The following is a 57671-nucleotide window of genomic DNA, read 5'->3' as shown; positions in this document are numbered from 1 at the left end:
TCAGGGATCAAGGCAAAGCCAAACGATTAGGAAACGATACACTCGGGTCAAAAACAGTGTTCGCAACCTAAAATAGATAAGTCTACCTTCGGCACGCGGACAAATTGAACTTAGTCCCGATCCAAAAGACCATCAAGCCACTTCTCACAAAAAAGTTAACGATTTTTTTACTTGATGCGCGTTAGCTGATGGAGTGCTGAAGATTCAAGCACGCGCGGACATATCACGATCCTCCGGCCCAGTGACACGAGGCAGATCGACATAGAACGTCGTACCGACGCCTAGGGTGCTTTCGTAATCGATTAGCCCGCCCAAAGCGGACATGATCTCTCGAGAGATGTTCATGCCCAGTCCCGTGCCACCACATTTGCGCTGATCCGATGGATCGAGTTGCGTGAAGCGTCCGAACACCTTTTCCTTACCGTCCTCGGGAATCCCGATCCCGTAGTCGCGCACGAAGATTCGGATCCAGCCCTGCGCCACAGACAGTCCGATATCGACATCGCCCTTTGCCATCGAAAACTTCGCCGCGTTCGAGATGATATTGGCCAGAACCTGCATCAGCCGCGATCTGTCGGCACGGACATGGACCGCGGGCGTATCCTCGAGGTGAATGTTGAGGGTCACGTTGTATTGGTCTGCCAGCCCCTGATGGTCGTTGACCGCGTCGGCAAGGAAGGACCGGACTTCTATTGTCTGGTTGTCGAAGGTCATCTTCCCTTCCTCGAGCTTCTGCAGATCAAGCAAGTCATCGACGAGGTCTGCAAGGCGCTTGCTGTTGCGGCCTGCCACCTCCAGCAGATGCTTTGCCCGTGAGGGGATCTCTCCGAATTTGCCGGTGTTGACCAGTTCGAGAGAACCCTTGATCGAGGTCAAAGGTGTCCGCAGTTCATGGCTGACCGCTGCAACGAACTGCGATTTCACGACGAGCGCCGCCTTGGTACGTTCATGTTCCTGCTGCAGGTCTTCCAGACGCTTCAGGTCCTGACGGTACATCCGCAGGAAGCTGCGCGAGCAGTCGATCAGGAAATACATCACGAAGATGACCGTGAAGAACTGAAGCCAGAGCTCAGAGGTGAGCGGTGGCCGGTAAACGATCAGGTCCCGTGTTGTCAGCACAAGGAATGCGACGCCGTAGATGACAAACCGGATCACCAGCAAGCGCACGATCTGATGGTTGTTGATGGCTGCAAATATGGCGCCCGCCGACAAACAGAAGAGGGCGGTGAAGAGGCCGACGCCTTCTTCGGTCAAGCCAACCCACATGGCGTAAATGCCGATGGTCAGCGAACTGATGACAGTGTTGATCACGAAGCCCGTCATTAGCTTCGACATTGTCTTGTAATCGCCCTCGCGTACACGGTCGACGCGATTGGCAAGCCGGAGGTCCGCCAATTCGCAAAGCATGCCGATTGCAAAGAAAAGCTCTGCCTTCCAAGGCGTAAAGAACCAACCGGTCAGGACGGCAACGGCCGCAAAAATGCTTTGCCGCTGCCAGGTCAGCGCCTTGACCGCCCGAGCGTAATCCTGAAGGTGTTTCAGCCGGTACCGAGGCGTTGCGAATGCCGTGCGCCCGGACATCGCGGCTGTCATGACGCACGACCGAAGCATGTCTGACCCTTTGATTGCATCAGAGTGGTCTGCCATTCGATAGCCATGCTGAGACGGTAGCCTGAAATCAGTTTCGGCTTTCGGGTCGTTTCGGTCAGGTGCGGCATACTGTTTCCATATCATGTTCGGATGGCACGCCCGGTTGTCGTCCAAGGCTCCTTAATCTTTACGAAACATTTACCTGTATTCATCTGAACGCGAAGTATGGCGAATCTTTGGTGCGAGGTTGTTTTATTTACTTGCCTTTCGTTGCAAATCTGTACGTGTCGAAAGCCGCCAGTGGCGGCTTTCGTTGCGATCCATCAAGTGGATGGGACCTAGTAAGAGGTGCGTGCAGGGGGCGGAAGAATGCCGCAATGCATTGTTCGACGTTGCAAATAGCTTGCCAACAACACGCGCTATCGCGATCCTGTGGCGACGACAGACCTCGTTGCCATGGGCAATGCGTTGCGTCGCAATCGCGACATCATTTTACACGGTGCCGGCGCCTGAATCGTTCAAGTGGCAAAGGTCCTGAGGACGAGGATCATTCGCCCTTCAAAAATACAGTTGCCAAAGGCGGCAAAGTCAGGCTAATCCTTGCAGGTTGCCCGTGCATCGGATCGTCACTGGCGCGCAGGGGGGTATGGTTGCCTGTGCCGCTGCCGCCGTATGCCGCAGCGTCGGTATTGAGAACCTCTCGCCAGACACCCGATGATGGCACGCCGGTATTGTATTCTTCGCGCACGACAGGGGCCATGTTGCAGATTGCAACGACCGGGTCGGTTCCGTCGTGTCCATAGCGGATGAAACTGAATACATTGTCATCCTTGTTGCCGCCGTCGATCCATTGAAAGCCGGCGGGATCGCAGTCGCGCTCGTGAAGCGCGCCTTCGCTGCGATACAGCGCGTTCAGGTCAGCGATCAAGCGACGGACACCGTCATGAGCCGGATCATGCAGCAGATGCCAATCGAGACTGCGGTCGTGATTCCATTCACGTTCCTGCCCGAATTCGCCGCCCATGAAGAGCAGCTTCTTGCCGGGATGCGCCCACATGAAACCATAGTAGGCGCGGAGGTTCGCGAATTGCTGCCAGCGATCGCCGGGCATCTTGCCCAGCATCGATCCCTTCCCATGGACAACCTCGTCATGGCTGAGCGGCAAGACGAAATTTTCGGAGAAGGCATAGACCAAACCGAAGGTCATCTTGTCGTGGTGGTATTTCCGGTTGATCGGATCCTCGGCCATGTACTGCAACGTGTCGTGCATCCAGCCCATGTTCCATTTGAAGTTGAAACCAAGGCCCCCTTCGCTCGTCGGACGGCTGACGCCGGGGAATGCGGTACTTTCTTCTGCAATGGTGGCGCCACCCGGCACGCGTTCGGCAACCTGTGCGTTCGTTCCGCGCAGAAAGTCGATTGCGTCCAGATTTTCGCGTCCGCCGTAAGCGTTCGGGATCCATTCGCCGTCATTGCGCGAATAGTCGAGGTACAACATGGAGGCTACGGCATCGACCCGCAGGGCATCGACATGCAGGTCCTTCAGCCAGTAGATCGCAGAAGAGCGCAGGAAGTTTGCCACCTCGCGCCGGCCAAAGTTATAGATCAGCGTGTTCCAGTCCTTGTGGAATCCCTGCCGCGGGTCAGCGTGTTCATAAAGCGCCGTGCCGTCGAACTGCGCCAGACCGTGCGCGTCGGATGGAAAGTGCGCCGGCACCCAGTCGACGATGATGCCGATGCCAGCACCGTGCAGCTTGTCCACCATCTGCGCGAATTGTTCCGGGGTGCCGAAGCGGGACGTCGGGGCATACATCCCGATCGGCTGATAACCCCATGACCCGGTAAAGGGATGTTCCGACAGCGGCAGGAATTCGACGTGGGTGAAGCCCATTTCAGTCACGTAGTCGATCAGCAGATCGCCCATTGCGGCATAGTCGAGGATCGTGTCGCCGTCGCCGCGCCGCCAACTGCCCGGGTGGACCTCGTAGATCGACACGGGCTTGTCGCGCAGGTCTTGCGGGCGGCCCTTCACCCAACCGTCGTCGGTCCATGTGTGGTGCACGCGGCCTTCGACGATAGAGGCCGTGCCGGGAGATTGTTCGGCGTGAAAGCCGACCGGATCGGATTTGAGTGGCTGCAAATGCCCGTGAACGCCGAGGATTTCGTACTTGTAGGTGTCGCCGCGGACGACCTCGGGAATGAAAAGCTCCCATACGCCAGAGGCGCCGCGCCGTCGCATCGGGTGCCGCCGCCCGTCCCATGCGTTGAAGTTGCCGACGACGCTGACGCGCCGGGCGTTCGGAGCCCACACGGCAAAGGTTGTGCCGTCTACACCCTCGTGGGTGCCGGGGTGGGCACCGAGTTTGGCGTAAAGCTCCTCGTGACGGCCTTCGCCCAGCAGGTATTCATCCAATTCGCCCAGGATCGGGCCGAACCGGTAGGGATCGTCGCGCATCCAGCGGTGGTCGCCGGCCTGCATCCGAAGGCGGTAGTCAAAGCGCTTTTTCTTGCCCGGGATAGTGGAGGAGAAGAACCCTTCCGGATGGACCTTGTCCAGCTGCGCCACATCGCGCCCCTTGGCATCCGTCACCCAGACCTCTCCCGCGTCGGGGGCAAAGGCGTTCACCGTCACGGTCTTGTCCGCTTCGAACATGCCGAGGAAGCTGAAGGGGTCGCCGTGGCGGCCCCTAAGGATGGATTCCATCTGGTCGTCGAAGGTCGTCGCAATCATGACGCGTCCTTTCCGTTCAAAATGTCGAGGAGGCCATGCAGCGGTGTCTCGATCCACGCTGGCCGCATGGCGCGTTCGTATTCCACCTCGTACGCCGCCTTGCGGATCAGGAAGAGGTCAAGCAAGGCGCTTTCAATGGCGCTATCGCCGGGATGGATCGCGCTGTCGCCCATGGTGTTGCGGTAGGCATTCAGGAACGCGGCAGAGGTCGCATTCCGCCAGCCGATCACCTGGTCTTGGACCCAGTCGCGGTGGGAGCCCGCATCGACACGCCGGTGCAGCACGTCCCATGTGGCATAGTCGAAGGACCGTAGCATGCCGGCGACATCGCGCAGGGGCGAAGTCTTGATCCGGCGTTCGTGCAGGGGCCGCGTCGGTTCGCCTTCAAAGTCGATCAGGATAACGTCGTTCTGCGATACCAGCACCTGACCCAGATGATAGTCGCCATGGACGCGAATGCGTGCACCGGAGGGATCCATGTTGCGCAAGGCGGCAAACCGCCCGATCAATTCGTCCCGGCGGGACAGCAGTTCGTCTGCCAGAACCTTTGCGTCGCCAGTCAGGGTGACGGCGGCAAGGTTGTCCAACAGCGTCTTGACCTCGGCCTCCGTCTCATCCGCCAGCGCTGCGATATCGTCGCGGGTCAGCGGCTCGGCAGAGAATTCATCGGACCCGCTGCCGAGGGCGAGGTGCAGTTCCGCAGTGCGCTTACCCAAAACGGCGCCAAGATCGAGCGTGCCGCCCATGATGGTGCCTTCCTGCTCCTCCTCGGGCTGCACCTCTCTCGCCTGCAGGTCGCGGTCGAGTGCCGCAGTGATATAGGCCCACGCGTCGCCTTGGTTGCGCACGAACTCCAACGCTGCCGCAAGAGTTGTTACCGCGCCGTCGGCTTCGACAAGATCCACCGTACCCAACAGGGCCGGGGCATTCTTGAAATCCGTTTCGTTCGTCAGGAAACGGGCGATCTCGATATCCGGCTGCACACCGCTGCGCAGGCGACGATAGAGTTTCAGCACGATCTGGTCGCCGAATGCGATCGAGGCGTTGGATTGCTCGCCGGGCAGAAGACGCACGTCCGTGTCGGTATTCACATCATCCAGCCGGTCAGACCGGGTGAAGCGCAGGGTCGTGTCGCCGGCCGTCATATCCTGACCGCTGCGTATTGCTTCAAGCAGCGCGATGCTCATGTCCTCGTCGACGACCCCGTCCATCAGTGCACCGACGCGATTGGTGCGCCGCAACTTTGCCAGCGTGTTCGGTAGGCGCGGCCCGAGGGTCAGCGCCTCTTCGCGCCAGATCGCCGACAATGGAAGGAAATAGGATTGCGTATCGCCGCCGACTTCGACATCGGCAATCGAGAGCAGATGTTTGCCGTCGGACAATTCACCCAGCTTTCGCAGGCTGACTGCTCCGGTCCGCTCTCCCTTGCCGGCGAACCAGCGTTGCAGGGACAGGTATTGCGGCAAGGTGGACTTGACGAAATCACGCCCTTCGCGTCCGTCGAGTGCCGTCGTCAACCGACCGTCGCGGGTGGTCAGGGTCAAAAAGTCAGGCAGCGTGCCGGCGACCGGGGCATGCCACGACGGAGCCTGATTGCTGTCGGCCAGCTCGAACCAGTAGAAACCGTAGGCCGGCAGGGTCAGCAAGTACGGCAGATCACCGATAGGTGGAAAGGCGGACTGGCCCGACAGTTCCACGGGCACCCGACCGGCAAAGGCCGAAAGATCGAGTTCCGCCGCTTGCGCCGACCGCGACAGGTTCGCGACGCAGAGCATCGCCGTCGCACCCTCTTCGCCCAGCGTGCCGGTCCGGCGGATATAAGCGAGAATCTTGCGGTTCTGGGGATAGAGGATGTCGATCTCGCCCCGCCCGAAGGTCGAATGCTTCATCCGCACGGCCAGCATGCGCTTGATCCAGTGCAGATACGACGAGGGCGAGGCCTGCTGCGCCTCGACGTTGATCGCCTGATAGCCGTAGGTCTCGTCCTGGATCGTCGGGAGGTAGAGGCGCTGCGGGCTGGCGCGACTGAAGCCCGCGTTGCGGTCGGCCGACCACTGCATCGGCGTGCGCACACCGTCGCGGTCGCCGAGGTAGTAGTTGTCACCCATCCCGATCTCGTCCCCGTAATAAAGGACTGGCGTGCCGGGCATCGACATCAGCAGCGAATTCAGAAGCTCTATCTTGCGCCGGTCGTTCTGCATCAGGGGCGCCAGACGGCGCCGGATGCCCATGTTGATCCGCGCGCGCTTGTCGGCGGCATAGGTGTCCCAGAGGTAGTCACGCTCCCGGTCTGTCACCATTTCCAGCGTCAGCTCGTCATGGTTGCGCAAGAAAATCGCCCATTGGCAGTTTTCGGGGATGTCTGGCGTCTGGCGGATAATATCGGTGATCGCGTGACGATCTTCTTGCGCGACGGCCATGTACATGCGCGGCATCAGGGGAAAGTGAAATCCCATGTGACATTCGTCGTCATCGCCGAAATAGGGGCGCGTGTCCTCTGGCCACTGGTTCGCCTCGGCCAGCAGCATCCGGTTTTCGTAGTGCTTGTCGAGGTCGGCGCGGATGCGCTTCAGGATGTCGTGGGTTTCCGGCAGGTTCTCGTTGTTGGTGCCGTCGCGTTCCACCAGGTAAGGGATCGCGTCCAGCCGCAGGCCGTCGACGCCCTTGTCCAGCCAGAAATGCATGACATCCAGCACAGCTTCCATCACGGCGGGGTTGTCGAAATTCAGGTCCGGCTGATGATCGAAGAAGCGATGCCAGTAGAATTGCTCTGCCACCGGATCCCATGACCAGTTGCTGTCGTGGGTGTCGTTGAAGATGACGCGGGTCTTGTCCATCCACTGGGTCGGATCGTCGGTCCAGACGTAGAAATCCCGCTCCGGGCTGCCCTTGGGTGCGCGGCGGGCGCGCTGAAACCATTCGTGCTGGTCGCTGGTGTGATTGATGACGAGTTCGGTGATGACCTTCAGTCCACGGCGGTGAGCTTCGTCGACGAAAGCCTCGAAATCCGCCATCGTGCCGTATTGTGGGTTCACTTCCTTGAATTCGGCAATGTCGTAGCCGTCATCGCGCAGAGGCGAGGGGTAGAACGGCAGGATCCAGATCGTGTTGACCCCGAGGTCCTGCACATAGTCCAACCGCTGCATCAGACCTGCGAAATCGCCGATGCCGTCGCCGTTGCTGTCCTGGAACGCCTTGACGTGCAGCTGGTAGATGATCGCGTCCTTGTACCAGTCGAATTTGGTTTCGTCTGTCGCGGTCACGTCGGTCTTGATATTCATCAGCGGGGCTCTCCCGGCGCGATCAGGCGCCAAATTGCGTAGGGTCGGGATTCAGGGTCGAGGTGCAGGGTCTGATACTTGCCGTGCCAGGTAAAGCGGTTGCCGTTAATCAGATCCTCCACCTCGATCGAGGCATGATCGTCCAGCCCGAACTTCCACAGCGGAATCTCGAAGGTGAATTCCGCGGGAGCGAAGGGATCAATCAGGACGTGGAAGAATATGAAATTGCCTGTTTCGGCATCGTGACGCGCGTAGGACAGCACGCGGTCATCGTGGGCAACCTCGAACTTAAGATTGGTGAAGTCGCGCATCGCGGGCTGTTCCCGGCGGATGCGGTTGATCAGGCGCACGTCGTCCTTGATGTGGCCGGGCGCGTCGTAATCGCGGTGACGCAACTCGTACTTCTCGCTGTCGAGGTATTCCTCGCGGCCCGGCAAGGGGGCCGCTTCGCAAAGCTCGAAACCGGAATAGAGCCCCCAGTTGCCCGCCAGACTGGCTGCCAGAATGGCACGCGTGCGGAAACCCGGCCGACCGGAGGTCTGCAGGAAGACAGGGTTGATGTCGGGCGTATTGACGAAGAAGTTGGGCCGCATGTAATGGCGGCACTCCTCAGTCGTCAGCTCTGTCAGGTATTCGGTCAGCTCTGCTTTGTCGTTCCGCCACGTGTAGTAGCTGTAGGACTGGTTGAAGCCGACCTTCGCCAGCCGCTTCATCACCTTGGGACGCGTGAAGGCCTCTGACAGGAAGATCGCGCCGGGATGTTGGGCGTGAACTTCTGCGATGATCCATTCCCAGAACGGAAAGGGTTTCGTGTGCGGGTTGTCGACGCGGAAGCAAAGCACGCCGTGGTCAGCCCAGAACAGGAACATGTCGCGGATTGCCTGCCAGAAGGGCGCGTTCGGCTGGCCGTCGTCCATGTAATAGCGAAAATTGACGATGTCCTCGTACTTTTTCGGAGGGTTCTCGGCGTACTTGATCGTTCCGTCCGGGCGGCGCTCGAACCAATCGGGATGCTCTGCAATCCAAGGATGGTCGGGCGAGGCATTCAGCGCGATGTCCATCGCAATTTCCAACCCATGGTTCGCCGCGGCGTCGATCAGCGTATCGAAATCATCCAGTGTGCCGAGTGCGGGATGAACGGCAGAGTTGCCACCCTCCGGCGATCCGATGGCATAGGGTGAGCCGACATCGTCGGGCCCGGCAGTCAGGCTGTTGTTCTTGCCCTTGCGGTTCGTCGTACCGATTGGATGGATCGGCGGAAAATAGAGCACGTCGAAGCCCAGATCCTTCACATAAGGCAAGCGCTCGATCGTCGTCCGAAATGTCCCATGCTCACCCTCTGCACCGGTAGAGCGGGGAAAGAGTTCGTACCATGCGCTGAACGCCGCGGCCTCGCGGTCGACCCAGACCGGAATCTCGCGGTCATAGGTGCAGGCATTGGCACGGGGACCCGCACGACGCATCAGGGCATCGGTGTCGTCCGACATCGCGATATCTACGGCGGTCTTTCCCTTCATGGCCTTCGCCAAGGCCTTCAACTCCTTCGCGTCCGCACCCTTCGCCGGCGTGGCCGCGATCATCAGGCGCGCTTCCTCGATCTCGACCGAGATATCTTGCCCGGCGGCCATCTTCTTGACGGCGTCACGGCGCCAAGTGCCCCAGACGTCGCGCCAGGCACGGATCGTGAAGATATGCGGACCCGGCGTTTCAAACGTCACCGCGGCCTGCCAGCGATCGTTCTTCAGGGCCTGCATCCGCGTTTCAGTCCAGTCTGCCTCACCTTCCGCCCGCGAGAGCACGGCCGCCGCGAAGACTTCGTGCCCGTCACCGAAAACGTCGGCAGAAACCGTCAGCGGCCAACCGGCGACCGCCTTCGCCGCGAACCTGCCTGCATTGACTTCGGGTGTTACGGCCTCGATCACCATCCGAGAGGCTGCAAGCTGCTGAAGGGAGTCACGAGACTGTCGCGGATTTTCTACCATGATCCGATGCCTTTCACGCCGTTCACTTACCCCATCTCAATGATGTGGGACGGTATTCGTTCCCTGACAGTCGCCCGACGACAGATCACCGCGCCATTTTTTCGCCATTGGACGCGACATCTGCCTCAGTCTTGTGACATCTGACCTATCGTTCGACACGTTGCGATTTCGGTGAACAGGTCCGTCATATGCGCCACAACGGCCGACCCTCCGATTAATGGCGCAGTTTTGAGCCTAATTATCTGGTCTCCTTCAGACCCCCAAAGGCATTGTAGGCCGTCTCTCGAATGCTGCGAAGGGGGTGACGGACCGGCGTCTGCCACGTAGAAATTGCTTCCTGCCGTGGACCGTAGCCCCAAACGGCGGCACGATCAGCCTGAGTTGACGACATCTTCAACGCATCGGGGTAGTCTGCATTGCCGTCGCGGATGATCTCGCTCTCGAATGTGGGTGTTGCGATGTCAAGAAAGGCGGCCAGGCCTGCGGTGATCCGGGACGGGTGCCGCACGAGATCCTCGTAACGTACGACGGCCGCGGCGTGCAGATATGTCAGGTCATTTCTGACGCGGTCATGCGCGTCCAGCCAATGGTCGATCAGGGCCGGGGCAGGGGCATCCACCCATTTCGCAACAGCCGCAGCGACAACCTCTGGATGTCGAATGACAACAACGAAATGCGCCATCGGAAAGAGCTGTTGCAAAAGACGCATGCGCGTCAGGTTGACCGGCGATTTCTCGACCCGCCAGCGGCAGTCCGGCGGATACCAAGGGTCCCAGTCTGCCTCTATCCGCTGGCGTGTTTCCAGACGGTCCAGGGTGTGCCCCTCTGTCATGTGCTGCTGAGGGTCGGTCGCGAAATGCATCGGGATGCCTGTGCGGGCGTGGTGCGGGATAGCGCCCTGCAGATAGGCGCCCTCGCTCTCTGGGACCGGTGCGCCGGTGATGGCACCGACGCCGGGCAGATCGGCAATCAGCCGTGCCGTCAGGCTGGTCCCTGACCGATGCAAACCTGCAACAAAAACATAGCGATAATCCCGCCCGTAAGGCATCGATCCGCCCTCCTCGTCTTAACAATTATTAACGACAGATGTCAGCTGCCAGATGCAACCTTTTCGGACTCCACGAGAAATTTGACGCCTCAATCGTGGCGGCCCAGTTGCGCGAGGGCCGCCCTCGGAACCGGGGGGAGGGGGGGACGTTATCGGACATCAGAGGATACCATATGCACATTTTCCATCTCGCACTGGGGGGTTGCCTGACGGCCCCACGAGTCAATTATGGCCTGACCGAGGATACCGGCGGCCACATTGCCTATGTCCTGGGCGCTGCGACGGCTCAGGCTCAATGCAGTCATGTGACATCTGTGACCGTTGTGACAAGAGCCTTCAATGATCCCTCGCTCGGCGAAGACCATGCGAGGATTTACCAGCCCGTGGAACCGGGGCTTGTCATTCGCAGGCTGAGGACGGCAAACGGTGCATACCTCGCCAAGGAGGCCCTTGCCGCCGAACTGCCGGCTCTCATCGATGCCTTCCTGACCATGCTGGAAGATCTGGACGAACGCCCGGACGTAATCCACGCGCACTTTGCCGATGCCGCCTTGCTGGCACAGGCGGCGAAGGATCGTTTCGATATTCCTTTCATCTACACGCCCCATTCTCTCGGTATCGACAAGCTAACCCATCTCAAGGGCGTGGCCGGTCCGCTTCTGACAGCACGGATTGCGCAGGAGAAGGCCGCCTTGCACGCGGCGGATGCAATCGTGGTCTCGTCGCGGGACGAGGCGGAGCGTCAGATTTCCGCCTATGGCCTGCAGGTCGATGGCAAGGTCTACCGGGTCTGGCCCGGTGTGGACCTGACTGGGGCGGGGAAAACGACGGAAGCCGTAGCCAGCACCTTGGTCCAAGACAGCCTTGCCACGCCAGAATTGCCGATGATCCTGGCGATCGCTCGACCCGTCGCGCGCAAGAACCTGCAGCAGTTGGCAAGAACCTATGCGGAGAGCGCGGCACTGCAGGATCGTGCCAATCTGGTGATCCTGGCCGGTCAACACGGTGCGGATGTGCAAGAGAGTGCTGAAACCGCAGCTGTCTGGGCCGAACTGAATGACATTCTTGCGGGCGCCGATCTGCGGGGAAAGGTTGCGCTACCGGCACGTCACACGCCTGCCGATGTCGTCGCGATCTATGCGAAGGCGCGTGATACACGCGGTGTCTTCGTCAACCTTGCGTTTCATGAACCCTTCGGGCTGACCCTGTTGGAGGCGGCAAGCCACGGTCTGCCGGTCGTGGCCGGCGACCGGGGCGGGCCGCTGGATATTCTGGCGCAGACCGGCCACGGCATTACGCTCGACCCGACGGACGAAGCGGCCATCGTGGCAGGGTTGACGGGACTCCTGTCCGACCCCGCTGCATGGGATTGCCACGCACAGGCGGCGCTGCGCAACGTCGGCATGTTTGACTGGACCGTATGGGCAGATCACGTCACAGCGATCTGCGCGGACCTGATTGCACCCCCATGGATCAATCCGCGACCGGCCTACATCCTTGGCAGTGACATCGATCATACCCTGACCGGTTGTGCCCGGGCGGCGGCGGCGCTGGCGGAGTGGCACGCCGACCGCCGGGGGCTTTTTGTCGTGGCGACAGGCCGTTCGATCGTCGAGGCACGGCGGATCTTACAGGACTGGTCCCTGCCGCTGCCCGACGTCTTCGTCACGGCTGTTGGGACGGAAATTCACCGTCGGGACGACGCGGGTCGTTGGGTGCTCGATGCCGACTACGCCAAGCTGCTCGACAGTGACTGGAAATCCGCAGACATCGCCGCCTGTGTCGAAGCGGCCGGCATCGCCTGGCAAGCGGATATCGAGCAGCGGCGCTGGAAATTCGGCTGCCTCGGTGACTCTGCAGAGGCGGACCGTCTTCGCCAAGTGTTGCGCGCCGCAGGATTGGCGGCCAAGGTCATCGCGTCACACGGTCGGCTGATCGATATTTTGCCGGTGCAAGGCGGCAAGGGAAAGGCGCTGACGTACCTTGCACGCTGCTATGCCATGACGGCGGCGGATGTGATCGCCGCTGGCGACAGCGGTAACGATGTGGACATGCTGACGTCCTGCGGCCGCGGCATCGTCGTCGGCAACGCTCTGCCGGAAATCGCGGATCTGCAGGGTCTGCCGCATCTTTATCACGCCCGTGCGTCTTACGCTGCAGGTGTTCTGGAAGGGCTGACGGCTTTCGGTCTGGCGGGAAGCGACAAACCATCCTTACCTTACCGGCCCTTCGCGGTGTCCAGCCTGCGGATCGCGTCATGAACGCTCCTCTTCGCGCCTTCGATCCCGCTGCCCCCATCGGCTATTTCGTCCACCATCAGGGGAGGGGCCACGCAGAGCGATGCGCCGCCATCGTCAATGCCCTGCCGGCGCATCGGCCGGTCACGATCTTCTGCGCCCGGGACGACATTTTTCCGCCGCTGCGGGCCGGAGTGGAGATCGTGGTGATCCCGTCGCTATTCGAACCCACGGGCGAGGAGGTCGCCAGCGATTTCACATCGCAGCCGGACACGCTGCATTGTGCCCCGCTCGGCTGGCCCGGCATCCGCGCGGCCATGGGTATTATGGCGCAGTGGTTCATGACTGCGAACCCGGCCCTGATGATTTGCGATGTCTCGGCCGAGGTCGCGCAACTGGCGCGCATCTGTTCCGTGCCGCATGTGAAGGTGCTGCAGCACGGGCGGCGCGACGACCCGGGCCACCGCGCGGCCTATGACGGTGCCGCGGGATTGCTGGTGCCGGGGGCTGCATGCCTTGCGCAGGACGACTGGAACAACGCGATGCGGGAAAAGACCTGCTTCGCCGGCGGCTTGGGCGCCGATCTGAACCTTCCCGATCCACAGGTTGCACGGCGCCGGCTCGGTATCGCCGATGACCGGAATGTCGTGTTGGTGCTGTCGGGCGGTGGTGGCACGGGTTTCCCCTCTGCCCCCATTGCTGTCGGCGCACGTGCCTTGCCCGGTAGCCTCTGGCTGACAGTGGGCACGATCGCCCGGGACTGGCATGCGACAGAGCCGGCGAACCTGCGTCACGATGGCTGGGTCAACAACATCGCCGATTACATCGCGGCTGCGGATTGCATCGTCGCCTCTACCGGCAACACGACATGCCAGCAGGTTCTGGCAGCCGGCAAACCTTGGGTCGCGGTGCCGGAATGGCGGTATTTCGACGAGCAGGTCGAGAAGGCCCGTGTCTTGCACCGCGAAGGCGTCGCCCATGCGGTGCCGGGTCTGCCGTCCTCTGTCCAGCAATGGCGTGCCGCAATCGAAGCGGCGCATACGGGCCACGATCCGGATCGTCAGCGGGCCTGCGTGACGCCGGATTCCGCTGCCCGTACCGCCGACTGGCTTGAGGCGCTGATTGCACGCCTTTGGCCCGATGCCACCCTCACCCCCCTGACCACGGGCCGCGTCACCGCGCGGGCCGACACATAGGAGCACGATCATGAATGCCCATCTGCCTGCCATCGATGCACCCGTTTCCGTTCTGACGCTGGCGCGGGGGCGCGCGACACATCTGCACAACGTCGTTCTGGGCCTGACTCGGCAGACCCGTCAGCCACAGGAATTGATCATTGGGGTCATGCAGGACGAACCTTATAGCAACCTGCCGGAAACGTCCTTTCCCATCCGGCAGGTGATGATCGACGGCACGGCCCTGCCGCTGGCACGGGCCCGCAACCGCGTAGCTGAAGATGCCGCTGGCGAAGTTCTGATCTTTCTGGACGTCGACTGTATCCCGGCGCCTCGTTTGGTCGCGGACTACACCGCACAGATGGCTGAGGCGGACGGGCTGTTCATGGGCGAAGTCATGTACCTGCCCGCAGGCGCCGCCACCGAAGGGTGGGATTACGACCGCTTTCATCAGGTCGCCGTCCGCCACTCCGACCGGCAGGGCCCGCCGGAAGAGGCCCGCCGGGCCTGCCACGATTATCGCTGCTTCTGGTCGCTCAACTTTGCGATGTCGCGCGCCAGCTGGGACCGGGTCGGCGGTTTCGATCCGCGGTTCGAAGGCTACGGGGGCGAGGATACTGATTTCGGCCGTACCATATCAGAGATCGGGATGCCGATCTGGTGGATGCGCGGCGCGAAGGTGTTCCACCAGTATCACGACCATTGCATGCCGCCGATCCACCATGTCGCCTCGGTGATTCGTAACAGCGAGCTCTTCGCCTCGAAATGGGGGCATCGCACGATGGAACATTGGCTGCACGCCTTCCGCATGATGGGCCTGATCGAAAATTGCCGCACCGGCCTGCGCATTCTGCGCGAACCTGACGATGCCGATTTTGCCCTGTGCCGTCAGGCCGAGGACATGCCCTATGCGGCCACGGGGCGAGTCATACGTATCCTCGAGGATCGACAGCGCGCCAAGGCAGGATTGGCGCCGTCGGACGCTTCGATGGTAGAGCGACTAGAAACCATGCACCGTGAACAGGAGGATCTTCTGTCCCCGGTGCATGGTGCCACCGGCGTCGCGGCCGAGTGATGCGGATCGCGGTCGTATCACACGTGCGGCACCCCATCGCGCCCCCTTTCATGGGCGGGATGGAGGCGCATTCATGGCATCTCGTTGCGGCATTGGCCCGCGCCGGTCACGACGTCACGCTGTTCGCAAGCGGAGACAGTGCAGTAGGCCTGCCCGACGGGGTTAAACTTTATCCCATCCTGCCAGAGCATTACGACCGACGTTATCCTTGGCACGACTATCACGGCACGGAGACGTTGAACGCCCATGTGGATGCAGGCTTCGCCCGCGCCGCCCGCGCTCTGGTGGAGGGTGACTTCGATGTAATCCACAACAACTCGCTTCACCGCTATCCGCCGCGGCTGGCCCGGGTGCATCGACTGCCGATGGTCACGTCACTGCACATTCCGCCTTTCGACGCATTGCGGCGAGCGGTTCACGAAAGTGCGGCACCTTGGTCGCGGTTTACCGTCACGTCCCATCGACAACTGCGTGTCTGGTGGCCGGACGGGCAACCGCCGGAGGCGACGGTCGCCTACAACGGGATCGATATGGCGCAATGGCCCTATGCCCCGGGCGGTGACGGGTCTGCCATATGGGCGGGACGGATTACTGAAACCAAAGGCACTCACCTTGCTGTGCAGGCGGCCCGCATGGCAGGCATTCCCCTTACGATCTATGGCACGATAGAAAATGCGGGTTATTTCGACCGCACCATCGCGCCCTTTCTGGGCGATAGCATCCGCTATGGCGGTCACCTTCAGGGCCAAGAACTTGCCGCAGCCTACGGTCGCGCCTCTGTGTTGCTGTTCACCCCCTGTTGGGAGGAGCCCTTTGGACTGGCGGCGATCGAGGCGATGGCAACCGGACTGCCTGTCGCGGCCATTGCCAATGGTGCCGCGCGAGAGGTTATCGGCGCCGCCGGCATCTATGCCGCGCCGGATCGGTTGCCCGACCTTGCGACGGCCCTGCGGCGTGCGATGCGGATCGATCCCGCCGTGCCCTATCAGAGGGTCGCGGAAAGCTATACCATTGCCCGCATGATCGAGAATTACGAAGCCAGCTATGCCGCGGCAATCGCGGGGGCCGCCCGCATCGACACCCCAACGGTGACGTTTCCCCCCATCGAATTGGCACTGGCCCCGCCTGTACGTACATATATCCATGCCTGAAAAGACCGCGCCACTGGCGCAGATCGGCATGTTGCGTCACTTGACGCATGCACACTGGACACGGATCGAGCCGGAATTCTCGACCTTGCGCCATTGTGCGGCGGGCGAGACCGTCAGCGAGCGGGGTCAGCCGTTGTCGCAGAGCCTGTTGCTGCTGGACGGCATCGTCGGACGAAGAATCAGGACTGGCCGCAATCACAGCGGACGTCATCATCTCGTTGCCCTGCAGGTGCCCGGGGACTTCGTCGACTTGCATGCCTATCCGTTGAAGGTACTCGACCATGACATCGTCGCCATCACCGATGTGCGAATGGCCGCGGTGTCCCACACACGGCTGAAGGCGGTCCTTGGCAGTCATCCGGAACTTTCGCGGCAGCTTTGGTCTTTGACCCTTGTGGACGCGGCTATTCACCGGCACTGGGCGCTGCGTAACGGCACCATGCGGGCCCTGCAGCGCGTTGCCAATCTTTTCGCTGAACTCGTGACACGTCTGGACGAAGGGCACGGCACTACCGGCGACACCTACCTGCTCAACCTGACCCAGCCACATATCGGCGATGCCTGCGGATTGAGCGGGGTGCACGTCAATCGCGTACTGCGCAGCTTGCGAGAGGCGAACTGCTGCACCTATGCCAAGGGACGTCTGGTGGTGCAGGATCGCGCAGCTCTGAACAGGATCGCGGATTTCGATCCTTATTACCTCTATCTGCCGGAAACCTGAAAAAGGGCCGCCGTCGGTTCAGTCTTCGACGCGGGGCGGGATTTAAGGTCGTGCCATCAAGCGGTGGTCCGCGGGACCGCAACCTTGGCGTAGCCGGCCATGCTGGCATAGCCTGCAACGATGGACTTCCGGTCCTCATAGCTCAAAACGCGGTCGATGTCGGCGAACCCCGCGGGCGCTAGCCGTTCGACCACATCGATCACACGCTCGGGCCCGCCGATGCGGTTGGTTTCCACGACCGCGGCGGTTTTGGGCAGGCGATCCTTCTCGTAGGACCAGAGTGCCGCGCGTGGGTGCTCTGCCGTTGCCAAAGCATCGGCAACGCAGCGGGCATCGAGAATGGCCTGCGATGCGCCGTTCGATCCCACCGGATACATCGGATGGGCCGCGTCGCCCAGCAGCGTTACCCGGCCAAAGGTCCAGCGGGGCAGTGGGTCGCGGTCCGCCATCGGGTATTCGTAGATGACGGGCGTGGCGCGGACCAACCCTTCGATGTCCATACCCGTCACATGAAAGCGCTTGGCATGGGGCAACACGGTCGCAAGTGATACCTGCCGCGACCACGTGTCCGGCATTGGAGAGGAGAGGGCCGGGTCCTTGATCCGCACGTTGACGACCCAGTTAGTCAGCTGCATCCCATTATGCGGCGGGGCAATCGGGTAGAGGACGAACTTGCCGCCCAGTCCGCCACCGATCGCCATGCTCTCGCCATCCTGCCAGATCGGCCAATCCGCGGCCCCACGCCACATCGCAACTCCCTGCCAGCTGGGAGCACCCTCGTCGGGGTAAAATGTCTTGCGCCCCTGTGAATGGATGCCGTCTGCGCAAATCAGCACGTCACCCCGCGCGGTCAGCCCGGTGCTTCCGGCGATGGAATCCGTGAAATGTGCCGTCACGCCGCCCTCATCCTGCACAAACCCGGCCAGCCGCCGCCCCGTCAGCACTGCGTCCACGCCAAGCCGTTCGGTCACGGCATCGAAAATCAGTTTTTGCAGGCGGCCCCGGTGGATTGAGAATTGCGGTACGTCGTGACCTGCATGCAGGCCGCGCAGCTCTGACCAGACTTCTTGCCCTGCTCTGGTCAGATAGGACAGGTGGCGGGTGCGCACGCCGGTCCGGTCGAGGGCCGGCAGCAGGCCGAGCGCATCGAGTTCCCTGATCGCGTGGGGCAGGACGTTGATACCGACGCCGACCTCGCGCACCTCGCGCGCGGCCTCGAACAGCTGCACCGGAATGCCGCGCTGATGCAGCATCAGCGCCGTGACCAGCCCGCCGATCCCCGCCCCGGCGATCAGGACCTTCATCTAGGCATCCCCGGAAGGAGGGAGGAAGTCGACCTCGTGTTGAGCGGACACCGCCACGACATCCGCCGGATTGGCCTGAGGGCCAAGGTTGTGCAGCGCCCAGAACAGATCGTACAGGCGCCGCGAGGGAGCCACCCAGAACAGGCACTTGATCGTACCTGGCGTTTTATTGAAAATGCCGTGCGGGATGCCCATCGGCAGGCGGATCAGGTCGCCCGGCTCGGCATAGGCCTCTACCCCGTTCAGCAGCACGTCGAAGCGACCGTCTAGGACATAGATGAATTCGTCCTGCGTGGGGTGGATATGGGGCGGCACGAAGGTCCCCTTCGGCAGCGTCGCGTGCCAAGACATCGACCCCTTGGAATGGGACTTGGGGACATAGGTCTGCCCGAGGATGTTCCAGCTGATATCATCCATGCCGGAGCCTGACCTAGTCACACCGGGGATCATCGTCATCAGATTGGTCCTTTCGTCAGGTTACACATGCAAAAACCGGTCCTTGACCTCGGGGGTCGACAGGATCTCGGCGGTGGTGCCGTGCCAGACGACGCGACCCTTCTCGATCACGACGTGACGATCCGCGAATTTCGTCAGGGCATCGACATTCTTGTCGATCACAAGGATCGCCTCGCCTTCGGCTTTCAGCCGGGCAAGGCAGGCCCAGATGTCGGCGCGGATCAACGGTGCAAGCCCCTCGGTTGCCTCGTCCAGCACGACGAGCCGCGGGTTCGTCATCAGGGCCCGGCCGATCGCCAGCATCTGTTGTTCGCCGCCACTCAACTGGTTGCCCATGTTGCGTCGCCGTTCAGACAGCCGTGGAAATAGGTCATAGATGCGGTCCAGCGTCCATTTCCCCTTCGTTGCCGTGGCTTGCAGGTTTTCTTGCACGGTCAATGTCGGGAATATCTGCCGCCCTTCGGGCACCAGTCCCAGACCCGCGCCTGCGACCAGATGCGGCGCGGCGCCCGTCAGGTCTCGGCCGTTTATGCAGATATTACCGCCCGTCGGGCGTAGCAGACCAAAGATCGACTTGATCGTCGTCGTCTTGCCCATGCCGTTACGCCCCAGAAGCGTCACGACTTCACCCTGCGCTACGTGCAGATCAATGCCGAAGAGAATGCGGCTTTCGCCATAGGCAGCGGTGAGACCGGTGACATCCAGCATCAAGCAGCCTCCTCGTCGCCCAGATAGGCTGCGCGCACCTTCGCGTCGTTGCGGATCTCATCGGGGGTGCCCGTCGCGATGATCTCTCCGTAGACCAGCACCGATATGCGGTCGGCTAGGGCAAAGACTGCGTCCATATCATGCTCGATGAGAACCGTGGCAAACCGACCCTTCAGGGCAGCAAGGCGCTGAACAAAGGCCCCGGCTTCCTGCCCGCCGATGCCGGCCAGAGGTTCGTCCAGTAGCAGCACGCGTGGCTGCGTCGCCAGCGCGATTGCAAGCTCAAGCTGGCGGTGCTCGCCGTGGGACAGGGCAGAGGCGCGGACGTCGGCGCGGTGGTTCAGACCGGCCTTGGCAAGCACTTCGTAGGCGTCGTCGTTCAGCGCTGCCTCTGCTGCCACCGGTGCGAAGAAGCGGAACGAGGAACCCGATCGCGCCTGCACGGCCACGGCCACATTCTCCAGCACCGTAAACCGCGGCAGGATCGAGGTGATCTGGAACGACCGGGCAAGGCCGAGGCGCACCCTCTCGGCCATGCTGCGCCCCGTCACGTCCCGCCCGTCGAGCAGGACTGCGCCGGAAGCCGGCGCGATCTGTCCCGACAGTTGCCCGATGAGCGTGGTCTTGCCGGCGCCGTTGGGGCCGATGATTGCGTGCAACTCCCCGGGGGCGACATCAAAGGAGACATCCTTCGTCACCTCAAGGGCGCCGTAGGTCTTGCACAGGTTGCGGACGGACAACAGACTCATCGGCGCCCCCGTGCGATCCGGTCCAGCGCGCCGGTGATCCCGTGCGGCGAATACAGAACCATGACGATCAGGAAGACGCCGAACAGCAACCGCCAGTGCTCTGTCAGCACGGCCAGCCAATCCTCCAGCAGCAGGGCCACGACCGCGCCGCCGATGGCTCCGGTCAGGTTGCCGACGCCGCCCAGCACCACCATGACGATCAACTCGCCCGATCGGTGCCAGTTCATGAAGGCAGGCGACACGAACTCTGCCTGGTTGGCGAGGATCACGCCCGCGATGGAGGTCATGCAGCCCGAAATCACGAAGGCCGTCAGCTGATAGCGAAAGGGGGCGAGGCCGATCGCCTCCATCCGGACGGGGTTTTCGCGGGTGCCGATCAGGACGCGCCCGAAGCGCGACCCGACGATCCGGGTGGCAAGAGTGAAGAGGGCGATCAACAAGCCGAGGGCCACGTAGAACAGCGTGCGGTCATCTTCCAAGGCCTGCGATCCGAACAGGGTGGACCGGGCCGGAAGCGGGGTGCCGTCGTCGCCGCCGAAGGCGGACAGCGAGACGAAGAAGAAATAGGCCATCTGCCCGAAGGCCAGCGTGATCATGATGAAATAGACGCCCCGGGTCCGCAGCGAGATCGCCCCGGTGATCGCCGCAAAGACGGCAGAGATCGTTACGGCAAACGCGATGTGCAGCACCAGATCCGTTACGCCGACGCTGTTCAGGATCGCGACCGCATAGGCCCCGAAACCCAGATAGGCCGCATGGCCGAAGCTGACCATCGCCCCGTAGCCAAGGATCAGGTCCAGCGCCATCGCGGCGATGGCATAGGCCAGGATGCGGGTGCCGATCAGCAGCAGGAACGGATCGTCCGTCACGGCAGCAATAACCGGCAGGGCGGCAAAGCATGCAAAGATCAGCAGGGCGAGCCAAAGCCGGGCGGACAGGCGCGCGGGGGCCGGCGTGGCGGTGCCGATCATGACGGCTTTGGCCCGAAGAGCCCTTGCGGGCGGGCGAAGAGGATCGCGGCCATCAGGATGTAGATCAGCATCGGCGCCAGCATCCGGCCGGTCTGCCCGGCCGCAGCCGGTTCCATGACGAAACGCAGCAGGATGGGACCAAAGGTCTTGCCCAGCGTGTCGACGATGGCGACCAGCAGCGCCCCAAGGAATGCGCCCCGGATCGACCCGATCCCGCCGATCACCACGACAACGAAGGTCAGGATCAGCACGCTTTCCCCCATCCCCGTATCCACCGACAGGATCGGCGCCACGATGGCCCCCGCGAAACAGGCCAGCACCGCCCCGAGGGCGAAGACCAGCGAGTAGAGCCTGCGGATGTTGACCCCGAGTACCGAAACCATGTCACGGTTGGTGGCGCCTGCGCGCAGCAACATGCCGATGCGGGTATGGTTGATGACGACGTAAAGCCCCGCCGCCACCGCCAACCCGGCGGCGATGATTGCAAGGCGATAAACCGGATATTGCAGCGGTCCGATCAGGGCGATCGAACCGCTCAGCAAGTCAGGCATCGGGACGGACAGCGGGGAGGGGCCCCAGATGATCTTGACTCCCTCGTTCACGATCATCACCAGACCAAAGGTCGCGAGCACCTGATCAAGGTGCGACCGAGCATAGAGTGGCCGGATCACCAGCCGCTCGATCACCAAGCCGACGGCAAGGGCTGCTGGAAACATCAGCAGCAGCCCAAGCCAGAAACTGCCCGTCAAACCGGCAAAGGTCGCGATCAGGTAGGCCCCGATCATGTAAAGCACGCCATGGGCCAGATTGATCACATCCATGATTCCGAACACCAGCGTCAGACCGGCCGCGATGAGGAACAGAAGCACCCCCAGTTGTGCGCCGTTCAGAAGTTGCAGAATGAACAGGTTCGTCATGCGTCTCTCCGGCCCGAGCGGTCTGTCTTACATCGGGCACTGATCGGCGTAGTTGTCCTTGTAGTCGTCGAAGATCTTCTCGACGATCGCGGTCTGATACTTGCCGTCCTCGCGTTTTTCGGCCTTTACGAGATAGAAGTCCTGGATCGGGAAGTTGTTGTTTCCGAAAGAGAAGTCGCCACGCGGGCTGTCGAAGGCCGCCTCGTGCAGCGCGGCGCGCAGCGCATCCCGGTCGGTCAGGTCGCCGCCCGTCGCGCGCACTGCCGAATCGATCAGCTGGGCTGCATCGTAGGCCTGCATCGCGTAGGTGCCCGGCACGGCGTCATAGGCGGCAAGGTAGCCGTCCACGAAGGCCTTGTTCGCCGCATTGTCCATGTCGGGCGCCCAGTTCGCGCCGCCCATCAGGCCAAGGGCTGCATCCTGGGTCGCGGGCAGGGTCGTCTCGTCCACGGTGAAGGCCGACAGGAACGGAATCGTCGTCAGGCCCGCCTGGCTGTACTGCTTGACCAGATTCACGCCCATGCCGCCCGGCATGAAGGTGAACAGGGCATCGGGCTGGAACGCCGCGATCTGCGACAGTTCGGCAGAGAAATCCAGTTGCCCCAGCTCGGTAAAGACCTCGCCCGCGACGCCGCCAGTGTAGGAATGTTTGAAGCCGTTCAGGCTGTCCTTCCCGGCCTGGTAGTTCGGCGCCATCAGGAAGACGTTGGTGTAACCCTGCTTCTGCGCGTAGGCGCCCATCACCTCGTGGTTCTGGTCGTTCTGGTAAGAGGTGGCAAAGAAGTTCTCGTTGCACTCCGCCCCCGCATAGTTCGAAGTGCCGGCATTGGTGGAAATCAGGATCGTCCCGGTTTCCGTCACCGGCTTGTGGATTGCACCGAGAATGTTGGAGAAGATCGGACCGACGACGAAATCGACTTGATCCCGCGCCACCAGTTCCCGCGCCTTGTCGGCCGCCAGATCCGGGCGCTGTTCGTCGTCGATGATGATGACCTCGGTCTTCATACCGCCCAGATCGCCGATCTTGTCGACTGCGAGCATGAAGCCGTCCCGGGCCTGCGTGCCAAGCGCCGCAGCAGGACCGGACAGGGTATAGATCAGCCCGATCTTGAGGACGCCGTCATCGGCGCCCGGCAGATCCTGCGCCGTGGCGGGCAGGGCCGCCGTCAAGGCCGCAAATGTCGACGCCAGCAGGCTTGTCGTGGTCTTCATGTGAATACTCCCTGTGTTGGAACGCCCCGCTGCCCGGTTTGATGGATCAGCTTTTTCGGGTGCGAATATTTTGTGTCTCGATATTTAAGGCTTGAAGTATCTTTCCGGTCAAGTGAGTCGTTTCGTGGTCCCGCTCGTCCGGAATCCGGTCTCGGCGATTGCCTCAAACTTCATCAGGATCGTGGAGCGCCGTCCGCGTCAAGGGCGACGATCCATGGGCCAGCCCGTCGATCACGTTGAAATGGTGACGGTCGGGTTCGACCACGGCTTGTGTCGCGCAGCCCAGACCGTGCCAGATGTTCGCCAGCAGTGCGGTCTGGCGCAGAAACTCCTGCCGTTCTCCGCCGCCGACCCACGTCGTCAAGCGGACGCCCGGCAGGGGCCGTTTCAGCGCAGGGCTGCCCGCCGTGGCCGAGGCCATGTCGAGTCGCAGCATTTCGTTGCGTGTCGTGGCCAGCAGCGGGCGCAGGTCGTGCAGACCGGAAAGTGACACCACATGCCGCAGGCGGCTGAGGGTGTCGGGCGACAGCGGCGAATCCTCGCACATCATCGCCGTCACCAGATGACCGCCGGCAGAATGTCCGGCCAGCACCACGGGGCCTGAGACGGCCGCCGCGGCGTGGTCGATGGCGCCGCCGACCTGCACGGTAATTTCTGCGATGCTGACTGTGGGGCACAGATCGTAGGACGGGATCGCCACGGCCCAGCCTTTCGCGACAGCCCCCTCCGCCAGATGCGACCAATAGGATTTGTCCAGCGCGACCCAGTAGCCGCCGTGAACGAAGACAAGGAGGCCCTTCGGCGTCCCCTCCGGCAGGAACAGATCGTATTTCGACCGTTCGGTCTGGCCGTAGGCGATATCGAGGCGGTTGGACCCGCGGTCGCGGAAGGCCTGCGCCGGGGCGACCCAGACTCCGGGCCAGTCGGATCCGTTCGGAATGTTGCGCCCGTTTTCATAGGCGTCGTCCCAGTCGTTGACCGCAAAGGTCGTCATTCGGATTTCCCCTCATCTTCAACGCGATACCGCGTGGTCAAGAGCACCTTTTTTCACCGGTCCGGTCCCGCCTGCCGCCCCGTCATGCCCCTGATTGCGTGGTCAAGGCGGCGGTCGGATCATCCCGGTTGACCTGACGCTAGGCAGATGGAAAAAGTATTTCAAGCTCAAAACATTTTTGCTTGAAGTAAATTCCGACGGCGCCTAGCGTTTGTATGGGGTGACGACTCGAGTGCCTCGAAAGGGAAGAGCTCATGCGCATTGCCTGCCTCGGCGGAGGACCTGCCGGCCTCTACTTTGCCATATCTCTGAAGCTGCGTCAGCCAGATGCAGACGTCGTGGTGTTCGAGCGCAACCGCGCCGACGACACCTTTGGCTGGGGCGTAGTGCTGTCCGACGAAACCCTCGACAACCTGTCCCGCAACGACGTCGTCAGCGCCGCGACGATCCGCGAACATTTCGCCTATTGGGACGACGTCGCGCTGGTGCACAAGGGGCAGAAGGTCGTGTCCACGGGGCACGGGTTCTGCGGCATCGGGCGCAAGCGGCTGCTGATGATCCTGCAGGACCGGGCCCGCGACCTTGGCGTCGACCTGCGGTTCTCGACCGAAGTCGGGCCGGCCACGGATTACATGGACGACTACGACGTCGTGGTCGCCAGCGACGGCCTGAATTCGCGCACCCGCTCTGCCTTCGAGGGGGCCTTCGCGCCCGACATCGACCTGCGCGCCTGCCAGTTCGTCTGGCTCGGCACCAGGCAGAAGTTCGACGACGCCTTCACCTTCATCTTCGAGGAGACCGACAAGGGCTGGCTCTGGGCGCATGCCTACCAGTTCGACCCGGACACGGCGACCTTCATCGTGGAATGTTCGCAGGCGACCTTCGACGCCTACGGCTTTGGAGAGATGTCCCAACAGGAGAGCATCGCGATCTGTCAGGAGGTCTTCAAGGATCACCTTGGCGGTCATCCCCTGATGACCAACGCCAACCACATCCGCGGGTCCGCCTGGATCCGCTTTCCGCGCGTGCTGTGCAAACGCTGGAGCCACAAGAACGTCGTGCTGCTGGGCGACGCCGCCGCGACGGCGCATTTTTCGATCGGGTCGGGAACGAAGCTGGCCCTGGAATCCGCCATCGCGCTGGCAGAGAATCTGTCGACCCAGCCCGACGTGGCGACGGCCTTCCGCGCCTACGAGGATCAGCGCCAACTCGAGGTGCTGCGCCTGCAGTCCGCCGCGCGCAATTCCGTCGAGTGGTTCGAGGATGTGGAGCGCTATCTCGACCTTGACCCGGTCCAGCTCAACTACTCCTTACTGACCCGGTCGCAGCGCATCAGCCACGAAAACCTGCGCGCCCGCGATCCCGCATGGCTGGCCGCCGCGGAACGCTGGTTCCAGGCGCAGGCCGGCGTGCAGGCCGACGGTCCCGCACGCGCGCCGATGTTCGCCCCCTTCACCCTGCGCGACATGACCCTGAAGAACCGCGTCGTCGTGTCGCCCATGGCGCAGTACAAGGCCGTCGACGGCTGCCCGACCGACTGGCACCTGATCCATTACGGCGAACGGGCCAAGGGCGGCGCGGGTCTGGTCTATACCGAGATGACCTGCGTCTCGGCCGAGGGCCGCATCACGCCCGGGTGTCCCGGCCTCTACGACCCGGCGCACGAGGCCGCCTGGACCCGCATCGTCGATTTCGTCCACACCGAGACCACGGCGAAGATCTGCTGCCAGATCGGTCACGCCGGTCGAAAGGGATCGACGCGGCTGGGGTGGGAAGGGATGGACCAGCCGTTGTCAGCTGACAACTGGCCCCTGATCTCGGCCTCGGCCCTGCCGTGGTCCGACGCCAACGCCACCCCGAAGGAGATGACGCGCGAGGATATGGACACCGTCACGGCACAGTTCGTGTCAGCCACGCAGATGGCCGCCCGCGCCGGGTTCGACATGATCGAATTGCACGCGGCGCACGGCTATCTGATCTCCTCCTTCATCTCGCCGCTGTCCAACGTCCGCACGGATGAATACGGCGGCCCTCTCGAAAACCGGATGCGGTATCCGCTGGAGGTCTTCGCGGCGATGCGCGCGGCTTGGGGAGACGCGCAACCCCTGTCGGTCCGCATCTCGGCGACCGACTGGACCGACCGGGGCCTGACCCTCGAAGATTCCGTCGCCGTCGCACGGATGTTCGCGGCGGCCGGAGCGGATATCGTTGATGTCTCGGCCGGGCAGACCTCGACCGACGCGCAGCCGGTCTATGGCCGCATGTTCCAGACGCCGTTTTCCGACCGAATCCGGAACGAGACGGGGATCCCCACGATGGCCGTGGGCAACATCTTCGAGGCGGATCACGTCAATTCGATCCTGATGGCCGGCCGCGCCGATCTGGTCTGCCTCGCCCGGCCGCACCTGTCCGATCCCTATTGGCTGCTGCATGCTGCGACGGCCCTCGGCGACCGGCAGGAAGACTGGCCGCTACCCTATCGCGCGGGTCGGGATCAGGCCTGGCGTCTGGCCGACAAGGAAGCAGAGGTCGCGCGGGCATGAGCGTCGCGGGCAAGCATGTCGTCGTCACCGGCGGCGGATCCGGCGTCGGGGCGGAAACGGCGCGCCTGTTTGCCGAGGCCGGTGCGCAGGTCACGATCATGGGCCGCACCGAGGCCGCGCTGAAAGGGCAGCGTCTGCCCTATCAGGTCTGCGACGTGACCGATGCCGCCGCCGTCGCGGCCGCCTTCGACGCGGCCCGCACTGCCCGTGGGCCCATTGCGGCGGTGATCGCCAATGCCGGGGCGGCGGACAGCAGACCCTTTGCCCGCATGTCGGCAGATGACTTCGAGGCCATGCTGTCGGTCAACGTCACCGGCGTCTTCAACGTCTGGCAGGCGGCCCTGGCCGACATGAAGGCGGCGGGCTGGGGCCGGATGATCGCCGTCGCCTCGACCGCGGGGCTCAAGGGCTACACCTATGTCGCAGGCTACGTCGCCGCCAAGCATGGCGTCGTCGGCCTGACCCGGGCCTTGGCGCTGGAACTGGCGAGGACGGGGATCACGGTCAACGCGCTATGCCCGGGTTTCATCGACACGCCGATGCTGGACCGATCGGTCGCCAACATTGTGGCCAAGACCGGCAAATCCGCGACCGAGGCCGTGGCGGATCTGACCGCCGGCAATCCGCAGAAGCGCCTGATCCAGGCCGACGAGGTGGCAGGCGCGGCCCTGTGGCTGTGTTCCGACGCGGCCCGATCCGTTAACGGCCACGCCCTGTCCCTGTCCGGGGGCGAGACATGAGTGCCAACAGCCAGCCCCGCAGTGCCAGTGCGGAGTCCAAGGCCCGCCTGCGCCTCTGGCTGCGCCTGCTGAAAAGCACGCGGGGGGTGGAGGCGGAGCTGCGCGAACGCCTGCGGCAAGAGTTCGGATCGACCCTGCCGCGCTTCGACGTGATGGCAGCCCTGTCGCGCTTTGATGCCGGGCTGAAGATGTCGGCCCTGTCCGGCGTGTTGCGGGTGTCGAACGGCAACGTCACGGGCATCGTCGACCGTCTGGCCGACGACGGCATCGTGGTGCGGGTGCAGGTGCCCGGCGACCGACGGGCCACGCTGGTCCGGCTGACCCGCAAGGGTCAGGAGGAATTCGCCCGTCAGGCCGCAGCGCACGAGCTGTGGATCGACGAGCTGCTGGGCGACTTCGACGGCGACGAGGCCACCGATCTGGCCGCACGATTTGATGCGATGGCCCATCGCGAGGAGGACCGATGAGAACCGATGTCACCCATTTCCGCTGCAGCGTGCAGGACGGGATCGCCCATGTCGCGCTGGACCGGCCCGACCGCAAGAACCCGCTGACCTTCGACAGCTACGCCGAACTGCGCGACTGGTTCCGCGATCTGGCCTACGACGACGCCGTGCGCGTGGTGATCTTCGGGTCGAACGGCGGCAACTTCAGCTCTGGCGGCGACGTGCACGAGATCATCGGGCCCCTGACCAGGATGTCGATGAAGGACCTGCTGGCCTTCACCCGGATGACCGGCGATCTGGTCAGGGCGATCCTGTCCTGCGGCAAGCCTGTTATCGCGGCGGTGGACGGGGTCTGCGTCGGCGCCGGCGCGATCATCGCCATGGCGTCCGACCTGCGGATCGCGACGCCCGCGGCCAAGACCGCCTTCCTCTTCACCCGCGTCGGTCTGGCCGGCTGCGACATGGGGGCCTGCGCCATGCTGCCGCGGATCATCGGACAAGGGCGGGCGGCGGAACTCCTTTACACCGGGCGGTCCATGTCGGCGGAGGAGGGCGAGCGCTGGGGCTTCTACAACCGTCTCGTCACGCAAGAGGCGCTGGACGGCGAGGCGCTGACGCTGGCGCGGCAGATCGCGGCGGGGCCGAATTTCGCGCACATGATGACCAAGACCATGCTGCTGCAGGAATGGGCGATGGGACTGGACCAGGCGATCGAGGCCGAGGCGCAGGCGCAGGCGATCTGCATGCAGACCGCGGATTTCACCCGGGCCTTCGACGCCTTCGTGGCCAAGGACCGCCCGGTGTTCGAGGGGAACTGACGATGGCCGACCGCTCCTTCCTTGACTGGCCGTTCCTCGATGCCGCGCACCGCGACTGGGCCACGTCCCTCGACGACTGGGCCGGTCCCGCGCTGGCCGACGTCGATCACGCGGATACGGATGCGGCCTGTCGGTCGCTGGTGAAGACGCTGGGCGACGGCGGATGGCTGATGCCCACGGCGATCGATCCGCAGGATGAACGCCCGCTGGACGTGCGGACGCTGTGCCTTGCGCGGGAAACGCTGGCGCGGCACGACGGGCTGGCGGATTTCGCCTTCGCGATGCAGGGGCTTGGCACCGGTGCGCTGTCGCTGTTCGGCACCACGACGCAGCGCGACGCATGGCTGCCGCTGACCCGGACCGGGCAGGCCATCGCCGCCTTTGCCCTGACCGAGCCGCAGTCGGGATCGGACGTGGCCCATTCCACCATGACGGCAACACTGGACGGCAACCACTACGTCTTGGACGGCGAGAAGACCTGGATCTCGAACGGCGGGATCGCGGATGTCTATACCGTCTTTGCCCGCACGGGCGAGGCGCCGGGGGCCATGGGCCTGTCGGCCTTCGTCGTGCCCGCCGACACGCCCGGCCTGACCGTGGCCGAACGGTTGCAGACGATCGCGCCGCATCCCCTGGCGCGGCTGCGCTTCGATGGCTGCCGCTTGTCGGCGGACGCGATGATCGGGCAGCCGGGGCAGGGCTTCAAGATCGCGATGTCGGTGTTGGACGTGTTCCGCACCACGGTCGCGGCGGCGGCGCTCGGGTTTGCCCGGCGCGCGCTGGAGGAAAGCCTCGCGCGCGTGAAGTCGCGTCAGGTGCAGGGTGCAACGCTGGCCGATCTGCAGATGGTGCAGGCGCACGTGGCCGACATGGCGTTGCGGGTCGATGCGGCCGCCCTGTTGGTCTACCGCGCCGCCTGGGCCAAGGACATGGGCGCCCCCCGCGTCACGCGCGAGGCGGCGATGGCCAAGCTTTACGCTACCGACGAAGCGCAGAAGGTGATCGACGCCGCCGTCCAGCTGCATGGCGGGGACGGCGTGCGGCAGGGCGCCGTAGTCGAGCGGCTTTACCGCGAGATCAGGGCCCTGCGCATCTATGAGGGCGCATCCGACGTGCAAAAGGTCATCATCGCCCGCGCCACTCTGGCCGAGGCCGAAGGCTGAAGAACCGCCCGCACATGACAGGTGCAGACTGCACCGCCACGAATTCCAGACTGTTCAACTAAGCACAAGGAGCACGTATCATGACCGACCTCGTCAAGGGCATCACACAAAGCGGCACAGGGTTCGACGGTGTCAGCTGGAACATCCTCGGCCAGACTTATTTTCCGAAGGCAGAAAGCGAGAGCTCGTTCGCCTTCGAGGCGAACTCCGCCCCAGGGCAGTTCGTGCCGGTCCACATCCACCCAACGCAGGACGAATTCATCCTCGTGCAGGAGGGCGAACTCGACCTGAAGCTCGACGGTGTCTGGACCAAGGCCCGCGCCGGCGATCTGGTCCGGATGCCGAAGGGCGTGCCGCACGGTTACTTCAACAAGTCGGACAAGCCCGTGCGGGCGTTGTTCTGGGTGTCCCCCGCCGGCAAGCTGCGCGACCTTTTCGCCGCGCTTGATGATTTGACCGACGTGCAGCGCGTCGTGGAACTGTCGGCGCAGCACGACGTGGACTTTCTGCCGGAAGAGGCGAATGCATGATGCCTCTCGGTGCATCGGCCCACACGGACACGTTTACCAGGGACAACCTGCCGCCGCCCGGGATGTGGCCGGAATTTCGCCTTGACGGTTTCACCTACCCCGAACGGCTGAATGCCGGGTTCGAACTGACCGATGCGATGGTCGCAAAAGGATTCGGCGACCGCACCGCACTGATTGGAAATGGCCGCCGGCGGACCTACAAGGAACTGGCCGACTGGACGAACCGGCTGGCCCATGTGCTGGTCGAGGATTTCGACGTAAAGCCGGGTAACCGTGTGCTGATCCGCTCTGCCAACAACCCGGCGATGGTGGCCTGCTGGCTTGCGGCGACAAAGGTCGGGGCGGTGGTCGTCAATACCATGCCCATGCTGCGGGCCGGAGAATTGGCCCAGATCGTCGACAAGGCCCAGATCAGCCACGCGCTTTGCGACACCCGGCTGATGGACGAACTGGCGACCTGTGCCAAAGCCAGCGCTTTTCTGACGACCGTCGTGGGCTTCGACGGCACCTCGAACCACGACGCCGAACTCGATCGGCTGGCGCTGGAGAAATCGGTGCTGTTCGATGCGGTGCAAACGGGGCGCGATGACGTAGCACTCCTTGGTTTCACCTCCGGCACCACGGGCACACCGAAGGCGACGATGCATTTTCACCGCGATCTGCTTGCCATCGCCGACGGCTACGCGCGAGAGGTGCTGAACGTCACGCCGGAGGATATCTTCGTCGGTTCGCCACCGCTGGCCTTCACCTTTGGACTGGGCGGTCTCGCGGTCTTTCCGCTGCGCTTCGGGGCGGCCGCGACGCTGCTGGAAAACGCCTCGCCGCCGAACATGATCGAGATCATCCAGAAATACCGGGCGACGATCTGCTTCACGGCGCCCACAGCTTATCGTGTCATGCTGCAGGCGATGGACGAGGGTGCAGACCTGTCGTCGCTGCGCGCCGCCGTGTCGGCGGGCGAAACACTGCCCGCGCCTATCTATGACGCTTGGATCGAGAAGACGGGCAAACCCATGCTGGACGGCATCGGCGCGACCGAGATGCTGCACATCTTCGTGTCGAATCGGTTCGACGACCACAGGCCCGCCTGCACCGGCAAGCCCGTCGGCGGGTACGAGGCGAAAGTGATCGGCCCGGACGGGCAGGAGGTGCCGCGCGGCACAGTCGGACGCCTCGCGGTACGCGGGCCAACGGGCTGCCGCTACCTTGCCGACGACCGGCAGGCCGGGTACGTGTTCGACGGCTGGAACATTACCGGCGATGCCTTCTCGATGGACGATGACGGGTATCTGCACTTTGCCGCCCGTAACGACGACATGATCGTGTCTTCGGGCTACAACATCGCTGGGCCAGAGGTCGAGGCGGCTTTGCTGTCGCACCCTGCCGTGTCCGAATGCGCGGTCATCGGCATTCCCGACGAGGCCCGCGGCATGATCGTTCAGGCGCATGTCGTTCTGGCTGCGGGCCATGCGGCGAACGAAAAAACGATCAATGCCTTACAGGATCACGTCAAAGCGGTGATTGCGCCGTTCAAATACCCCCGGTCGGTCGTGTTCTGCGATGCCTTGCCGAAGACCCAAACCGGCAAGATCCAGAGGTTTGCCCTGAAACCCCGGACGGACGTCTGATCAGCTCATTTCATTTATTGGAGAGACCCGTGAGGCCGAACCTCGAAGTGCCATTTCTCAATGATTCCCCCTTCGATGCACCCGGGATCGCTGTCGCTCGGTTCGTCGCGCTGAACCGCACGACCGTGCCTGCAATAATGTCCGACATCGCGACCGCGCGCACTGTGGGATACATGAAGAAGCCCAATGCGTATTGAGGGTTCGGACGGGGATGAATCCGACACGAGGTCGGTCTTCCAAGTCATGCAGAAGGTTCTGTTCCGGCATTGCGATCCCGCAGGTATCGTCTTTTACCCTCGCTATTTCGAGATGATCAATGACTGCGTAGAGGCCTTCTTTGCGGACCACCTCGCATGGCCGTTCGAAGCAGTGCACGGGGAAGGAGCCGTCCCCACGGCCGAAATTTCGGCGACCTTCCGGCGGGTGTCCCGGCACGGCGACCGGCTTGTCCTGTCGCTGAACCACGGCGCCCCGGGCCGCACATCGCTAGGGCTTGCCTTTGCCGCCACCTGCGGCGAAGAGCTGCGCTTCACGGCCCGCTCGACCATCGTGAATGTCGATGCGGCGGGCAAACCCACACCTTGGCCTGCGCATGTGCGCGAACGGCTGACACGTGACTCCGGAGACTTCGCATGAACCACCGCATCATACATCCTGATGGCTGGAAGCCCGCCAAGGGCTATGCCAACGGCATGCTGTCCCCCGACGGCACCCTTTATGTCGGGGGACAGATCGGATGGACCAAGGATCAGACCTTCGTGGCGAAGGATTTTATCGGTCAGATGGAGCAGGCCCTGCGCAATATCCTCGATGTGGTCACAACCGCCGGCGGCCGGGCCGAGGATATCTTGCGGCTGACATGGTTCGTGACGGACAAGACGACCTATCTGGCGCATCAGGCCGAGGTTGGCGCGGTCTACCGCAAGGTGCTGGGCCGTCATTTTCCGGCGATGACAATGGTGGTCGTGCAGGCTTTGATCGAGGACGAGGCCCTGCTGGAAATCGAAGCAACGGCTTTTGTTGGTCTTAGGAACTGAGAAAAAGATGCCGATCAACCGATCGGCCTTAGTGATGTCGTTGATGACCTTGTCGGAGGACCGACGCGTTAAGCGCTGCTACTTCAACGTCCGGATCTCTTCTGTTGACATCGTTTCTACCGCTTGTCTCCGCCAACATGGTGACCTATATGTTGGTCACACAGAAAGGATCGTCCCGTGCAGGTCGCTATTGCAGAAGCCAAGGCCCAGTTCGCGGAACTGATCCGCCGCGCAGAGGCGGGGGAAGCCATCGAGCTAACCCGCTACGGACGCCCCGTCGCACGTATTGTCGCGGCGGACCGTCCTGTCGGGCGACCGCTGATCGGCGTGTTGGAGGGACGGTTCACATTGCCCGATGACATGTTCGACGGCGATGCCGAGATTGCTCAGATCTTTGCGCAAAACACGCAGCGCTAGTGCGGGTTCTGCTCGACACTCACGTGCTGCTTTGGGCCATGCTGAACGATCCGCGCCTGTCGACGACCCAGGCGCGGGCGATTTCCGAGGGCGACGTCTACCTGTCGTCGGCAAGTGTGTGGGAGATCGGGATCAAGCGCGCGATCGGCAAACTTGACGTGCCCGACGATCTGTTCCGTGTTGCCATGGATGCCGGCTGTCGGCCCCTGCCGATCACCTGGACCCATGCAGAGGCGGCTGCAGCATTGCCGCTGCACCACGCCGATCCGTTTGACCGGATGCTGATCGCGCAGGCCCGATGCGAAGGGCTGCAGCTTGCGAGCTCTGACACGAAGCTCGGTGCATACGACGTCGCGCTTCTGGGCTGACAACCTGCATTTCGCGAGGCTTGGTGTCCGACCGGGCCATACCCTATGCCGTCCGTGGTGCCGATTATTTTGTAAATTGATAAGACGACGAAAGGCCGGATGCAAAAAGCCCGGCATTGCTGACGCAATGCCGGACTCAGGCGCGAACACCTGTAGGGTAGTATTAGTTGCCGCGCATCTCGGCCAGCGTCGCCTGAACCTGATCGACCACGTCGGCCCCGATCTCGTCCTTGTGCTTCTCGTAGACGACCTGCGACTTCTGCAGCATCTCTTCCTGAGCGGCCGGGTCGATGGTGTTGAACTCCAGACCGGCCTCTTCCATCTTCTTGAGCGACTCCTGGTTCAGATCCTGGATCGCGGCCCGCTCCACGTCGCGGCCGACGATGGTGCAGTCACGCAGGGCCTGCTGCTCTTCGGGCGAGTAGGTGTTGAAGATCGCCTTGGAGAACAGGAACAGGAACGGCGTGTAGGCGTGCTTGGTCTCGCTCAGGTAGGACTGCACCTCGTAGAACTTCGAGGTGTCGATCGTGACGTAGGGGTTTTCCTGCGCGTCGATCGCCTTGGTTTCCAGCGCCGAGAAGACCTCGCCGAAGGACATCGGCGTCGCGTTGGCACCGAAGTTGGAGAAGGTGTCGAGGAAGATGTTGTTCTGCATGACGCGAACCTTCATCCCCTCGAAGTCTTCCCATGTCTTGATGGGCCGCTGCGAGTTCGACATGTTGCGGAAGCCGTTTTCCCAGTAGCCGAGGTTGATCAGGCCGACCTCGTCCAGCTTCTCGTTCAGGGTGTCGCCGAAGGGGCCGTCCATGACGGCATAGGCCTCCTCGGGCGTGCGGAACAGGAAGGGCAGGTCGAAGACGCCGAGGGCCGGGACCATGCCGACCAGCGGCGAGGACGACGTCACCACGGCCTCCTGCAGACCGCTGCGGACGGCCTGCGTGGCCTGAAGGTCGCCGCCGAGCGCGCCGCCCCAGAAGCCCTGCATCTTCATCTTGCCGCCGGTGGCGTCGTCCAGACAGGCCTGCATCGCCTTCATGCCGGTGTTGACCGGGTGATCCTCGTTGATGCCGTTGGACACGCGGAAGGTGCGGTCCTGGAACTCGGCCATGGCCGGGCCCGCGGCAACAAGTGCGGTCGTCAGGCAGATGGCTGCCTTGAGTGCGGAATGTTTCATAGTGTCTCCTCCTCGAGAGTTGTTGTCGTTCAGTAGAACCAGTTGGCTGGGATGATGACGATCTGTGGCACCATGACCAACAGAAGGATCACCAGAACCTGCGCCACCAGAAAGGGCCAGACCCCTCCGATGACCTGCCCCAGCGGCACGCGGCCGACGCCGCTGACCACGTTCAGCACGACGCCGATCGGGGGTGTCAGCAGGCCGATGCAGCAGTTGATGATAAACATGACGCCGAAGTAGATGGGGTCGATTCCCGCCTTGATGATGATCGGCATCAGGACCGGGGTCAGGATCAGGATCGTCGGCGTCAGGTCCAGTGCCGTGCCGACGACCAGGATCAGCAACATGATCGCCAGCATCAAAAGCTTTGGCCGGTCAATCAGGGGTTCGATGTAGGCTGCGACCTCGTTCGGGATGTTCGCCGCCGTAATCAGCCATGCCGAGACAAGCGCAGCGCAGACGAGGAACATGATCGCCGCCGTCGTCCGCCCTGCGGCAATCAGCACCGCGGGCAGTTCGGACAGCTTCAGTTCGCGGTAGACGAACAGGCCGACGAACAGGGCGTAGAACGCTGCGATGACTGCGGCCTCTGTTGGGGTGACGACACCCAGCTTGATTCCGCCCAGAATGATGACAGGCATGCCGAGCGCCCAGACGGCGCGCGCCGAGGCGCGACCCCTGTCGGCCCATGCGGCCCGCGGCAGGGTCTCGACGTCGTCGTTGCGGGCCACGATCAGCCAGGTGATGATCAGCACGACGCCCATCAGCACGCCCGGCACGATGCCAGCCATGAACAGCTTGGAGATCGAGACGTTAGCAGCAACGCCAAAGATGATGAAGGCCATTGACGGCGGTATGACGGGTGCGATGACGCCACCCGCGGCGATCAGGCCGGCGGAGCGGGGCACGTTGTAACCTGCCTTGGCCATCATCGGGATCAGGATCGCGGCCAGCGCTGCGGTATCCGCCGCGGCCGAGCCCGAGATCGACGCCATGATGACGGCTGCGATGATCGCGACCAGCCCCAGACCGCCGCGGATGTGTCCGACGCAGGTGATGGCAAAGTCGATGATCCGCTTGGACAGCCCGCCGGCGTTCATCAATTCGCCTGCAAGAATGAAGAACGGGATCGCCAGCAGCGTGAAGGTGTCCGCGCCGATCAGCATGTTCTGCGCAATGATCTGGGTGTTGAACATGCCCATGAAGGACATCAGCATGACGCCACAGAAGATCAGGGCAAAGGCGACCGGGACGCCGATGACCATGGCGCCCAGAAGCGCACCGATAAAGACCAGCAGAGTCATTCCGCACGTTCCCGCAAATCAGCGTCAGGGTCGGGGGTGTCGGTCGGGTCGTCCATCATCCCCATCTCTCCGCAGAATGCCTTGATCTCGTCCTCGGTTATGCCGCCCGTCGCCAAACGATACAGCCGTTCGAGCGTGATCAGGATGATGCCCGTACCGGCGAACAGCCCGATACCGTAGACCCAGGCCATCGACAGGCCGGACACCGGCGCGTTCATGCTGGCGTTGATCGGCAGCTGCTTCCAGGTGCCGAGGGTCAGGACCCCGGAACACCCCAGGATCATCAGGTCTGAGGCCCCCATCAGGATCAGGCGGCCCCGGCGGCCGAACATCGACACGACGGTTTCCATGCCCATGTGCTGGCGGTGGTGGTGCACGACGACGGCCCCGATGAAGGTCAGCCAGACGAAGGCGAAGCGCGACAGCTCGTCCGACATCGCGAAGCCGGAGTTCATGGTGTAGCGCATGACGACGTTGACGAAGACCATGACGGCCATCGCCGCGAGCAGCAGCCCCAGCAGGATGTCGAGCATCCGGTAAAAGAGGTCCGTGAAACGTTTCACGTCAGATCCTGTCCCCAAGGCCACGGGTCACGAGATTGCGCATCAGCGCGCCGGTTCCGAACTGCCATTCCGGGCAGCGATCAGTCCGGTCGACCCAGTTCACCAGCCGACCCAGCCGGGGCGAGGCAATCTCAACCCGGTCGCCGGTCTCGTGCGTAAAGCCCTGACCTTCGCCACGGCGGTCCTTCACCGGCGCGAACATGGTGCCGAGGAACAGCACCGCCCCGTCGGGATACTGGTGCGAGCGGTTCAGCAGCTGTCCGACCAGATCGCTGGGGCTGCGGCTGATTGCCTGCATCGGGCTTTCTCCGGTCATGACAAAGTCGTCCTCGCCTTCGACCCGCAACGACACGGTGACGTTCTCCAGGTCGGACTGCGTGAAATCCGCATCGAAGAGCCGGATGAAGGGCCCGATGGCGCACGAGGCGTTGTTGTCCTTGGCCTTGCCCAGCAGCAGGGCCGACCGGCCTTCGACATCGCGAAGGTTCACGTCGTTGCCCAATGTTGCACCCAGCATGGCGCCGTCGGACCGCACGACCACGACGACTTCGGGCTCGGGGTTGTTCCACTCGGACATCGGATGGATGCCAACCCGGTCGCCGCAGCCCACTGATGACATCGGTTGTGCTTTGGTAAAGATTTCGGCGTCAGGCCCGATCCCGACTTCCAGATACTGTGACCACAGGCCCATGTCCTGAAGCAAGGCCTTGATCTCGCGTGACTTTTCTGAACCGGCCTGCACGCCGCGCAGGCTGTCGCCGATCACCGGAGCGAGCCGGGCGCGAACCTCGTGAGCGCGGGCGCTGTCGCCGCGGGCTTGCTCCTCGATCACGCGTTCCAGCATGCTGTCAGCGAAGGTGACGCCGGCGGCCTTGACGGCCTGCAGATCGATCGGGGCCAGCAGGTGTCCGACACTGCCATCCAGAAAGCTGTCGAGCGACCCGAGATCTGGAAGATCCGCGGTAGCCACAACCGAAGCAAGATCGCCGCGTTCCAGCAATCCCGACATCGTCGCACAGATACCGGTCAGATCGAGGACGCGACCGTTCCGCAGCACAACTGGACACGGCCCGTCCTGAACGTCAGACCACACCCGCCCCAGCAGAACAGCGCGATCCGCATCGTCCGGCAACAAGTCAGAGGCGCGCAACAGGTTCGGTGTCGTCAAGATGTCTTCCCCCTTTCGGTCGCGACGCCCCCCCCGACGCCGTCATGCCTGATCTTGTCAGACAACCGTATGACATGACCTTATGCCAGAGCGTTCGGGACTGTCCACCCGAAACCTGTGTCGCTGCATCTTGGCCGTCAGTCGTAGAAATCTATTTTCAGATCAACGCGTTGCGTCGATCCGACCATATGCGCCCGCATCGCCGACCGAGCGCGCATCGGATCGCCGGCTGCGATCGCATCCCGCAGATCGCGATGCTCCTGACCCACCACATCCAAAAGTGTATCCAGTCGAATCTTCTCACGCGAGAGAAGAATGGTCTTCAAAATGCGGTCCGAGATCGCCCCAAGGAACTGGACAAAATAGTCGTTACCGGTCCCCAGCGCGATCGTCCGGTGAAAATCGAGATCGGCGAGGATGCCGTCATCCGGGGCCTCACTTCCGGCGGACATCCGCAGCAGCGCCTCGTCCATCTGTGCAAGGTGGTCGGAACTGTGGTTCAGCGCGCAAAGGCCGGCGGCCTCGATCTCCAGCGGGATGCGCAGCTGAAATAGGCCGCGGAAGTCGTCCTCGGTCATGCCGCCGTCATTCAGCCGGATATGCCGCGTCGGGCGTTCAATGACGAAAGCCCCGACGCCCTGCCGTGTTTCGATCATGCCTTCGTTGCGTAGTTGGGCGATTGCCTCGCGGATCACGGTCCGGCTGACGCCGAAGTTCTTTGACATTGCCAGTTCCGTCGGAAGCCTGTCGCCGGGCTTCAGCACGCCGGACAGGATCTGCTGGGCAAACTGATCCGCGATACGGGTCGGCAGATGTGTCGTGCGCAGGATGTGGGGGCGATCGTCCATCATGGGTCGGGATCCTTGGTGCTGCTCGGTGTCATGGCATATCGAAAACACAGCCCGGGTTTATCGTGCCGTGGGGGTCGATCGCCTGTTTCAGGACCGTCAGCGGGGGCCGTTGCACAGCGGGCAGGCGGGCATCCAAGTCGGTTTTCTTCAACCGTCCGATGCCGTGCTCTGAACTGATCGACACGGCGTAGCGAGCGAGCACGGCGGTCACGACCTTCTCGGCCCCCTTGTCGCAACATGGCAGGACGTTCAGATGCACGTTGCCGTCGCCGACAGCGCTGTCGGACACGTAGAAGCTGCCGGGCAAGTTGATCAGTTGCGTGGCTACATCCGGTGAAACGACAGGTTGGATGACAGACATCCTTGGACACGCTCCGGGCCTTGAAGTATTCAGGTTATCAGACAATCATACTACCGGACAGCTGACCCCCTGTCAGCAGCGAATTACGGAGAAGGTTTCGATGCACATTCTGACGATCGGGGCGGCTGGCATGCTCGGCCGCAAGGTGACGCAGCGATTGGTCGATGACAAAGGACTTGATGGGCAAACGATCGACACGATGACGCTTGTCGATGTGATCGCCCCGGAGGCGCCCACAAGTTTCGACGGCACCACGAACCGTATTGCAGTCGATCTGTCCGCGCCCGGCACCGCAGCGGACCTGATCGCCACCCGTCCCGACGTGATCTTCCACTTCGCCGCTATCGTCTCGGGCGAGGCGGAGGCCGATTTCGAGAAGGGCTACCGTATCAACCTCGACGGCACGCGCGACCTTTTCGAGGCGATCCGCCGCGCGCATCTCGAGGACGGCTATTTTCCACGGGTCGTCTTCGCCTCGTCCATCGCCGTGGTCGGCGCGCCGCTGCCCTTCCCGATCCCCGACGATTTCCATACCACGCCACTGACTAGCTACGGCACGCAGAAGGCGATCAGCGAGCTGCTGCTGGCGGACTACACTCGGCACGGGTTCTTCGATGGCATCGGCATCCGCCTGCCCACCCTCTGCATCCGGCCGGGCAAGCCCAACAAGGCGGCCTCGGGCTTCTTCTCCAGCATCCTGCGCGAACCGCTGGTGGGCCAGCCCGCCGTGCTGCCGGTCCCGGACGATATCCGGCACTGGCACACCTCGCCCCGGTCCGCCGTCGGCTTCATGATCCACGCGGCGACGATGAACCTGAGCCAGCTTGGCGCGCGCCGCAACCTGTCGATGCCGGGCCTCAGCGCCACGGTAGGCGAACAGATCGAGGCGCTGCGCCGCGTCGCCGGCGACGCGGCCGTTGCCCTGATTCGCCGCGAACCCGATGCCGCCATCACCCGCATGTGCGAAGGCTGGGCTCCGGGGTTCGAAGCCACCCGTGCCCGCGCCTTGGGATTCACTGCAGAGGACAGCTTCGACGACATCATCCGCCATCATATCGAGGATGAACTGGACGGCGCACAGTGACCGGGGCCGCTTCAGTGAGCATTGCTTTTCTGGGCACCGGCCTGATGGGTGCGCCGATGGTGCGCCGCCTGCTGGGGGCCGGCCACCGCGTGACGGTCTGGAACCGGGCGTCCGAAAAGGCGCAGGCGCTGGCCGGTGACGGGGCTACCGTCGCCGCCACCCCGGCTGAGGCCGGGGCCGGGGCCGAGGTTGTCTTCACCATGCTCTCGGACGCCACCGCGGTCGCCGACGTGCTTTTCGGCAGCGGGACAGTCGAGGCGATTTCCGCCGGCGCGGTGGTCGTCGATACCTCCTCGATCGCGCCGGCGCAGGCGCGCGACCATGCGCAGCGGCTGGCCGACCGGGGGATCGCCGCAGTCGACTGCCCCGTCTCGGGCGGGGTCGCGGGGGCCGAGGCGGGGACGCTCGCCCTGATGGCCGGCGGCGCGCCGGACGTGATTGCCCGCATCGCCCCCGTCATGGAACCGTTGGGCCGGCTGACCCATGTCGGCCCCGCCGGGGCCGGACAGGTCTGCAAACTGGCCAACCAGCAGATCGTTGCGATCACAATCGGGGCCGTTGCCGAGGCGATGGTGCTGGTGGAGGCCGGCGGCGCCGACCGGGCAAAGTTCCGCGACGCGATCCGTGGTGGCTTTGCGGAAAGCCGGATCCTCGATTTGCACGGCGGTCGCATGATCGCCCGCGATTTCACGCCCGGCGGTCCGTCGCGGCTGCATCTGAAGGATCTGAAAGCTGTCACGGCGCTCGCCGATGCCAACGACCTGACATTGCCCCTGACCAAAGCCGTCTCTTCAGCGTTCGAAGCCTTCGTGGCGGCGGGGCACGGAGAGGTCGATCACAGCGGCCTGTTGCTGCACTTGGAATCCCTAAATCCGACGACTGACCGGAAGGACGACACATGACATCGCCAGATACACCGATCCGTCGCCTGCGGTCGCAGGACTGGTTCGACAATCCCGACCACGCCGACCTGACCGCGCTCTACCTCGAACGGTTCATGAACTACGGTACCACACCAGAGGAGCTGCGATCCGGCAAGCCGATCATCGGCATCGCCCAGTCGGGCAGCGACCTGACCCCCTGCAACCGCCACCATCTGGATCTGGCGAAGCGCGTCCGCGACGGCATCCGCGACGCGGGCGGCATTCCGATCGAATTTCCGACCCATCCCCTGTTCGAGAACTGCAAGCGCCCCACCGCCGCGCTGGACCGCAACCTCGCCTACCTCGGGCTGGTGGAACTGCTGTTCGGCTACCCGTTCGACGGCGTCGTGCTGACGACGGGCTGTGACAAGACCACGCCCTCGGCGATCATGGCCGCGGCCACGGTGGACCTGCCCGCGATCGTGCTATCGGGCGGGCCGATGCTGGACGGCTGGCACGAGGGCAAGCTGGTCGGATCCGGCACCGTCATCTGGCAGTCGCGCCGCAGGCTCGCGGCGGGAGAGATCAGCCGCGACGAATTCCTTGAAACCGCCCTCGATTCGGCCCCTTCCATCGGGCACTGCAACACGATGGGCACCGCCTCGACGATGAATGCGATCGCAGAGGCGCTCGGTATGTCCCTGACCGGCTGTGCCGCGATCCCCGCGCCCTATCGCGCGCGGGGGCAAATCGCCTATCGCACCGGGCAGCGGGCGGTGGAGCTGGTGATGCAGGACATCCGTCCCTCGGACATCCTGACCCGCGCAGCATTCCTGAACGCGATCCGCGTCAATTCCGCCATCGGCGGATCGACCAACGCCCAACCGCATCTTATGGCCATGGCTCGCCACGCGGGGGTCGAGCTGACCTCCGACGACTGGCAGGCCTATGGTTATGACATCCCACTGTTGGCCAATGTCCAACCGTCGGGGGCCTATCTGGGAGAGAGGTTCCACCGCGCGGGCGGCGTGCCAGCGATCATGTGGGAACTGCTGCAGGCAGGCCACCTCGACGGCAGCTGCCCCACCGTGACCGGGCAGACGATGGACGAGAACCTCAAGGGGCGCGAGAGCACCGACCGGGAGGTCATCAAGCCCTTCGCCCAGCCTATGATGGAGCGGGCGGGTTTCCTCGTGCTCAGCGGCAATCTGTTCGACGTCGCGATCATGAAGACCAGTGCGATCTCTGATGACTTCCGTGCCCGCTATCTGTCGGAGCCGGGTCGGGAGAACACGTTCGAAGGCACCGCCTTCGTCTTCGAAGGGTCGGAGGATTATCATGCCCGGATCAACGATCCCGCACTGGACATCGACGCGTCGTCCATCCTGGTAATCCGGGGCGCCGGCCCGCTGGGCTGGCCCGGGTCGGCCGAGGTCACGAACATGCAGCCGCCCGACCGCTTGATCCAGGCGGGCATTCGCAGCCTGCCGACGATTGGCGACGGGCGTCAGTCCGGGACCGCCGACAGTCCGTCGATCCTGAACGCAGCACCGGAAAGCGCTGCGGGGGGCGGGCTGGCATGGCTTCGCACTGGCGACCGGATCCGCATCGACCTGAACGAGGGTCAGTGCAACATGCTTGTCGACGAGGCGGAAATCGCGAAACGCAAGGCTGCGGGTCTGCCGGAGACCCGCCCCTCCGCTACGCCGTGGCAACGCCTCTACCGAGAGACTGCAACGCAACTGGACGAAGGTGCCACGATAAGGGGGGCCGACGATTTTCAGCGGATCAGCCGGACCTTGCCGCGGCACAACCACTGACGTGCCGGGCGCCCGGCACCAAGCAGTCGGGCGCCTGCAAGACCACGGGATTTGTTTTGAAATCCACAGCGCAGCAGGCAAGGTCTTGCCGGAAATTGTCATCCCCATTGTCATTCCGACAAAGACATATCACTCACGGCACGAGGGATGCCTTCAAAGACAAGAAACGTGGCTGGCTGGGATATGTTGATCAGGCTCAGATATTGGGCGGCCATGCTGGTCGCAGGCGGTGTGGCCGCCGGCATTTCAATACAGATGGACACGTCTGCCGATGACCCGGCTGTCCTTCAGAACGAAGCATCGGCGGCGCTGACCGTCGATACTGCACCCGCGACCGATATGCCGGACGACGAAGCGGCACCTGCTGTCGCACCTTTGCCGATATGGTCGAAGGTTGTCGGCCCGGGCGACAGTGTGTCGGGCCTTCTGACAGAGGCAGGGCTGGACAAAGAGACCAGCCGCGCGGTCACTGGCGCACTTGGCTCTGCGTTCGATCTGCAGCACATTCAGCCCGGCCATGTCCTGAGCCTCGGACTGAAGGCGGACGGAACACCCCGTACCGCGACGCTGGAAATCGAGGACGGGTCACGTATTCAGGCAACCTTCGGACCCACGCCCTCTGTCGACAGGCTTGCACCACAGCTGACAAGTGTCCGCCGCGCGGGCGAGGCGACTGTCGATAGTTCCATCTTCGCAGCGCTGGACAGGGCCGGGATGCCGACACGTTTCGCCACGGATCTGGAGTTGATTCTGGCGGAAACCTTCGACTTGCGTGCGCACCTTGGCGGCGGTGAGCACATTCGCCTGATGTGGCGGGAGTTCCGATCCGGCGATCGGGTGGTCGGCGATCCGACCATCGACTACGCCCAACTCGACCTGACCGATGGCCGCTATCAGATCATGTGGCCGGACGACAATTCCCGACAGACACGGATCTTCAAGGACGGAGAGCTCCTAAAGACCTTCGACCAACCGATCCGCGGTGCCCGGCTCAGTTCATCCTTCGGGATGCGGATGCACCCCGTTCACGGGACGATGCGGATGCACAGCGGTCTGGATTTCGCGGCGCCGCAGGGTTCGGTCGTCGAGGCGACACAAAAGGGCAGGGTGGCCTACATGGGCAAGCGCAGCGGCTACGGAACCGTCGTGGAATTGGATCATGGCCGGGGCGTCATGACCCGCTATGCACACCTGAGCGCGTTGAACGATAAACTGAAGGTCGGACAGCGGGTCAATGCGGGAACGGAACTCGGTCGCGCCGGATCGACCGGCACCTCGACCGCACCACACCTGCACTACGAGATCCGGATCAACGGTGAAGCGGTATCTCCACTTGCCGACACACGGCTTCGCCAGCCCGATGGCGATACCCGCACGGCTGAACCGCTCGCGCTCGTGGATACGATGCAGAACGAAATGGCCCGACTGATCGCGGCAAAAGGATAACGTCCGGTCAGGCCAGCCTGTCATCGGTCTTGTCGAACCTGCACTTCATGATGTGCAGATGGCAGCGAACCGAAGATCCGGCCGAGCAACAGAACCGAGGCGCGGTCCGCCGTCGGTCTGCCGGCAGACCGGACCTTCAGGCCAGTTGGCGCGGATATAGAAAGGGTGCGGTCCGGCTTAAGGTGGATCGGGCAACGTCCCGGGGCGGCCCCTCGGCTACGATCCGGCCACCCTCTCCCCCGGCACCGGGGCCGATATCGACAATCCAGTCGCTGTGCCGCGCCACCAGCATGTTGTGTTCGACCATGATGACGGAGTTTCCCGCCTCTACCAGCCGCTCCAACTGCGTGAGCAGGAGAGTGACATCCGCCGGATGCAGGCCGGTGGTCGGTTCATCCAGAACGTAGAGTGTGTCGCTGCGCTGCGCCCGCTGCAGTTCCGTGGCCAGCTTGATCCTCTGCGCCTCGCCGCCCGAGAGTTCCGTGGCCGGCTGACCCAATCGCAGATAACCCAGGCCTACCTGACCCAGCGCCGCGAGGGCGCGCTGGATGGCGGGATCGTCGACAAAGACGTCCTGCGCCATGTCCACCGTCAGATCCAGAACCTCTGCGATGGTCCTGTCGCAGTAACGAACCTCCAGCGTCTCGTCGTTATAGCGCTGACCGTGACACACAGGGCAGGGCGCATAAACGCTGGGCAGGAAAAGCAGCTCGACACTGACGAAACCTGCGCCTTCGCAGTGCGGGCAGCGGCCCTTGGCGACGTTGAATGAGAATCGCCCGGCGTCGTACCCTCTGACCCGTGCCGTTTCAGTTGCGGCAAAGAGCTTGCGCACATGATCGAAGAGACCGGTATAGGTCGCCAGATTGGAACGCGGCGTGCGGCCGATGGGTTTCTGATCCACCACGACCAGACGGCGGATATGCTGCATCCCGTCGGCAATATGTCCGCCGGTCGGAATGTCGAAGTCCCGTTCCAGCAATTCCGGCTCGGCTTCTCCGGGTTCGGTCACCGGCTTGTGCCCTAGGGCCTGTCCGACGAATTCCACCAGCGCCTGACTGATGAGACTGGACTTGCCGGACCCCGAAACGCCCGTCACCGTTGCCAAGACCCCCAGCGGCAGATTTGCATCGATACCGTGAAGGTTGTTGCGCGAAATCCCGGCCAGACGCAGCCAGCCCACCGGTTCTCTAGGGGTTCGCCCATCCATCTCCGCCGTGCCGAACAGATGCCGCGCGGTCGAGGAAATCTCTATATCCTTCAGCCCGGCGACCGGACCGCTGAAAACGACACTACCCCCTTCGGTTCCGGCTTTGGGCCCGATGTCAACGATCCAGTCGGCGTGATGGATCACGCTGACATCGTGTTCGACCACGAAGAGGGAATTGCCGGCACCCTTCAGATCGTCCAGCGCGCCGAGCAAGGCCTGCGTATCGGATGGATGCAGCCCGGCCGAGGGCTCGTCCAGCACGTAGACCACACCGAACAGCTGCGACCTGATCTGCGTCGCCAGCCGCAGTCGCTGCATCTCGCCCGGCGACAGGGTGGCCGTGTTGCGGTCGAGTGACAGATACCCGAGGCCCAGCCGGGTCAGCCCCGCCACGCGGGCCATGATGTCGCGCGTGATGCGTTGTGCGACGATGGTCTTTTCGGGGGTTCGGTCATCCGCCACCGGGTCCCGGTCGGCCCGCCTGCGCAGCAACGCAGCCAGATCTTGCAACGTCAGCCGCGAAAGCTCGCCGATATCCAATCCTTCGAACGTGACCGACAGCGACTCCTGCTTCAGCTTTTTGCCGTCGCAAACCGGGCAGACGGAGATATCCATGAATTGTGACACGCGCTTTTTCGTCCGCGCGCTTTGCGTCGTGGCATAGGAATGAAGCACGTAGTTCCGCGCACTGGTGAAGGTGCCCATGTAGGTCGGCGAGCGATCCTCCGCCCGCGCCCGCTGCGTTTCTTCCGGGGTCATCCGGGCATAGACCGGTACCTCCGGCGCCTCATCGGTAAACAGGATCCAGTCGCGCGTGTCCCGCGGCAGGTTATCCCAAGAGGTGTCGATGTCGTGACCCAAAGAGATCAGGATATCGCGCAGGTTCTGCCCGCCCCAGGCGGGCGGCCAACCGGCAATGGCGCCCTCGCGGATCGTCTTTGTGGGGTCAGGGACCAGCAGTTCCTCGGTCACATCGAAGATGCGCCCGATGCCGTGGCAGCGCGGGCAGGCGCCGTCGGGCGTATTCGGCGAGAACGCGTCGGCATAGAGGATACCTTGCCCCTCCGGATAATCGCCCGCACGGGAATAGAGCATCCGCAGACCGTTCGAAATCGTCGTGACGCTCCCGACGGAAGAGCGGGCCGACGGCGCGCCTCGTTGCTGCTGCAGGGCTACCGCAGGCGGCAGCCCTTCGATGCTGTCCACGTCCGGCTCTCCCACCTGATCGATCAGGCGACGGGCGTAGGGCGAGACGGAGTCCAGAAACCGCCGCTGGGACTCTGCGAACAGCGTCCCGAAGGCCAACGATGACTTGCCCGAGCCTGAGATACCGGTGAAGACCACCAGCGCGTCGCGCGGAATATCGATGTCCACATCCTTGAGATTGTGAACGCGCGCGCCCCGCACCTGAACGCAGTTGCGGGGGTCGGCAAGGTGGTTGTCTGTCGTGTTCATGCGTCTCCGACGACCTCTATGCCTGTTCCACGCGTCCGGGATGATGATTTAAAGCATCAATCCCGTTGCTGCCCGTTACCGTAGACGAAATATTTGAAGCTCGTCAGTTGCTCTGCCCCGACAGGTCCGCGCGCGTGCATCTTGCCCGTGGCAATCCCGATCTCTGCCCCCATGCCGAATTCTCCGCCGTCGGAAAACTGGGTCGAAGCGTTGTGCATCACGACAGCAGAGTCGATTGCGGCCATGAATCGTCTGGCGACCTGCACGTCTTCTGCCACGATGGCGTCCGTGTGGCCCGAGGAATGGGCCTGGACAAAGGCGATCGCGGCATCCGCATCATCCACGACCTTCACGGACATGATGTTGCTCAGGTATTCTGTATTCCAGTCCTCGTCGGTCGCTTCTGCCATATCCGGCAGGATACGCCGAGCCATTTCGTCGCCGCGCAGCTCGCAATCCGTCAGGGCCGCCGCAAGCCGGGGGAGCATCTGATCGGCGACACTCGCGTCAATCACGACGCATTCCGTGGCGCCGCAGATACCCGTGCGTCGCATCTTGGCGTTCCGGACGATGCCGACGGCCTTTTCGATATCGGCGCTTTCATGCAGGTAGGTGTGGTTGTTGCCGTCGAGGTGCAGCAATGTCGGTACGCGCGCCTCACGCTGGACCAGCGATACGAGGCCCCGCCCGCCGCGCGGAATGACAAGATCGACAGTGCCCGTGCTATGCAGCAGGGCCTTGACCGCATCCCGGTCGCGCATGTCGACCATCTGTACCGCATCCGTCGGCAGGCCCGCAGCACTAAGACCCTGCGACAGGCAGGCCACGATGACGCGCGAAGACTGCAGGCTTTCCGACCCACCCCGCAGGATGACGGCATTGCCCGACTTGATGCAAAGCGCGCCGGCATCCGAGCCGACGTTCGGACGCGATTCATAGATCATGGCGATCACGCCGATGGGGACGCTGACGCGGTCGATCTTCAGCCCGTTGGGACGGTCGAAGGTCGCAAGCGTGCGTCCCAGTGGATCGTCCTGCCCGGCGATTGCGTCCAGCGCATCGGCCATGGCCGCAACGCGGTCCTCTGTCAGCGTCAGCCGGTCGATGAAGGCTGCATCCTTGCCGCTGACGCTGTCGAGATCCTTGGCATTCGCAGCAAGGATCTCTGCCGTGCGTGCCCGCAGGGCCTTGGCCGCTTCGGTCAGCGCAAGATTGCGGGCCTCCGTCGTGGCCATGGACAGATCGCGCGCCGCGGCCTTGGCGCGGCGACCGAGGTCGGCCACGACAGCTTCAACGTCCGGGTTCATCTCTGTGCTCATATCGTTCATCGTATCTCCTTTCCGTGACAGTTGAACTGCCACGTCTTACTTCAGTTCACCCGCGCGGGCGTAGGCCGCCTGAAGGGTGGTGTGAAACAGGTCGTCCAGCGTGCCGTCGCGCCTCAATGCATCCAGCCCTGCCTGCGTGGTGCCGTTCTTGCTGGTCACGGAATTGCGTAGCTCCTCCAGCGTCAGGTCTGACTGGCGGGCGGCCTCGACCGTGCCGCTGACCGTATCAAACACCAGTGTCCGCGCCGTGTCGTGGTCAAAGCCAAGCGCCTCGGCGGCGGCGACATAGCTGCGCAGGACCTCGAAAACGTAACCGGGACCGCTGCCGCTGACGGCAGTCAACCGGTCGATCTGATCCTCGCTCTCGACCGGGATGCACGTGCCGGTCTGGTCGATCAGGTCCGTGATCGCCTGTGCCTGCTGAGGCGTGCAGCGGGCATTCGCATAAAGTCCCGAAACGCCCATTCCGACCAACGCCGCCATGTTCGGCATGACCCGCACGATGGCCACGTCGCCTACGACCTTTTCGATCGACGCCACACTGGCGCCTGCGGCGATCGATACGAAAGTGCCGCCGTCCTTCACGGCATGTACATAGTCAGGCAGCACGTCGGCGATCATCTGCGGCTTGATCGCAATCAGGGCGACATCGAAGGCACCCGTTGGCAGGTCGGCCGCTCGTGTCACGTGGGTCACGCCATCCGGCAGGTCGGTGGCAGCAGGGTCGGCAACGGTAAAGCTGTGGGCACCACGACTGGTCCACTGACGCAGCATTGCGCCACCCATCTTGCCGCATCCGATCAAGAGTATGTTCATCTTCGTCTCCTTCTTGCGGTCCGGCGAACGGTGTTACGATCTGACAACGATGCGCGGTCGCATCGTTCCATCGCATCCTTGCAGTGCATCGATCACTGCGCGGGGCCGAACCTGCCGACTTGCGGGTCTGGACCGCGACCTGTTTGCGCTCAGGGGGGCAGTCCATGTTACAAGTCAGCGAATCATTGAATGGGCAGTGCTACAGGGCTGCGTCACACGACGCAAACCATTAGCATTTTGTTCATTCCGAACAACGAACTACCGGAGGCGCCCATGCCAAAGAAGAAAAAGATCGTCGTCAAGATCGGATCCAGCCTGCTTGCCAACGATCAGAACCTGACCCTGCGCTATGCCTTTATCAACGGACTGCTCAGCGATCTCGCGCAGCTGAAGAGTGAAGGTTACGACATCATCCTGACCTCGTCCGGGTCGGTGGCCCTTGGCCTGAACATGGTCGGCAAACGCCCCGAGGATGCGGGGATTCTCGACAAGCAGGCAGCTGCCGCCTGCGGCCAGCCGCTGCTGATGAACGCCTACCGGCAGATCGCGTCCGAACATAACATGGACGTCGCCCAGATGCTGGTTTCCGTCGGCGACATGGAAGAACGGCGCCGCTTCCTGAACATCAAGAACACCATGCTGCGCCTGTTCGAGAACGGCATCCTGCCGATCATCAACGAGAACGACTCGGTCGCGACCCGTGACCTGCGCGTGGGCGACAACGACCGTTTGTCCGCAAAGGTCGCCCAGATGGTCGAGGCGGACCTGCTGGTCATCCTGACCAGCGTCGACGGCCTTTACGACCGCAATCCCTCGGAACCGGGGGCACAGTTCATTGCAGAGATCAATGATGTCAGCGAGCATCTCGATTCCACGACCGCCATCAGCGCCCTCGGCAGCGGCGGCATGCTGACCAAGATGCAGGCGGCGAACATGGCTCAGAACGCGGGCGTCGAGACGATCATTGCCGAAGGCATTATCGAACGCCCGATTTCGTCGGTGCTGCAAAAGGAACGGCGGTTCACCAGATGCCTCGTCACCGGCAAGACGGCGTCGCCGCTGATGGTCTGGCTCAGCAACAGGTTGCAGGTTTCGGGGACGCTCGTCGTATCGAATGCCGTGGCCGAGGCCGTAGCCGCCGGGGACCGCGGGGTCGCGCGGCACGACATCATCTCGATCCAAGGTGATTTCAACAAGGGCGACGTGCTGCATGTCTATGACGAAGCAGGGGCGGAAGTCGCGCGCGGTCTGACGAACTTTTCCTCGGAAGAGACGATGCTGATGGCGCGGCACCTCGACATGAACGTCGAGGACGTGATCGGCTACAAAACGAAAAGCGACGTGATCGCCGTGGAAAACATGCTGGTGCTGGAGCAGAACCATCTGCCGCTGGATGCGCCGGAGGTGGATCCGAAGCTGGTCGTTCCTGCGTAGGATTGACCGGGCTCAATCCTTTTCAATATCGCCATGACGGCAGCCCGGTCCCGGGCTGCCGTCTTTTCAATCAGAACGGGCTGTCGGGGTAGTAGAACTGCTCTGCGTTGTCCTTGGTCACCAGCACGGATCCGATGGTGAAGGTGCCGGATACCGGCGCGGTTGAGGTCATGCCGACGGCCGTCAACTCGATTGCGGTGGCGATCATCGAGGGCGGATAGGTCACGTCCGCCGGGATCATCGCATCACCGTCCATCACGCGCTTGACCATCTCCTTCATGCCGGCGCCGCCAAGGACGAATTTCACGTCCTGCCGGTCGGCGGCCTCGATCGCTGCCAGAACGCCGACGGCCATGTCGTCGTCAGACGCCCAGACCGCGTCGATCTGGTCGTACTTCGACAAGAAATCCTGCATCACGTTGAAGCTGTCATCACGGTTCCAGTTGCCGTGCTCCATGCCGACGATCTCGATGCCGGACCCCTCGATCGCGGACTGGAATCCCTCGACCCGCTCGTTGTCGATAGTGGTTGGTATGCCCCGCAGCACGACGATCTTGCCGCCGTCCGGCATCTGGCTGGCCATGTATTCGCCGGACACCTTGCCAAAGCCTGCATTGTCACCGGCGACGTACAGATCCTCGATCCCCGGCACCGACAGGCCGCGGTCGACGACCGTCACCCAGACTCCGCTGTCAGCAACCGACTGCACCGGTGGGGTCAGCGGATCGGATTCGAAGGGCAGCACGACCAGCGCGCTGATGTTGCGGGTCGCGACCATGTCCTCGATGTCGTTGACCTGCTTGCCCGCGTCGGACGCGGTGGCAAGGACGAAGTCGAGGTCTGGATAGACCTCCTCCAGCCGGTCAATGGCTTCTTGCGCGTGAAAGTTCATGCCACCGGCCCAGCCGTGCGTGGCTGCGGGGATCGACACGCCGATCACCTTGGTATCCTGCGCCAGTGCGGCAGTGCCAATCACGGCGGCGGCGGTGCCCGCCAGGATCGTTCTCAAATAAGACATTCTGTTCTCCTCCCAGAGTTGCGAAGCTGTCAGCCCTTCGCTTTGGCTTCTCGCTGCAAGATTACAGCCAGTACGATGATGACCCCCTGAATTGCGCCGTTGAGATAGGGCGAAACAAGGTCGGTCAGATTCAGGATGTTATCGATCAGGCTCAGGATCAGGACACCGATCACGGTGCCCCAGACCCGGCCGAAGCCGCCCTTCAGCACGGTGCCGCCGATGATCACGGCGGCGATCGCCTCCAGCTCCCACAGCACGCCGGTGGAGGCGGAGGCGGAGCCGAGCCGCGGCACGTACATGATCGTCGCGACGCCGACCAGCAGACCGAGCATAATGTAGGTCAGCATCCGCGTGCGATTGACGTTCACGTTGGAATAATGTGCGACATGCTCGTTGGAGCCGGTGGCGGCGCAATGGCGGCCGAAGCGCGCCTTGCTCATCAGCACCTCACCCAGGATCACGACGACCGCGAAGACAATGATCGGCCAGGCGATCCCCAGCACGCCGTCGAAGTAGACCGGGCGGTAAAAGGTCCGAAGGTCGAAGTCGAGCGAAAGTGTGCCGCCGTTCGCAAGCCATGTGACGAGACTGCGGTAGATGCCCATGGTGCCCAGCGTGACGATGAAGGCCTCGATCCCCAGCGTGGTGATGAGGAAACCGTTCAGCATCCCCGCGACGATCCCGGCGATCAGCGCCACCAGCATGCCCAGCAGGATGATCGGCACGCCCACCCCCAAGGAGGGCAGGGCGGCGTTCATCACGAGGATCATAAGCCCCGCGATGAAGGCTGCCATCGACCCCACCGACAGGTCGAGTCCCCCCGCAGTGATGACGAAGGTCATGCCGACCGCAATGATTCCGATGAACGCCGATCGCGACAGCACATTGTTGATGTTGCCCGCGCTCAGGAAGTTGCCGTTCAGGGCGGCTCCGATGACGATCAGGATGACCAGCGCCAGAATGGGCCCGAGCACACTCATCGACGGGATGGCGCTACGGCGCGCGCGGGGCGGGTTGGCGGTTTCGGTTGCCATGTCAGGCGGCCCTCTCGTCTGTGTCTGCGCCGACGCCCATGGCGTGGCGCACGATTGCGTCTTCGGTGATGTCTGCGCCGCCCAGAGTGCCTGCGATCCGGCCCTGCCGCATGACCAGCACCCGGTCGGACAGGCCGATGATTTCCTGCATTTCCGACGATACGACGACGATGGCCTTTCCGGCGGCGGCGAGTGCGCGCAGGAAGGTATAGATCTGCTGCTTGGTCCCGATGTCGATGCCGCGGGTCGGTTCGTCGACGATCAGGATGCGCGGTTCCGACTGCATGACCTTGGCCAGCAGCAACTTTTGCTGGTTGCCGCCCGACAGGTTACCGACCAGCACGTCGCCGTGGCCGGCCCGGATGTCGAAATCCTTGACCGCCCGGGACAGCGCCGCATCTTCCGCCTTGCGATCGATCAGCACGCGACCGAAACGGGCCAGCGCCTGCAGCGTCAGGTTGACGCGCATTCCCTTGTCCAGCAGCAAGCCGCGCAGCTTGCGGTCCTCGGTCATATAGCACAGCCCTTGATCCAGTGCATCGGCAGTACTGCGGATCGTGACTGGTTGCCCTTCAATCTCCAGCGTGGCGACGGTTGCGGGGCGCAACCCGCACAACCCTTCCATCGCCTCGGTCCGGCCGGACCCGATAAGGCCGGCGATGCCAAGGATCTCTCCATGGCGCAGGGAGAACCCGATATCATGGGCACGCCCCGGCACGGTCAGGCCCGCGACCCGCAAGGCGACGCTGCCGTCGGCAGGCAAATCCGGCTTCGGCGGGTAAAGCGCCGAGACATCGCGCCCCACCATCGCCGTGGCCATGTCGTCCTCCGTCATGGCCGCCACGCTGTCCGTCCGTACCACTGCCCCGTCGCGCATAATCGTAACACGGTCCGCGATCGCCTTGACCTCGCCCAGCTTGTGGGACGTGAAGAGGATTGCTGTCCCGGCGGCCCGCAGGGCGCGGACCTGCTCGAACAGTACTTCCACCTCCGACCCGGTCAATACGGCGGTAGGCTCGTCCATGATCAGCACCCGCGCATCGCGGCTAAGCGCCTTGGCGATTTCGACCATCTGCTTGTCAGAGTTCGACAGGCGTGAGACCGGCGTGTCCGGGTCGATGTTGCATTTCAGCCGCGAGAGATAATCCCGCGTGAGTGCGCGCATCCGTGCCTTGTCCAACAGGGGGCCGCGCCGCAGTTCGCGTCCTAGAAAGATGTTCTGTTCTACGGTCAGCTGTTCCGCCAGATTGAATTCCTGATGGATCAGCACGATCCCCGCCGCCTCTCCCTCGTGCAGGGACCCAAACCGAACCTCCTTGCCATCCAGCAGGATCTTGCCCTTGGTGGCGGGCTGATAGCCGGCGAGGATCTTCATGGTCGTGGACTTGCCGGCGCCGTTCTCTCCGATCAGCGCAAGGACCTCGCCGCTGCGCAGGTCGATGTCGATGCCAGACAGCACTTCGACCGGACCAAAGCTCTTGTGAACACTCTGCAGGGCAAGGACGGACGGCGCGGTCATGCGGCAGAGCCTTTCAGAAGGGCGGGGTCGACAGCCGCCGGCAGGTTTTCTCGTAGATAGATCGCAGGCACGATCTGCGGCAGTTGCGGCAGGGGACGCCGATCCGCAAGGCAACGCAGCAAGGTCAGCGTACCGGCGACCTCGTCTTCGGGACGCTGGTCGATGATCACGTCGATCAGCCCGTCCTCCAGCGCCGCGCGGCTGCGTGGCGTCAGTTCGTGGATCATGACGATCGGGCGCCGCCCGGCTTCCGACATCTCTGCCACGACCCGGATCAGGCCGGCATTGCCAGCGCCGGCGCTGTAAATTGCCGTGATGCTGCGATCGGCGGCAAGGGCTGCACGCAGACGCGCCTCGACCACCTCGTGGCGGTCAAGACCTTCGATCAGCGGTGCGAATGTCAGGTCCGTCGGCGCAAGCGTTTCGCGCAGGCCGGAAAGCCGGTCCGCATGATCCCGGGCGGACAGGGCGCCGACGATCGGCAGGACACGGCCAGCCCGACCGCCATGGGACAGAACGATGAGGGCACCGGCAGTCCGCCCGGCCGTCACGTTGTCAATCCCGACATAGGCATCGCGTGCGGGGGTCGGCATGTCGGAAATCATCGTCAGGACCGCGACGCCCTTGTCACGCAGCGCCCCAATGGCATCGTCGACCCCGGCATCGCTCAGTCCGACCAGTGCGACACCGTCGAAAGGGCGCTCCGCCAATGCCGTCAGGCACGCGGCCAACGCCGCAGGATCGAAGGCCGCGACCCGCTCGATCACAAGCTGCACAGGGTCCGTACCTGCAGAAGGATGCATTGCTCGCACGATGTCGCAGACCCGGTCGAAGAACGCGTTGGTGCCCTCGGGGATGATGAAACAGAAACGATAGATCCGGCGCTGCGCTAGATTGGCGGCCGCAACATTGCGGATATATCCCAGATCGGCCACCGCCTGGAGAACCGACGCACGCGATTTTTCAGCCACGCTGCCGCGGCCGTTCACGACGCGATCGACGGTCGCGTAGCTGACGCCCGCGCGTGTCGCGACATCCACCAGAGTAGGTGCACGCTTCAATCTGAAATCCTCCCGAACCACAGAGGACCATCACGGCGCGTCGCCGTCAAATCATATCTGATAGACGTCTTTCATTTTCGGAATTTAGGCGGCCTGGGATGTCGCGAATGTCGGTGTGACCGTAGACGTTCGGGCGAACATTATGCGGCTGTGGCGGAGCCTGTCATGGGCGACCTTCACCGTCGTCGGAGCCTCATTCATGCGAAGCATGTGACACCCCATGCAAAGTAGGATTGCCATCTCTTTCGAATGATCCGGGTTACAATGACAAGAGTGAGCTTCCGCAGCGATCTTCGGCATCCCCGATGACCCGGTAGAGGACGTCCACCGCGCTTTGCCCGTTCGATGCACCCAGTGTCTGGGGCGGGCTCATGTAAGGGACCACGGAAACCGGGCTGCCACGCGAGGAGGGCAGTTGGAGGTTTTCCAGCTTTCCCTGCACGTCCGTTTCCGTCTCGCGCCACGATGTCGCGCTATGCACGGCTTTTTGAGCAATGCCGGTAAAAGCCCCGTACCCTGCGTAGGACAGAAAGAACTGGGGCGCCTGCAGGCATTGGGAGATCGCCATGCCGACGCTTTGCAGGATGAACATGAAATCGTCAGGCGTGCACGACCTATGCAGTTTCGACGCATCTTTGATGGCGAACGAGAAGGCCTCCAGTCTCAAAGACCCCGACTTGCTGAGCTGGAAGATATATTTCTCCAAGGCGTCGATTTCGATCTCACCCTCGATGCCCCCCAGCCACCGGGGCTGGTAGAAATCGATCCGGCCTAGCGCAGGCTCCGGCTGGATCCCACCTTGTTTTGACTTCAGCAGATCCCTCTTTTCCATTTGACGCCTGACCTGGTCGATGCGTGCGATAAAATTTGATGCGACGATCGGCTTGGTTATGTAGTCCGAGGCTCCTGCCGCGAACGCCACATCGATGTCGGCTTTCTCAGAAAGCGCAGTCACCATCAGGATGGGGGTGTCCTTGTGCTCGGGCAGCGTGCGCACCCAGGAACACAAGGCCTCACCCGTGACCCCGGGCATTCTCATGTCGATCAGCATGCAGTCGAAAGCGGGCGTGGCCCGCAGGATGATGGGCGCCGCCTGTCCCGCATCCTCCAGGAAAGTCACGTCAGTATAGCCTGCCGACGCCAACGTCAGCTTTATAAGCTGCAGAATGAACGGGTCGTCGTCTACGACGAGTATCTTCACGTCACGTCTCTTTCGATTATTCCTGGAGGGTCGGAGGTGCAGATTTTCACCCAGGAGTGAGCCGGGTTTTCTATCAAGAACTGGCCCATTTTGATGGTTATGTTTCGATGGTCGGTCTTGGGTCAAGATATCATTTCCCACCCTCATTTTCCTGGCCCATGACGGCGGCACTGGCCTAAAAGCGGAAGCCGCATTGCTGGTCTCAAGGATGTGGCAGTATTAGGGTCAGGCGGTCGTGGAGTGCGGCCGTCATCTTAGGGCCACCGAATACGGTGGCCCTTCCGCTTCGCCGTCCATCATTTGATGCTGTCGTCCATCATCACAGGCAAAGCGATAGATCGTCTCGTGGCTCACGCGGACACTATGGCATTCCAGGCGCATCCGACCGGCGATCTGTTCCGGTGACCACCCCGCCTCGACCGCCTATCGGGATCTGCGTCGGAACCACTACGCCGACAAGGATTGCCTGAGCTGAACGGCTACTATGCTTTGAACGCACAGGACATGTATGAACAACGCCGTGCAGTCCCATTGATCAACTCCATTCGAGCTTCTGGTTTGATACAGAATTTGCACTTCATTTGTAAATCAATCGCCGCAGTTGTGCGCCTTCGCATAATTGGAGTTATGTAAAATGTCGGGAATTCAGTCGCACTGCTTCCCGACCCGCCGAAGTCAAGACACAGCGGCCCACGACGCATTGGGCAACGGCGCTGCATCTTCGACCGGCTCGCAAATATCGAGCGACATGTCCAGAAAGCTATCGAGTCCGTCGGCAATATCCGCCACGTTCCACCTGTCCAAGGCACGCTGATCCCGGATCAGACATTCCAGCCGGGACGCTTCCTCTCCCAGTTCATGCAGACCGACCGACCCGGCGGACCCGGCGATCTTGTGCAGGATCCCCTCGATCTCGGCGGTGGTCGCGACCGGATCCGCATGCCCGGCCAAAGCCTGGGCCAGCAG

At 63.0% G+C, this 57671-nt stretch carries 49 protein-coding genes and 1 pseudogene; 22 read left to right on the top strand and 28 right to left on the bottom strand.

All coding sequences use genetic code 11. From position 1 onward, the window contains the following. Nucleotides 1-204: 204 nt before the first annotated feature. The 5 genes from BUA54_RS15825 to BUA54_RS15805 all read right to left on the bottom strand — a co-directional run bounded on the left by BUA54_RS15825 (nucleotide 205) and on the right by BUA54_RS15805 (nucleotide 10632). A complete protein-coding gene (locus BUA54_RS15825; RefSeq protein ID WP_072858315.1) occupies nucleotides 205-1593 on the bottom strand; it encodes a sensor histidine kinase in 1389 nt (462 codons plus the stop codon). 544 nt (nucleotides 1594-2137) lie between these two features. Beyond that, nucleotides 2138-4321 (bottom strand): 1,4-alpha-glucan branching protein GlgB, encoded by a 2184-nt coding sequence (gene glgB / locus BUA54_RS15820; protein ID WP_072858237.1) that lies wholly within the window; start codon nucleotides 4319-4321, stop codon nucleotides 2138-2140. Next, nucleotides 4318-7602, bottom strand: a complete 3285-nt coding sequence (gene treS, locus BUA54_RS15815; protein WP_072858236.1) for a maltose alpha-D-glucosyltransferase — start codon at nucleotides 7600-7602, stop codon at nucleotides 4318-4320. Before treS ends, glgB begins: the two co-directional genes overlap by 4 nt. After that, nucleotides 7602-9584: an alpha-1,4-glucan--maltose-1-phosphate maltosyltransferase gene (locus BUA54_RS15810; RefSeq protein WP_072858235.1), complete on the bottom strand. Its 1983-nt coding sequence runs from the start codon at nucleotides 9582-9584 to the stop codon at nucleotides 7602-7604. The genes treS and BUA54_RS15810 overlap by 1 nt, the downstream gene beginning before the upstream one ends. A 238-nt stretch (nucleotides 9585-9822) precedes the next feature. Next, nucleotides 9823-10632 (bottom strand): sulfotransferase family protein, encoded by an 810-nt coding sequence (locus BUA54_RS15805; protein ID WP_072858234.1) that lies wholly within the window; start codon nucleotides 10630-10632, stop codon nucleotides 9823-9825. Between the two features lie 173 nt (nucleotides 10633-10805). Between BUA54_RS15805 and BUA54_RS15800 the strand changes: the two genes are divergently transcribed. Genes BUA54_RS15800 through BUA54_RS15780 form a run of 5 tightly spaced genes read left to right on the top strand, consistent with a single transcriptional unit; the run spans nucleotide 10806 to nucleotide 16991 of the window. Beyond that, nucleotides 10806-12893 carry an HAD-IIB family hydrolase gene (locus BUA54_RS15800; RefSeq protein WP_072858233.1) on the top strand — a complete coding sequence of 696 codons (2088 nt, stop codon included), beginning with the start codon at nucleotides 10806-10808 and terminating at the stop codon, nucleotides 12891-12893. Beyond that, nucleotides 12890-14065, top strand: coding sequence for a glycosyltransferase (locus BUA54_RS15795; RefSeq protein WP_072858232.1), 1176 nt, complete (start codon nucleotides 12890-12892; stop codon nucleotides 14063-14065). Before BUA54_RS15800 ends, BUA54_RS15795 begins: the two co-directional genes overlap by 4 nt. A gap of 10 nt (nucleotides 14066-14075) precedes the next feature. Continuing rightward, nucleotides 14076-15119, top strand: coding sequence for a glycosyltransferase family 2 protein (locus tag BUA54_RS15790; RefSeq protein ID WP_072858231.1), 1044 nt, complete (start codon nucleotides 14076-14078; stop codon nucleotides 15117-15119). A gap of 23 nt (nucleotides 15120-15142) precedes the next feature. Further along, nucleotides 15143-16270: a glycosyltransferase gene (locus BUA54_RS15785; protein WP_245810719.1), complete on the top strand. Its 1128-nt coding sequence runs from the start codon at nucleotides 15143-15145 to the stop codon at nucleotides 16268-16270. Further along, complete coding sequence (locus tag BUA54_RS15780; RefSeq protein ID WP_072858229.1) at nucleotides 16263-16991, top strand: Crp/Fnr family transcriptional regulator; 729 nt, start codon at nucleotides 16263-16265, stop codon at nucleotides 16989-16991. Before BUA54_RS15785 ends, BUA54_RS15780 begins: the two co-directional genes overlap by 8 nt. Before the next feature lie 56 nt (nucleotides 16992-17047). Here BUA54_RS15780 and BUA54_RS15775 read toward each other — a convergent pair whose 3' ends face one another. From BUA54_RS15775 to BUA54_RS15740, 8 genes are all read right to left on the bottom strand, one after another. Continuing rightward, complete coding sequence (locus tag BUA54_RS15775) at nucleotides 17048-18295, bottom strand: flavin-dependent oxidoreductase (RefSeq protein WP_072858228.1); 1248 nt, start codon at nucleotides 18293-18295, stop codon at nucleotides 17048-17050. Beyond that, on the bottom strand, nucleotides 18296-18745 hold the full coding sequence (locus tag BUA54_RS15770) for a cupin domain-containing protein (protein WP_143155460.1): 450 nt from the start codon (nucleotides 18743-18745) through the stop codon (nucleotides 18296-18298). A gap of 27 nt (nucleotides 18746-18772) precedes the next feature. Continuing rightward, a complete protein-coding gene (locus BUA54_RS15765) occupies nucleotides 18773-19459 on the bottom strand; it encodes an ABC transporter ATP-binding protein (RefSeq protein ID WP_072858226.1) in 687 nt (228 codons plus the stop codon). Continuing rightward, nucleotides 19459-20208, bottom strand: a complete 750-nt coding sequence (locus BUA54_RS15760) for an ABC transporter ATP-binding protein (protein WP_072858225.1) — start codon at nucleotides 20206-20208, stop codon at nucleotides 19459-19461. The genes BUA54_RS15765 and BUA54_RS15760 overlap by 1 nt, the downstream gene beginning before the upstream one ends. Next, entirely contained in the window at nucleotides 20205-21179 is a 975-nt protein-coding gene (locus tag BUA54_RS15755; RefSeq protein WP_072858224.1) for a branched-chain amino acid ABC transporter permease, read from the bottom strand. Before BUA54_RS15755 ends, BUA54_RS15760 begins: the two co-directional genes overlap by 4 nt. Beyond that, nucleotides 21176-22096, bottom strand: a complete 921-nt coding sequence (locus BUA54_RS15750; protein WP_072858223.1) for a branched-chain amino acid ABC transporter permease — start codon at nucleotides 22094-22096, stop codon at nucleotides 21176-21178. Before BUA54_RS15750 ends, BUA54_RS15755 begins: the two co-directional genes overlap by 4 nt. Before the next feature lie 27 nt (nucleotides 22097-22123). Next, nucleotides 22124-23308, bottom strand: coding sequence for an ABC transporter substrate-binding protein (locus tag BUA54_RS15745; protein WP_072858222.1), 1185 nt, complete (start codon nucleotides 23306-23308; stop codon nucleotides 22124-22126). A gap of 163 nt (nucleotides 23309-23471) precedes the next feature. After that, nucleotides 23472-24302, bottom strand: coding sequence for an alpha/beta hydrolase (locus BUA54_RS15740; protein ID WP_072858221.1), 831 nt, complete (start codon nucleotides 24300-24302; stop codon nucleotides 23472-23474). A 254-nt stretch (nucleotides 24303-24556) separates the two neighbouring features. Here BUA54_RS15740 and BUA54_RS15735 point away from each other — a divergent pair, with 254 nt between their 5' ends. The 11 genes from BUA54_RS15735 to BUA54_RS15685 all read left to right on the top strand — a co-directional run bounded on the left by BUA54_RS15735 (nucleotide 24557) and on the right by BUA54_RS15685 (nucleotide 33992). Beyond that, entirely contained in the window at nucleotides 24557-26845 is a 2289-nt protein-coding gene (locus tag BUA54_RS15735) for a bifunctional salicylyl-CoA 5-hydroxylase/oxidoreductase (RefSeq protein ID WP_072858220.1), read from the top strand. After that, nucleotides 26842-27585, top strand: a complete 744-nt coding sequence (locus BUA54_RS15730; RefSeq protein WP_072858219.1) for an SDR family NAD(P)-dependent oxidoreductase — start codon at nucleotides 26842-26844, stop codon at nucleotides 27583-27585. Before BUA54_RS15735 ends, BUA54_RS15730 begins: the two co-directional genes overlap by 4 nt. Further along, complete coding sequence (locus BUA54_RS15725) at nucleotides 27582-28052, top strand: MarR family winged helix-turn-helix transcriptional regulator (RefSeq protein WP_072858218.1); 471 nt, start codon at nucleotides 27582-27584, stop codon at nucleotides 28050-28052. Before BUA54_RS15730 ends, BUA54_RS15725 begins: the two co-directional genes overlap by 4 nt. Further along, the gene (locus BUA54_RS15720) at nucleotides 28049-28849 is read left to right on the top strand and encodes an enoyl-CoA hydratase family protein (protein WP_072858217.1); all 801 of its coding nucleotides are present in this window, start codon (nucleotides 28049-28051) and stop codon (nucleotides 28847-28849) included. The genes BUA54_RS15725 and BUA54_RS15720 overlap by 4 nt, the downstream gene beginning before the upstream one ends. Nucleotides 28850-28851: 2 nt before the next feature. Continuing rightward, the gene (locus BUA54_RS15715; RefSeq protein ID WP_072858216.1) at nucleotides 28852-30012 is read left to right on the top strand and encodes an acyl-CoA dehydrogenase family protein; all 1161 of its coding nucleotides are present in this window, start codon (nucleotides 28852-28854) and stop codon (nucleotides 30010-30012) included. 80 nt (nucleotides 30013-30092) lie between these two features. Beyond that, nucleotides 30093-30542, top strand: coding sequence for a cupin domain-containing protein (locus BUA54_RS15710; protein ID WP_072858215.1), 450 nt, complete (start codon nucleotides 30093-30095; stop codon nucleotides 30540-30542). Continuing rightward, nucleotides 30539-32170 carry an AMP-binding protein gene (locus BUA54_RS15705; RefSeq protein WP_218588293.1) on the top strand — a complete coding sequence of 544 codons (1632 nt, stop codon included), beginning with the start codon at nucleotides 30539-30541 and terminating at the stop codon, nucleotides 32168-32170. The genes BUA54_RS15710 and BUA54_RS15705 overlap by 4 nt, the downstream gene beginning before the upstream one ends. A 243-nt stretch (nucleotides 32171-32413) precedes the next feature. Continuing rightward, on the top strand, nucleotides 32414-32806 hold the full coding sequence (locus BUA54_RS15700) for an acyl-CoA thioesterase (RefSeq protein WP_178352768.1): 393 nt from the start codon (nucleotides 32414-32416) through the stop codon (nucleotides 32804-32806). Further along, entirely contained in the window at nucleotides 32803-33207 is a 405-nt protein-coding gene (locus tag BUA54_RS15695; protein ID WP_072858213.1) for a RidA family protein, read from the top strand. The genes BUA54_RS15700 and BUA54_RS15695 overlap by 4 nt, the downstream gene beginning before the upstream one ends. A gap of 177 nt (nucleotides 33208-33384) precedes the next feature. Further along, the gene (locus tag BUA54_RS15690) at nucleotides 33385-33624 is read left to right on the top strand and encodes a type II toxin-antitoxin system Phd/YefM family antitoxin (protein WP_072858212.1); all 240 of its coding nucleotides are present in this window, start codon (nucleotides 33385-33387) and stop codon (nucleotides 33622-33624) included. Further along, nucleotides 33624-33992: a type II toxin-antitoxin system VapC family toxin gene (locus BUA54_RS15685; RefSeq protein WP_072858211.1), complete on the top strand. Its 369-nt coding sequence runs from the start codon at nucleotides 33624-33626 to the stop codon at nucleotides 33990-33992. Before BUA54_RS15690 ends, BUA54_RS15685 begins: the two co-directional genes overlap by 1 nt. Nucleotides 33993-34155: 163 nt before the next feature. Here the strand turns inward: BUA54_RS15685 and BUA54_RS15680 are convergent, their stop codons facing one another. From BUA54_RS15680 to BUA54_RS15655, 6 genes are all read right to left on the bottom strand, one after another. Next, on the bottom strand, nucleotides 34156-35166 hold the full coding sequence (locus BUA54_RS15680; protein ID WP_072858210.1) for a TRAP transporter substrate-binding protein: 1011 nt from the start codon (nucleotides 35164-35166) through the stop codon (nucleotides 34156-34158). Between the two features lie 29 nt (nucleotides 35167-35195). Beyond that, a complete protein-coding gene (locus tag BUA54_RS15675; RefSeq protein ID WP_072858209.1) occupies nucleotides 35196-36473 on the bottom strand; it encodes a TRAP transporter large permease in 1278 nt (425 codons plus the stop codon). Then, nucleotides 36470-37036 carry a TRAP transporter small permease gene (locus BUA54_RS15670; protein WP_072858208.1) on the bottom strand — a complete coding sequence of 189 codons (567 nt, stop codon included), beginning with the start codon at nucleotides 37034-37036 and terminating at the stop codon, nucleotides 36470-36472. The genes BUA54_RS15675 and BUA54_RS15670 overlap by 4 nt, the downstream gene beginning before the upstream one ends. A gap of 1 nt (nucleotide 37037) precedes the next feature. After that, the gene (locus BUA54_RS15665; protein WP_072858207.1) at nucleotides 37038-38204 is read right to left on the bottom strand and encodes a fumarylacetoacetate hydrolase family protein; all 1167 of its coding nucleotides are present in this window, start codon (nucleotides 38202-38204) and stop codon (nucleotides 37038-37040) included. Nucleotides 38205-38341: 137 nt separating this feature from the next. Beyond that, the gene (locus BUA54_RS15660; RefSeq protein ID WP_072858206.1) at nucleotides 38342-39055 is read right to left on the bottom strand and encodes a FadR/GntR family transcriptional regulator; all 714 of its coding nucleotides are present in this window, start codon (nucleotides 39053-39055) and stop codon (nucleotides 38342-38344) included. Between the two features lie 28 nt (nucleotides 39056-39083). After that, nucleotides 39084-39362, bottom strand: coding sequence for an FAD-linked oxidase C-terminal domain-containing protein (locus BUA54_RS15655; protein ID WP_218588292.1), 279 nt, complete (start codon nucleotides 39360-39362; stop codon nucleotides 39084-39086). A gap of 154 nt (nucleotides 39363-39516) precedes the next feature. On the opposite strand from BUA54_RS15655, the gene denD reads away from it, so the two are divergent. The 4 genes from denD (at nucleotide 39517) to BUA54_RS15635 (ending at nucleotide 44629) form a co-directional block, all read left to right on the top strand. Next, a complete protein-coding gene (denD, locus tag BUA54_RS15650; RefSeq protein WP_072858204.1) occupies nucleotides 39517-40500 on the top strand; it encodes a D-erythronate dehydrogenase in 984 nt (327 codons plus the stop codon). A gap of 14 nt (nucleotides 40501-40514) precedes the next feature. After that, nucleotides 40515-41402: an NAD(P)-dependent oxidoreductase gene (locus BUA54_RS15645; RefSeq protein ID WP_245810717.1), complete on the top strand. Its 888-nt coding sequence runs from the start codon at nucleotides 40515-40517 to the stop codon at nucleotides 41400-41402. Next, entirely contained in the window at nucleotides 41399-43183 is a 1785-nt protein-coding gene (locus BUA54_RS15640; RefSeq protein WP_072858202.1) for an IlvD/Edd family dehydratase, read from the top strand. The genes BUA54_RS15645 and BUA54_RS15640 overlap by 4 nt, the downstream gene beginning before the upstream one ends. 168 nt (nucleotides 43184-43351) lie before the next feature. Further along, nucleotides 43352-44629 (top strand): M23 family metallopeptidase, encoded by a 1278-nt coding sequence (locus tag BUA54_RS15635; RefSeq protein ID WP_245810716.1) that lies wholly within the window; start codon nucleotides 43352-43354, stop codon nucleotides 44627-44629. A gap of 136 nt (nucleotides 44630-44765) precedes the next feature. On the opposite strand, the gene BUA54_RS15630 is transcribed toward BUA54_RS15635, so the two are convergent. From BUA54_RS15630 to BUA54_RS15620, 3 genes are read right to left on the bottom strand one after another with little or no spacing between them, the layout of a single operon-like run. Beyond that, entirely contained in the window at nucleotides 44766-47294 is a 2529-nt protein-coding gene (locus BUA54_RS15630) for an excinuclease ABC subunit UvrA (RefSeq protein WP_072858201.1), read from the bottom strand. A gap of 56 nt (nucleotides 47295-47350) precedes the next feature. After that, nucleotides 47351-48622: a glutamate-5-semialdehyde dehydrogenase gene (locus tag BUA54_RS15625; protein WP_072858200.1), complete on the bottom strand. Its 1272-nt coding sequence runs from the start codon at nucleotides 48620-48622 to the stop codon at nucleotides 47351-47353. A gap of 36 nt (nucleotides 48623-48658) precedes the next feature. Then, a complete protein-coding gene (locus BUA54_RS15620; protein ID WP_072858199.1) occupies nucleotides 48659-49438 on the bottom strand; it encodes a pyrroline-5-carboxylate reductase family protein in 780 nt (259 codons plus the stop codon). A 273-nt stretch (nucleotides 49439-49711) separates the two neighbouring features. On the opposite strand from BUA54_RS15620, the gene proB reads away from it, so the two are divergent. Next, nucleotides 49712-50872, top strand: a complete 1161-nt coding sequence (gene proB / locus BUA54_RS15615; RefSeq protein ID WP_072858198.1) for a glutamate 5-kinase — start codon at nucleotides 49712-49714, stop codon at nucleotides 50870-50872. A gap of 70 nt (nucleotides 50873-50942) precedes the next feature. Here proB and BUA54_RS15610 read toward each other — a convergent pair whose 3' ends face one another. The 5 genes from BUA54_RS15610 to BUA54_RS15590 form a co-directional block, all read right to left on the bottom strand. Further along, nucleotides 50943-51890 carry an ABC transporter substrate-binding protein gene (locus BUA54_RS15610; protein WP_072858197.1) on the bottom strand — a complete coding sequence of 316 codons (948 nt, stop codon included), beginning with the start codon at nucleotides 51888-51890 and terminating at the stop codon, nucleotides 50943-50945. A gap of 29 nt (nucleotides 51891-51919) precedes the next feature. Continuing rightward, a complete protein-coding gene (locus BUA54_RS15605; RefSeq protein ID WP_072858196.1) occupies nucleotides 51920-52924 on the bottom strand; it encodes an ABC transporter permease in 1005 nt (334 codons plus the stop codon). 1 nt (nucleotide 52925) lies between these two features. Next, nucleotides 52926-54443: a sugar ABC transporter ATP-binding protein gene (locus BUA54_RS15600; protein WP_072858195.1), complete on the bottom strand. Its 1518-nt coding sequence runs from the start codon at nucleotides 54441-54443 to the stop codon at nucleotides 52926-52928. Then, nucleotides 54440-55504 (bottom strand): LacI family DNA-binding transcriptional regulator, encoded by a 1065-nt coding sequence (locus BUA54_RS15595; RefSeq protein WP_072858194.1) that lies wholly within the window; start codon nucleotides 55502-55504, stop codon nucleotides 54440-54442. The genes BUA54_RS15600 and BUA54_RS15595 overlap by 4 nt, the downstream gene beginning before the upstream one ends. A 259-nt stretch (nucleotides 55505-55763) precedes the next feature. Then, the gene (locus BUA54_RS15590; protein WP_072858193.1) at nucleotides 55764-56705 is read right to left on the bottom strand and encodes a response regulator; all 942 of its coding nucleotides are present in this window, start codon (nucleotides 56703-56705) and stop codon (nucleotides 55764-55766) included. Nucleotides 56706-57120: 415 nt separating this feature from the next. On the opposite strand from BUA54_RS15590, the pseudogene BUA54_RS21890 reads away from it, so the two are divergent. Continuing rightward, a pseudogene (locus BUA54_RS21890) lies at nucleotides 57121-57233 on the top strand (IS30 family transposase); the annotation flags it as partial. A 147-nt stretch (nucleotides 57234-57380) separates the two neighbouring features. Here the strand turns inward: BUA54_RS21890 and BUA54_RS15585 are convergent. Further along, on the bottom strand, nucleotides 57381-57671 hold a 291-nt coding region (locus tag BUA54_RS15585), incomplete at its 5' end, for an Hpt domain-containing protein (protein WP_178352767.1).

It is taken from the genome of Loktanella atrilutea (assembly GCF_900128995.1).
Classification (GTDB): domain Bacteria; phylum Pseudomonadota; class Alphaproteobacteria; order Rhodobacterales; family Rhodobacteraceae; genus Loktanella; species Loktanella atrilutea.
Note: the sequence above shows the minus strand (reverse complement) of the source record. Positions and strands in the feature narration are given on the sequence as shown.

What these genes read in the sequence shown, in the direction of transcription:
- BUA54_RS15825 (WP_072858315.1), bottom strand. Translation starts at nt 1,593, where the DNA reads ATGACAGCCGCGATGTCCGGGCGCACGGCATTCGCAACGCCTCGGTAC.
- glgB (WP_072858237.1), bottom strand. Translation starts at nt 4,321, where the DNA reads ATGATTGCGACGACCTTCGACGACCAGATGGAATCCATCCTTAGGGGC.
- treS (WP_072858236.1), bottom strand. Translation starts at nt 7,602, where the DNA reads ATGAATATCAAGACCGACGTGACCGCGACAGACGAAACCAAATTCGAC.
- BUA54_RS15810 (WP_072858235.1), bottom strand. Translation starts at nt 9,584, where the DNA reads ATGGTAGAAAATCCGCGACAGTCTCGTGACTCCCTTCAGCAGCTTGCA.
- BUA54_RS15805 (WP_072858234.1), bottom strand. Translation starts at nt 10,632, where the DNA reads ATGCCTTACGGGCGGGATTATCGCTATGTTTTTGTTGCAGGTTTGCAT.
- BUA54_RS15800 (WP_072858233.1), top strand. Translation starts at nt 10,806, where the DNA reads ATGCACATTTTCCATCTCGCACTGGGGGGTTGCCTGACGGCCCCACGA.
- BUA54_RS15795 (WP_072858232.1), top strand. Translation starts at nt 12,890, where the DNA reads ATGAACGCTCCTCTTCGCGCCTTCGATCCCGCTGCCCCCATCGGCTAT.
- BUA54_RS15790 (WP_072858231.1), top strand. Translation starts at nt 14,076, where the DNA reads ATGAATGCCCATCTGCCTGCCATCGATGCACCCGTTTCCGTTCTGACG.
- BUA54_RS15780 (WP_072858229.1), top strand. Translation starts at nt 16,263, where the DNA reads ATGCCTGAAAAGACCGCGCCACTGGCGCAGATCGGCATGTTGCGTCAC.
- BUA54_RS15775 (WP_072858228.1), bottom strand. Translation starts at nt 18,295, where the DNA reads ATGAAGGTCCTGATCGCCGGGGCGGGGATCGGCGGGCTGGTCACGGCG.
- BUA54_RS15770 (WP_143155460.1), bottom strand. Translation starts at nt 18,745, where the DNA reads ATGATCCCCGGTGTGACTAGGTCAGGCTCCGGCATGGATGATATCAGC.
- BUA54_RS15765 (WP_072858226.1), bottom strand. Translation starts at nt 19,459, where the DNA reads ATGCTGGATGTCACCGGTCTCACCGCTGCCTATGGCGAAAGCCGCATT.
- BUA54_RS15760 (WP_072858225.1), bottom strand. Translation starts at nt 20,208, where the DNA reads ATGAGTCTGTTGTCCGTCCGCAACCTGTGCAAGACCTACGGCGCCCTT.
- BUA54_RS15755 (WP_072858224.1), bottom strand. Translation starts at nt 21,179, where the DNA reads ATGATCGGCACCGCCACGCCGGCCCCCGCGCGCCTGTCCGCCCGGCTT.
- BUA54_RS15750 (WP_072858223.1), bottom strand. Translation starts at nt 22,096, where the DNA reads ATGACGAACCTGTTCATTCTGCAACTTCTGAACGGCGCACAACTGGGG.
- BUA54_RS15745 (WP_072858222.1), bottom strand. Translation starts at nt 23,308, where the DNA reads ATGAAGACCACGACAAGCCTGCTGGCGTCGACATTTGCGGCCTTGACG.
- BUA54_RS15740 (WP_072858221.1), bottom strand. Translation starts at nt 24,302, where the DNA reads ATGACGACCTTTGCGGTCAACGACTGGGACGACGCCTATGAAAACGGG.
- BUA54_RS15735 (WP_072858220.1), top strand. Translation starts at nt 24,557, where the DNA reads ATGCGCATTGCCTGCCTCGGCGGAGGACCTGCCGGCCTCTACTTTGCC.
- BUA54_RS15730 (WP_072858219.1), top strand. Translation starts at nt 26,842, where the DNA reads ATGAGCGTCGCGGGCAAGCATGTCGTCGTCACCGGCGGCGGATCCGGC.
- BUA54_RS15725 (WP_072858218.1), top strand. Translation starts at nt 27,582, where the DNA reads ATGAGTGCCAACAGCCAGCCCCGCAGTGCCAGTGCGGAGTCCAAGGCC.
- BUA54_RS15720 (WP_072858217.1), top strand. Translation starts at nt 28,049, where the DNA reads ATGAGAACCGATGTCACCCATTTCCGCTGCAGCGTGCAGGACGGGATC.
- BUA54_RS15715 (WP_072858216.1), top strand. Translation starts at nt 28,852, where the DNA reads ATGGCCGACCGCTCCTTCCTTGACTGGCCGTTCCTCGATGCCGCGCAC.
- BUA54_RS15710 (WP_072858215.1), top strand. Translation starts at nt 30,093, where the DNA reads ATGACCGACCTCGTCAAGGGCATCACACAAAGCGGCACAGGGTTCGAC.
- BUA54_RS15705 (WP_218588293.1), top strand. Translation starts at nt 30,539, where the DNA reads ATGATGCCTCTCGGTGCATCGGCCCACACGGACACGTTTACCAGGGAC.
- BUA54_RS15700 (WP_178352768.1), top strand. Translation starts at nt 32,414, where the DNA reads ATGCAGAAGGTTCTGTTCCGGCATTGCGATCCCGCAGGTATCGTCTTT.
- BUA54_RS15695 (WP_072858213.1), top strand. Translation starts at nt 32,803, where the DNA reads ATGAACCACCGCATCATACATCCTGATGGCTGGAAGCCCGCCAAGGGC.
- BUA54_RS15680 (WP_072858210.1), bottom strand. Translation starts at nt 35,166, where the DNA reads ATGAAACATTCCGCACTCAAGGCAGCCATCTGCCTGACGACCGCACTT.
- BUA54_RS15675 (WP_072858209.1), bottom strand. Translation starts at nt 36,473, where the DNA reads ATGACTCTGCTGGTCTTTATCGGTGCGCTTCTGGGCGCCATGGTCATC.
- BUA54_RS15660 (WP_072858206.1), bottom strand. Translation starts at nt 39,055, where the DNA reads ATGATGGACGATCGCCCCCACATCCTGCGCACGACACATCTGCCGACC.
- denD (WP_072858204.1), top strand. Translation starts at nt 39,517, where the DNA reads ATGCACATTCTGACGATCGGGGCGGCTGGCATGCTCGGCCGCAAGGTG.
- BUA54_RS15640 (WP_072858202.1), top strand. Translation starts at nt 41,399, where the DNA reads ATGACATCGCCAGATACACCGATCCGTCGCCTGCGGTCGCAGGACTGG.
- BUA54_RS15630 (WP_072858201.1), bottom strand. Translation starts at nt 47,294, where the DNA reads ATGAACACGACAGACAACCACCTTGCCGACCCCCGCAACTGCGTTCAG.
- BUA54_RS15625 (WP_072858200.1), bottom strand. Translation starts at nt 48,622, where the DNA reads ATGAACGATATGAGCACAGAGATGAACCCGGACGTTGAAGCTGTCGTG.
- BUA54_RS15620 (WP_072858199.1), bottom strand. Translation starts at nt 49,438, where the DNA reads ATGAACATACTCTTGATCGGATGCGGCAAGATGGGTGGCGCAATGCTG.
- proB (WP_072858198.1), top strand. Translation starts at nt 49,712, where the DNA reads ATGCCAAAGAAGAAAAAGATCGTCGTCAAGATCGGATCCAGCCTGCTT.
- BUA54_RS15610 (WP_072858197.1), bottom strand. Translation starts at nt 51,890, where the DNA reads ATGTCTTATTTGAGAACGATCCTGGCGGGCACCGCCGCCGCCGTGATT.
- BUA54_RS15605 (WP_072858196.1), bottom strand. Translation starts at nt 52,924, where the DNA reads ATGGCAACCGAAACCGCCAACCCGCCCCGCGCGCGCCGTAGCGCCATC.
- BUA54_RS15600 (WP_072858195.1), bottom strand. Translation starts at nt 54,443, where the DNA reads ATGACCGCGCCGTCCGTCCTTGCCCTGCAGAGTGTTCACAAGAGCTTT.